Origin of the sequence: Bacillus sp. 1021 (assembly GCF_014534735.1) — a bacterium.
Classification (GTDB): domain Bacteria; phylum Bacillota; class Bacilli; order Bacillales; family Bacillaceae; genus Bacillus; species Bacillus siamensis.
Genome location: NZ_JACVSR010000008.1, coordinates 1 through 54,932 on the forward strand (window position 1 = coordinate 1; position 54,932 = coordinate 54,932).

The 54,932-nt window shown below is 45.3% G+C and carries 59 protein-coding genes and 2 tRNA genes; 1 reads left to right on the plus strand and 60 read right to left on the minus strand.

The genetic code is table 11. The features are described 5' to 3' along the window. Positions 1-230: 230 nt before the first annotated feature. The 47 genes from lysS to metG form a co-directional block, all read right to left on the minus strand. Positions 231-1,730 carry a lysine--tRNA ligase gene (lysS, locus tag ICW23_RS18225; RefSeq protein ID WP_188154897.1) on the minus strand — a complete coding sequence of 500 codons (1,500 nt, stop codon included), beginning with the start codon at positions 1,728-1,730 and terminating at the stop codon, positions 231-233. A gap of 91 nt (positions 1,731-1,821) precedes the next feature. Then, positions 1,822-2,823, minus strand: a complete 1,002-nt coding sequence (dusB, locus tag ICW23_RS18230; RefSeq protein WP_016936548.1) for a tRNA dihydrouridine synthase DusB — start codon at positions 2,821-2,823, stop codon at positions 1,822-1,824. After that, positions 2,823-3,050 (minus strand): helix-turn-helix domain-containing protein, encoded by a 228-nt coding sequence (locus tag ICW23_RS18235; protein WP_016936547.1) that lies wholly within the window; start codon positions 3,048-3,050, stop codon positions 2,823-2,825. The genes dusB and ICW23_RS18235 overlap by 1 nt, the downstream gene beginning before the upstream one ends. Continuing rightward, complete coding sequence (folK, locus tag ICW23_RS18240) at positions 3,002-3,505, minus strand: 2-amino-4-hydroxy-6-hydroxymethyldihydropteridine diphosphokinase (RefSeq protein WP_188154898.1); 504 nt, start codon at positions 3,503-3,505, stop codon at positions 3,002-3,004. Before folK ends, ICW23_RS18235 begins: the two co-directional genes overlap by 49 nt. Beyond that, positions 3,502-3,864, minus strand: a complete 363-nt coding sequence (folB, locus tag ICW23_RS18245; RefSeq protein WP_045926517.1) for a dihydroneopterin aldolase — start codon at positions 3,862-3,864, stop codon at positions 3,502-3,504. The genes folK and folB overlap by 4 nt, the downstream gene beginning before the upstream one ends. After that, the gene (gene folP, locus ICW23_RS18250; RefSeq protein ID WP_016936544.1) at positions 3,857-4,714 is read right to left on the minus strand and encodes a dihydropteroate synthase; all 858 of its coding nucleotides are present in this window, start codon (positions 4,712-4,714) and stop codon (positions 3,857-3,859) included. Before folP ends, folB begins: the two co-directional genes overlap by 8 nt. After that, the gene (gene pabC / locus ICW23_RS18255; RefSeq protein ID WP_016936543.1) at positions 4,695-5,579 is read right to left on the minus strand and encodes an aminodeoxychorismate lyase; all 885 of its coding nucleotides are present in this window, start codon (positions 5,577-5,579) and stop codon (positions 4,695-4,697) included. Before pabC ends, folP begins: the two co-directional genes overlap by 20 nt. After that, on the minus strand, positions 5,576-6,163 hold the full coding sequence (gene pabA, locus ICW23_RS18260) for an aminodeoxychorismate/anthranilate synthase component II (RefSeq protein ID WP_016936542.1): 588 nt from the start codon (positions 6,161-6,163) through the stop codon (positions 5,576-5,578). Before pabA ends, pabC begins: the two co-directional genes overlap by 4 nt. Before the next feature lie 15 nt (positions 6,164-6,178). Beyond that, positions 6,179-7,591, minus strand: a complete 1,413-nt coding sequence (gene pabB, locus ICW23_RS18265; RefSeq protein WP_188154899.1) for an aminodeoxychorismate synthase, component I — start codon at positions 7,589-7,591, stop codon at positions 6,179-6,181. Positions 7,592-7,758: 167 nt separating this feature from the next. After that, complete coding sequence (gene cysK / locus ICW23_RS18270) at positions 7,759-8,685, minus strand: cysteine synthase A (protein WP_004264603.1); 927 nt, start codon at positions 8,683-8,685, stop codon at positions 7,759-7,761. 75 nt (positions 8,686-8,760) lie between these two features. Continuing rightward, on the minus strand, positions 8,761-9,651 hold the full coding sequence (locus tag ICW23_RS18275) for a peptidyl-prolyl cis-trans isomerase (protein ID WP_188154900.1): 891 nt from the start codon (positions 9,649-9,651) through the stop codon (positions 8,761-8,763). Positions 9,652-9,696: 45 nt separating this feature from the next. Further along, entirely contained in the window at positions 9,697-10,572 is an 876-nt protein-coding gene (gene hslO / locus ICW23_RS18280; protein ID WP_188154901.1) for an Hsp33 family molecular chaperone HslO, read from the minus strand. Between the two features lie 10 nt (positions 10,573-10,582). Further along, the gene (locus ICW23_RS18285) at positions 10,583-11,359 is read right to left on the minus strand and encodes a type III pantothenate kinase (RefSeq protein WP_016936538.1); all 777 of its coding nucleotides are present in this window, start codon (positions 11,357-11,359) and stop codon (positions 10,583-10,585) included. A gap of 148 nt (positions 11,360-11,507) precedes the next feature. After that, positions 11,508-13,427, minus strand: coding sequence for an ATP-dependent zinc metalloprotease FtsH (gene ftsH, locus ICW23_RS18290; protein ID WP_007615201.1), 1,920 nt, complete (start codon positions 13,425-13,427; stop codon positions 11,508-11,510). A gap of 97 nt (positions 13,428-13,524) precedes the next feature. After that, the gene (gene hpt, locus ICW23_RS18295) at positions 13,525-14,064 is read right to left on the minus strand and encodes a hypoxanthine phosphoribosyltransferase (RefSeq protein WP_004264611.1); all 540 of its coding nucleotides are present in this window, start codon (positions 14,062-14,064) and stop codon (positions 13,525-13,527) included. Continuing rightward, a complete protein-coding gene (gene tilS / locus ICW23_RS18300) occupies positions 14,061-15,479 on the minus strand; it encodes a tRNA lysidine(34) synthetase TilS (protein ID WP_188154902.1) in 1,419 nt (472 codons plus the stop codon). Before tilS ends, hpt begins: the two co-directional genes overlap by 4 nt. A gap of 104 nt (positions 15,480-15,583) precedes the next feature. Next, a complete protein-coding gene (locus ICW23_RS18305) occupies positions 15,584-16,585 on the minus strand; it encodes a protein kinase domain-containing protein (RefSeq protein ID WP_099744555.1) in 1,002 nt (333 codons plus the stop codon). Further along, complete coding sequence (locus tag ICW23_RS18310) at positions 16,551-17,288, minus strand: vWA domain-containing protein (RefSeq protein ID WP_045926512.1); 738 nt, start codon at positions 17,286-17,288, stop codon at positions 16,551-16,553. The genes ICW23_RS18305 and ICW23_RS18310 overlap by 35 nt, the downstream gene beginning before the upstream one ends. 67 nt (positions 17,289-17,355) lie before the next feature. Beyond that, a complete protein-coding gene (spoIIE, locus tag ICW23_RS18315; protein ID WP_060963765.1) occupies positions 17,356-19,845 on the minus strand; it encodes a stage II sporulation protein E in 2,490 nt (829 codons plus the stop codon). 209 nt (positions 19,846-20,054) lie between these two features. Continuing rightward, a tRNA-Glu gene (locus ICW23_RS18320) sits at positions 20,055-20,126 on the minus strand. A gap of 9 nt (positions 20,127-20,135) precedes the next feature. After that, a tRNA-Met gene (locus ICW23_RS18325) sits at positions 20,136-20,212 on the minus strand. Positions 20,213-20,370: 158 nt separating this feature from the next. Beyond that, the gene (locus ICW23_RS18330) at positions 20,371-20,757 is read right to left on the minus strand and encodes a S1 domain-containing RNA-binding protein (RefSeq protein WP_004264630.1); all 387 of its coding nucleotides are present in this window, start codon (positions 20,755-20,757) and stop codon (positions 20,371-20,373) included. Positions 20,758-20,837: 80 nt separating this feature from the next. Then, positions 20,838-21,215, minus strand: a complete 378-nt coding sequence (gene divIC, locus ICW23_RS18335; RefSeq protein WP_016936533.1) for a cell division protein DivIC — start codon at positions 21,213-21,215, stop codon at positions 20,838-20,840. 17 nt (positions 21,216-21,232) lie between these two features. Beyond that, complete coding sequence (gene yabQ, locus ICW23_RS18340) at positions 21,233-21,868, minus strand: spore cortex biosynthesis protein YabQ (RefSeq protein ID WP_188154903.1); 636 nt, start codon at positions 21,866-21,868, stop codon at positions 21,233-21,235. After that, the gene (gene yabP, locus ICW23_RS18345; RefSeq protein WP_004264638.1) at positions 21,865-22,167 is read right to left on the minus strand and encodes a sporulation protein YabP; all 303 of its coding nucleotides are present in this window, start codon (positions 22,165-22,167) and stop codon (positions 21,865-21,867) included. Before yabP ends, yabQ begins: the two co-directional genes overlap by 4 nt. Positions 22,168-22,245: 78 nt before the next feature. Beyond that, positions 22,246-22,506 (minus strand): RNA-binding S4 domain-containing protein, encoded by a 261-nt coding sequence (locus tag ICW23_RS18350; protein ID WP_007409934.1) that lies wholly within the window; start codon positions 22,504-22,506, stop codon positions 22,246-22,248. A gap of 2 nt (positions 22,507-22,508) precedes the next feature. Beyond that, positions 22,509-23,984 (minus strand): bifunctional methyltransferase/pyrophosphohydrolase YabN, encoded by a 1,476-nt coding sequence (gene yabN / locus ICW23_RS18355; protein ID WP_188154904.1) that lies wholly within the window; start codon positions 23,982-23,984, stop codon positions 22,509-22,511. After that, on the minus strand, positions 23,974-25,554 hold the full coding sequence (locus ICW23_RS18360; RefSeq protein ID WP_188154905.1) for a putative polysaccharide biosynthesis protein: 1,581 nt from the start codon (positions 25,552-25,554) through the stop codon (positions 23,974-23,976). Before ICW23_RS18360 ends, yabN begins: the two co-directional genes overlap by 11 nt. Before the next feature lie 161 nt (positions 25,555-25,715). Continuing rightward, positions 25,716-26,252 carry a stage V sporulation protein T gene (gene spoVT, locus ICW23_RS18365; RefSeq protein ID WP_016936529.1) on the minus strand — a complete coding sequence of 179 codons (537 nt, stop codon included), beginning with the start codon at positions 26,250-26,252 and terminating at the stop codon, positions 25,716-25,718. A gap of 136 nt (positions 26,253-26,388) precedes the next feature. Next, on the minus strand, positions 26,389-29,922 hold the full coding sequence (mfd, locus tag ICW23_RS18370; RefSeq protein WP_188154906.1) for a transcription-repair coupling factor: 3,534 nt from the start codon (positions 29,920-29,922) through the stop codon (positions 26,389-26,391). 70 nt (positions 29,923-29,992) lie between these two features. After that, the gene (gene fin / locus ICW23_RS18375; RefSeq protein ID WP_016936527.1) at positions 29,993-30,223 is read right to left on the minus strand and encodes an anti-sigma-F factor Fin; all 231 of its coding nucleotides are present in this window, start codon (positions 30,221-30,223) and stop codon (positions 29,993-29,995) included. A gap of 61 nt (positions 30,224-30,284) precedes the next feature. Next, positions 30,285-30,851 carry an aminoacyl-tRNA hydrolase gene (gene pth, locus ICW23_RS18380; RefSeq protein ID WP_016936526.1) on the minus strand — a complete coding sequence of 189 codons (567 nt, stop codon included), beginning with the start codon at positions 30,849-30,851 and terminating at the stop codon, positions 30,285-30,287. 84 nt (positions 30,852-30,935) lie between these two features. Next, a complete protein-coding gene (locus ICW23_RS18385; RefSeq protein ID WP_045926507.1) occupies positions 30,936-31,544 on the minus strand; it encodes a 50S ribosomal protein L25/general stress protein Ctc in 609 nt (202 codons plus the stop codon). Between the two features lie 84 nt (positions 31,545-31,628). Next, positions 31,629-32,582 carry a ribose-phosphate diphosphokinase gene (locus tag ICW23_RS18390; protein WP_013350761.1) on the minus strand — a complete coding sequence of 318 codons (954 nt, stop codon included), beginning with the start codon at positions 32,580-32,582 and terminating at the stop codon, positions 31,629-31,631. Positions 32,583-32,603: 21 nt separating this feature from the next. Next, entirely contained in the window at positions 32,604-33,974 is a 1,371-nt protein-coding gene (gene glmU, locus ICW23_RS18395) for a bifunctional UDP-N-acetylglucosamine diphosphorylase/glucosamine-1-phosphate N-acetyltransferase GlmU (protein ID WP_016936524.1), read from the minus strand. A 191-nt stretch (positions 33,975-34,165) separates the two neighbouring features. Next, complete coding sequence (spoVG, locus tag ICW23_RS18400; RefSeq protein ID WP_004264660.1) at positions 34,166-34,459, minus strand: septation regulator SpoVG; 294 nt, start codon at positions 34,457-34,459, stop codon at positions 34,166-34,168. Between the two features lie 195 nt (positions 34,460-34,654). Then, positions 34,655-35,035: a 2-iminobutanoate/2-iminopropanoate deaminase gene (ridA, locus tag ICW23_RS18405; protein ID WP_004264663.1), complete on the minus strand. Its 381-nt coding sequence runs from the start codon at positions 35,033-35,035 to the stop codon at positions 34,655-34,657. Next, entirely contained in the window at positions 35,032-35,889 is an 858-nt protein-coding gene (gene purR, locus ICW23_RS18410) for a pur operon repressor (protein ID WP_004264666.1), read from the minus strand. Before purR ends, ridA begins: the two co-directional genes overlap by 4 nt. Positions 35,890-35,944: 55 nt before the next feature. Continuing rightward, positions 35,945-36,814 (minus strand): 4-(cytidine 5'-diphospho)-2-C-methyl-D-erythritol kinase, encoded by an 870-nt coding sequence (gene ispE, locus ICW23_RS18415; RefSeq protein WP_047478089.1) that lies wholly within the window; start codon positions 36,812-36,814, stop codon positions 35,945-35,947. Between the two features lie 143 nt (positions 36,815-36,957). Next, the gene (locus tag ICW23_RS18420) at positions 36,958-37,146 is read right to left on the minus strand and encodes a small, acid-soluble spore protein, alpha/beta type (protein ID WP_011996172.1); all 189 of its coding nucleotides are present in this window, start codon (positions 37,144-37,146) and stop codon (positions 36,958-36,960) included. Positions 37,147-37,308: 162 nt separating this feature from the next. Further along, entirely contained in the window at positions 37,309-37,569 is a 261-nt protein-coding gene (veg, locus tag ICW23_RS18425; RefSeq protein ID WP_003218330.1) for a biofilm formation stimulator Veg, read from the minus strand. Between the two features lie 210 nt (positions 37,570-37,779). Further along, on the minus strand, positions 37,780-38,655 hold the full coding sequence (yabG, locus tag ICW23_RS18430) for a sporulation peptidase YabG (protein WP_016936522.1): 876 nt from the start codon (positions 38,653-38,655) through the stop codon (positions 37,780-37,782). A 173-nt stretch (positions 38,656-38,828) separates the two neighbouring features. Further along, entirely contained in the window at positions 38,829-39,710 is an 882-nt protein-coding gene (rsmA, locus tag ICW23_RS18435; RefSeq protein ID WP_016936521.1) for a 16S rRNA (adenine(1518)-N(6)/adenine(1519)-N(6))-dimethyltransferase RsmA, read from the minus strand. Next, positions 39,700-40,263 carry a ribonuclease M5 gene (rnmV, locus tag ICW23_RS18440; RefSeq protein WP_013350755.1) on the minus strand — a complete coding sequence of 188 codons (564 nt, stop codon included), beginning with the start codon at positions 40,261-40,263 and terminating at the stop codon, positions 39,700-39,702. Before rnmV ends, rsmA begins: the two co-directional genes overlap by 11 nt. Positions 40,264-40,397: 134 nt before the next feature. Beyond that, the gene (locus ICW23_RS18445; protein WP_095242191.1) at positions 40,398-41,723 is read right to left on the minus strand and encodes a G5 and 3D domain-containing protein; all 1,326 of its coding nucleotides are present in this window, start codon (positions 41,721-41,723) and stop codon (positions 40,398-40,400) included. A 134-nt stretch (positions 41,724-41,857) separates the two neighbouring features. Next, positions 41,858-42,625, minus strand: a complete 768-nt coding sequence (locus ICW23_RS18450; protein WP_016936519.1) for a TatD family hydrolase — start codon at positions 42,623-42,625, stop codon at positions 41,858-41,860. A 75-nt stretch (positions 42,626-42,700) separates the two neighbouring features. Continuing rightward, positions 42,701-44,692 (minus strand): methionine--tRNA ligase, encoded by a 1,992-nt coding sequence (gene metG, locus ICW23_RS18455; RefSeq protein ID WP_188154907.1) that lies wholly within the window; start codon positions 44,690-44,692, stop codon positions 42,701-42,703. Positions 44,693-45,175: 483 nt separating this feature from the next. Between metG and abrB the strand changes: the two genes are divergently transcribed. Next, positions 45,176-45,466: a transition state genes transcriptional regulator AbrB gene (gene abrB, locus ICW23_RS18460; RefSeq protein ID WP_169510469.1), complete on the plus strand. Its 291-nt coding sequence runs from the start codon at positions 45,176-45,178 to the stop codon at positions 45,464-45,466. A gap of 49 nt (positions 45,467-45,515) precedes the next feature. Here abrB and rsmI read toward each other — a convergent pair whose 3' ends face one another. From rsmI to ICW23_RS18525, 13 genes are all read right to left on the minus strand, one after another. After that, entirely contained in the window at positions 45,516-46,397 is an 882-nt protein-coding gene (rsmI, locus tag ICW23_RS18465; protein WP_095242189.1) for a 16S rRNA (cytidine(1402)-2'-O)-methyltransferase, read from the minus strand. After that, on the minus strand, positions 46,372-46,671 hold the full coding sequence (locus ICW23_RS18470; protein ID WP_188154908.1) for a GIY-YIG nuclease family protein: 300 nt from the start codon (positions 46,669-46,671) through the stop codon (positions 46,372-46,374). The genes rsmI and ICW23_RS18470 overlap by 26 nt, the downstream gene beginning before the upstream one ends. Further along, positions 46,658-47,401 carry a tRNA1(Val) (adenine(37)-N6)-methyltransferase gene (locus ICW23_RS18475; RefSeq protein ID WP_049627760.1) on the minus strand — a complete coding sequence of 248 codons (744 nt, stop codon included), beginning with the start codon at positions 47,399-47,401 and terminating at the stop codon, positions 46,658-46,660. The genes ICW23_RS18470 and ICW23_RS18475 overlap by 14 nt, the downstream gene beginning before the upstream one ends. 60 nt (positions 47,402-47,461) lie before the next feature. After that, entirely contained in the window at positions 47,462-47,821 is a 360-nt protein-coding gene (yabA, locus tag ICW23_RS18480) for a replication initiation-control protein YabA (protein WP_016936514.1), read from the minus strand. Between the two features lie 14 nt (positions 47,822-47,835). Further along, positions 47,836-48,663 (minus strand): competence/sporulation regulator complex protein RicT, encoded by an 828-nt coding sequence (gene ricT / locus ICW23_RS18485; RefSeq protein ID WP_004264723.1) that lies wholly within the window; start codon positions 48,661-48,663, stop codon positions 47,836-47,838. A 2-nt stretch (positions 48,664-48,665) separates the two neighbouring features. Further along, positions 48,666-49,655, minus strand: coding sequence for a DNA polymerase III subunit delta' (gene holB, locus ICW23_RS18490; protein ID WP_016936513.1), 990 nt, complete (start codon positions 49,653-49,655; stop codon positions 48,666-48,668). An 11-nt stretch (positions 49,656-49,666) separates the two neighbouring features. Beyond that, entirely contained in the window at positions 49,667-50,107 is a 441-nt protein-coding gene (locus ICW23_RS18495; protein ID WP_016936512.1) for a YaaR family protein, read from the minus strand. A gap of 12 nt (positions 50,108-50,119) precedes the next feature. Further along, entirely contained in the window at positions 50,120-50,449 is a 330-nt protein-coding gene (gene darA, locus ICW23_RS18500) for a cyclic di-AMP receptor DarA (protein ID WP_004264734.1), read from the minus strand. Positions 50,450-50,519: 70 nt separating this feature from the next. Continuing rightward, the gene (tmk, locus tag ICW23_RS18505; RefSeq protein WP_016936511.1) at positions 50,520-51,158 is read right to left on the minus strand and encodes a dTMP kinase; all 639 of its coding nucleotides are present in this window, start codon (positions 51,156-51,158) and stop codon (positions 50,520-50,522) included. Beyond that, positions 51,155-52,588, minus strand: coding sequence for an aminotransferase class I/II-fold pyridoxal phosphate-dependent enzyme (locus ICW23_RS18510; RefSeq protein WP_188154909.1), 1,434 nt, complete (start codon positions 52,586-52,588; stop codon positions 51,155-51,157). The genes tmk and ICW23_RS18510 overlap by 4 nt, the downstream gene beginning before the upstream one ends. A gap of 78 nt (positions 52,589-52,666) precedes the next feature. Further along, positions 52,667-53,785, minus strand: a complete 1,119-nt coding sequence (locus ICW23_RS18515) for a toxic anion resistance protein (RefSeq protein ID WP_188154910.1) — start codon at positions 53,783-53,785, stop codon at positions 52,667-52,669. A 15-nt stretch (positions 53,786-53,800) separates the two neighbouring features. Beyond that, positions 53,801-54,415 (minus strand): 5-bromo-4-chloroindolyl phosphate hydrolysis family protein, encoded by a 615-nt coding sequence (locus ICW23_RS18520; protein ID WP_016936508.1) that lies wholly within the window; start codon positions 54,413-54,415, stop codon positions 53,801-53,803. Positions 54,416-54,566: 151 nt separating this feature from the next. Further along, positions 54,567-54,761 (minus strand): sigma factor G inhibitor Gin, encoded by a 195-nt coding sequence (locus ICW23_RS18525; protein WP_007409914.1) that lies wholly within the window; start codon positions 54,759-54,761, stop codon positions 54,567-54,569. Between the last annotated feature and the right edge of the window lie 171 nt (positions 54,762-54,932).

Genomic DNA, 54,932 nt, shown 5'->3' on the forward strand with positions numbered 1-54,932 from the left:
CTTTCATTCAAGCGACTTTATTATTATATCTTATCAATCTCTTGAAGTCAATAACTTTTTAAATTTCTTTTTTTCGTCAGCGCCTTGTTTAGCGGCAACGAATAATAATATACCACCTCACAAATAATAGTGCAATAGTTTTTTAAAAGAAAATCAAAAAAGCTTTATGAACGGCTTGTTTCTAAAAAAGCGCCGTGCTGCGATATGCAGAAACGGCGCCTTCCCTTTTATTAGCGATGTCTCATTTGAGGGAATAATAAAACGTCTCTGATAGACGGAGCATTTGTTAACAGCATGACAAGGCGGTCGATGCCGATACCTAATCCTCCGGTCGGCGGCATGCCGTACTCAAGAGCTTCAACGAAGTCTTCATCCATCATATGCGCTTCATCGTTTCCTTCTTCTCTTTCTTTTAATTGCGCTTCAAAACGTTCTCTTTGGTCGATAGGGTCATTCAGCTCCGTAAATGCGTTAGCGTGCTCACGGCCGACGATAAACAACTCAAAACGGTCTGTAAAGCGCGGATCCTCAGGATTTTTCTTAGCAAGAGGCGAAATCTCTACAGGGTGGCCGTAAATAAATGTAGGCTGAATGAGTGTTTCTTCAATTTTTTGTTCGAAGAATTCATTGATGATATGGCCCACGGTCATTGAGTTTGCGATCTCGATACCATGTTCTTTTGCATGGCCGCGCGCTTCTTCAACAGTCATCTCATTCCAGAAATCTACGCCTGTAGCTTCTTTGACCGCATCTACCATATGGAGTCGTTTCCATTCAGGTTTCAGATCAATCTGCTCTTCACCGTACTGGATTGTGGTGCTTCCCAGCACTTCCTGCGCAATATGTGCAACGAGGTTTTCCGTCAGGCTCATAATGTCCTTATAATCAGCGTACGCTTCATACAGTTCGATCATCGTGAATTCAGGGTTGTGGCGTGTAGAAACACCTTCATTACGGAACACGCGTCCGATTTCGTAGACTTTTTCCAGCCCGCCGACAATCAGGCGTTTCAGATGAAGCTCAATCGCAATACGCATATAAAGAGGCATATCCAGCGCATTATGATGCGTGATGAACGGGCGCGCAGATGCCCCTCCCGGTATGCTGTGCATTGTAGGTGTTTCGACTTCTAAGTATCCATGGTCATCTAAGTATCTTCTCATCGCTTGGATGATTTTGCTGCGTGTGATAAACGTTTGTTTGCTGTCAGGGTTTACGATCAGGTCAAGATAGCGCTGACGGTAACGCTGTTCAACATCTTTTAATCCATGATATTTATCAGGAAGAGGACGCAGTGCTTTTGTCAGCAATTCAAAAGATGTCGCTTTGACAGACAGCTCACCTACGTTTGTTTTGAAAACTTTCCCGGTGATGCCGATAACGTCTCCGAGGTCTGAGGATTTAAAGATTTCATATTGTTCTTCGCCGACACTGTCTTTTCTTACGTAAATTTGAATTTGACCCTCTAAGTCCTGCAGATGGGCAAAGCCGGCTTTTCCTTTTCCGCGCTTTGTCATCATACGGCCTGCAATGGTAACTTCAATCGCTTTTTCTTCCAGTTCTTCTTTAGAAAGCTCTTGGTAGGCGTCAATGATCTGCTGAGATTGATGTGTTCTCTCGAAGCGTTCGCCGAAAGGATCAATGCCGTTTTCTCTCAGCTGGTTCATTTTATCGCGTCTGACTTGCAGCTGGTCGTTCAATTCCTCATGATTTTGCTCTTCTTGACTCATTGTTATCACTCCATTACAGATATTGTTTCATGAAAAAAGCAGAAAAACTGCCAGCACAAAACTAGCAGTGAGCAGCAAATAGAGGTGAGTATTATCCTACTTTTGCGTTTTGAAGCTCTTTCGTCTCAACTTCAACCGTAAATGCATCTAAAAGCTGTACAAACTCTTCTCTTGTCTCACATTGATTGATTTCATTGCGAACATTCGCATTGCCTTTTACGCCTTTCAAATACCATGCAGCGTGCTTTCTCATTTCTCTTACCGCTACCTTTTCACCTTTTAAGTTAATCAGGCGGTCAAGGTGCAGTTTGCATACTGACATTTTTTCACGGACTTTCGGTTCGTCTTTTAACTCACCGGTTTCAAGGTACTGAACTGTACGGTAAATCATCCACGGATTGCCGAGTGCGGCACGGCCGATCATGACTCCGTCAACACCGGTTTCCTCGAGCATGCGTTTCGCGTCCTGAGGCGTTTTGACATCGCCGTTTCCGATGACAGGAATAGAGACGGATTGCTTTACTTCTTTAATGATATCCCAGTTCGCAGTGCCTTCATACATTTGCACTCTTGTGCGTCCGTGCATCGCAACAGCTTTTCCGCCGGCGCGTTCAACAGCCTGGGCGTTTTTCACGGCATAAATGTGATCTTCATCCCAGCCCATTCTCATCTTCACTGTGACGGGCTTATCAACAGCATCTACTACTGCGGATACCATTTCATAAATTTTATTCGGATCGAGAAGCCATTTTGCTCCCGCGTCGCATTTTGTAATCTTCGGCACAGGGCATCCCATGTTAATATCAATAATATCAGCCGTCGTATTTTGATCGACAAACTTAGCCGCTTCTACAAGGGTTTCTTTCTTCCCTCCGAAAATCTGCAGGCTGAGAGGTTTTTCTCTCTCCTCGATGTAGAGCATTCCCATTGTTTTCGCGTTGTTGTACAGAATGGCTTTGTCACTGACCATTTCCGCACATACGAGTCCCGCTCCGAATTCTTTAACGGTAAGACGGAATGCGGCGTTGCAGACTCCGGCCATCGGAGCAAGAACCACTCTGTTTTTTAATTCAATATCACCGATTTTAAACACTATTCGTCCTCCTTTCCTGCATTTTCAGGCGGAGCCAATTCCTCCGCGCTTATATTTAAAGCATCAGCAGCGTCACGAATGATCGAAGCTGACGGCAAACGGTTTCCGCGTTCAATCTCGCCGAGAATGGAAACTGAAATACCTATCGCTTTTGCAAACCCTTCTTGAGTATACCCCTTCAGCTTTCTGAATGCACGAATTCGTCTACCCCAGATTTCTGCTTCCATACGCTTACACCTTCTTGGTTTGTTTCATCGCTTATCGTGATATGATCCGCATGCGGACAAATTTCTTTTAACGGCACAAGGACAAATAAGCGCTCGTACATTCTCGGATGCGGAACAACCAGCCGCTCTGTTTCAATATTTTCACGATTATACAGCAAAATGTCAAGGTCTGCCGTTCGCGGCCCCCAGCGGATTTCTCTCGTTCTGCCTAATTCAGCTTCAATGCTTTGCGTCACGTCAAGAAGTTCGAAAGGAGTCAATGACGTCTTCACTTCAACGGCCATATTGAGAAACTGATCTTGATCTTCATAACCCACGGGATCTGTTTCATATATGGAGGACACTTTCGACACCGTCACGCCATCATGCCGGCTGAGCATGGCCACTGCCCGCCGCAAGTAACGTTCACGGTCGCCCATGTTGGAGCCGAGACCGATATATGCCGTGTTGTTCATGATTTCGTTCTCGTCATTTCTATGGCTACTGATTTATAATGGCCGGGAATCGGCGGATCAGGCTTAACAACCTTTACCGTACATTGCCGCACCGGCTCAAATTTCTTAAGAACGGTGTCTGCGATCCGCTCCGCAAGCGTCTCGACCAAATTGACGGGTTCGCCCTCAACGATGCCGCGGCAGACACTGTACAGCTCCGCATAGTTAATCGTGTAAGAAAGGTCATCCGTTTGTCCCGCTTTGCTCAAGTCCAGTTCGGCAGTCAGGTCTACTTTGAAACGCTGGCCGAGTTTGTTTTCTTCTTCGAACACACCGTGATATCCGTAAAACTCCATACCTTCTACATATACTTTATCCATAATGCGCGCCTCCTTTGTTCAACATAGCATCCATCATCTTAGTCATTCTTGCGATCTCTTTGACATCATGCACCCTCACAATGTCGCAGCCTTTCTGAACGCCAAGGCATACTGTCGCCCCTGTCCCCTCGGCACGTTCCTCAGGAGGGAGGTCAAGCACATGGCCGATGAATCTTTTTCTTGATGTCGCCAGGAGCAGCGGATAACCTAACCCGCTGAACACTTCCAGCTTGTTCATGACAGCCAGATTGTCCTCATAGTTTTTCGCAAAGCCGATCCCCGGATCCAGAATCATATTTTCATCTGAAACGCCGGCGTCCGCGGCAATTTTTACGCTTTCCATTAAGTCTGCAAGCATATCAGGAATAAGATCGTTATAATTTCTTTCTTTTCGATTATGCATTAAGATAATCGGAACTCCGTGTTTGGCTGCTACCGGCGCCATGTCAGGGTCACCTTTCGCCCCCCAGATATCATTGATGATAGAGGCGCCCGCTTTCACCGCTTCGTCTGCCACGGACGCTTTGTACGTATCAATTGAAATCGGAACGTCCAGTTCGCTTGTGATCCGTTCTATAGCGGGGATTACACGTGACAGTTCTTCATCAGCCGACACGAGTGATGCGCCGGGCCTTGTCGATTCGCCGCCGATATCTATGATATGCGCCCCTTCTTCAGCCATCTTCGCCGCATGCAGAAGCGCTCTTTCCGTACTGTCGTATTTTCCGCCGTCAGAGAAGGAGTCTGGCGTTACATTTAAAATTCCCATAACGAGTGTCTTCTCCTTATAGGATAAAGCGCCTTTTTTTGTATGAATCAGTTTAGGCTGTTCAATCGTTTGCTGCGCCATTTTGTTCCTCCTCCTTTACATTCATTTTGTTTATTTCCTGCTGATACTGCTTACGGAGCAATTGCACCGTTTTTCCGCTCACTCCGGGCAGCGGCACTTCCTCTATTTTAAAAAACGGGATAATTTCAAGCACGGAGTTTGTCATCCACGCTTCATCCGCTTCAAGCATTGATTGAAAACGGAATCGGCCTTCGGCAACCTCTGTCCCCTGCCGTTTCAATTCATCAATGACAAACTGTCTCGTTACCCCGTCGAGAATGCCTGTATCCAAGGATGGCGTAAAGACCTTGTCTCCTTTTCGCCAAAACACATTGGAGACAATGCCTTCCGCGACATCTCCTTCTCGGGTCAGGAAAATCCCTTCAAGATTCGGATCATTGCCGATTTCTTGTTTAGCATACATATTGTTTAAATAGTGATGGGACTTTAACCGAAAAGATCCTTCAGGCGTATTTCTCCGGACAGAGAGAAGTTTGCCTTCTTTTTCAAGAGGCAAAGCTTCCGGATTAAGCCGGCTGACGAAACAAAGGACGGTCGGCTTTTCATAAGTCTGGGCGGTAAATCCTTTATCACTGACGCCTGCCGAGACGTTAAGCCGGACACGCGCGCTGCCGTCTTTGATGTCATTGAGGAGCAACAGGCTTGCAAGCATATCAAGCAGCTCCTGTTTATTCACCTCGTACGCAATCTGCAAATCCCGAAGCGCCCTGTTGAGCCTGGCGACATGCGCATCCGACAAAAACGGCCGGCCGTTATAAAGCCTGAACGTCTCAAACGCGCCGATCCCGTACAGATAACCATGGTCAAAAGGAGAAAGCGCCGCTTCTTTCTCCTCTATATATTGACCATTCAAATATATAATCACACCGTCACTTCCTTCTTACGGTGTGTCTCAATAAAGTTTCTGAGCATCTCTTTGCCGAAGGAGGTCATGATGGATTCCGGATGGAACTGAACACCTTCAACAGGCAGCTCATTATGGCGGATTGCCATAATTTCTCCTTCTTTGGTTTGAGCGGATACCGTAAAGCAGTCCGGCAATGTGTCCGCTTTAACAATAAGCGAGTGGTACCGGGTGGCGACCAACGGATTTTGCAGGCCTTTAAAAATCGTCTGTCCGTCATGCATAATGTCTGACGTTTTGCCGTGCATGAGCCGCTCCGCTCTGACGACATCTCCTCCGAACACTTGTGCGATCGACTGATGTCCGAGACATACGCCGAAAATAGGAATGCTGCCGGCAAAATGTTTGATGGCCTCAAGGCTGATCCCCGCTTCATCCGGACTGCACGGCCCAGGTGAAATCATCAAGAAATCCGGCGCCAGCTCTTCTATCTCTTCAATCGTAATCCCGTCATTCCGTCTGACGATCAGTTCCTCCCCCAGCTCACCCAAATATTGAACCAAGTTGTACGTAAATGAATCATAATTGTCAATCATTAAAATCATCTCTGCTCACCTCATCTAATTTTTTGTCTCTTCTTCGCTCAGCTCTAACGCCTTTTTCATGGCAAAAGCTTTTTTGAACGATTCCTTGTATTCGTGCTTCGGAACCGAGTCAATGACCACTCCTGCTCCGGACTGCATAAAAGCATGTCCGCCGGCTGCATAGATCGTCCGGATCACAATGTTAAATTGCAAATCTCCGTTGAATCCGAACCAGCCTATAGATCCAGTATAAAGCCCCCGTCTTGTCGGCTCAAGCTCTTCTATAATTTCCATCGTTCTCACTTTGGGTGCTCCGGTGATGGTGCCACCCGGGAAAACCGCATGAATAATGTCTGTCGCGTCATATCCGTCCTGCAGCTCCCCCTGTACATTTGACACGATATGCATGACGTGCGAATATTTTTCGATCGCCATAAACTCGTTAACCCGCACGGAGCCGTAGCGCGATACGCGACCGAGATCATTGCGCTCCAGATCAACAAGCATGACGTGTTCCGCACGTTCTTTCTCGTTGTGAATTAATTCATCAGCCAGCGCCTTGTCTTCTGCATCGTCTTTTCCTCTTGAACGCGTACCCGCGATCGGTCTTGTTTCAAGCTTCTTCCCCTTTTTCGTCACCAATAGCTCCGGCGACCCGCATATCACTTGAAAACCCGGTGTCTCAAGATAAGCCATGTAAGGAGACGGGTTGACGTTTCTCAAATGTTTATACACCTCATACGGGTGAACGGATAAGGATTGGGATTGCCTGATGGACAGATTAACCTGAAACACATCGCCGCTCGCGATATATTGCTTAATTTGTTCTACGGCCTGTGAAAATCCTTCTTCAGTGAACGGAGCGGCATACGATCCGTCTCCTTCCCGGCTCAGCGGAGAAAAAGGCTCGTCCCGCGTTTGACGGGAGCGCCACATATCCTCTAATCCGGACAGCTTTGCTTCCGCAAGCTCCGCTTCTTCCGCTTCGGTATGGGTAATGAGCCATAACGCCTCAGCCTCATGGTCGAAAACGGCCACATCATCAAAAACGAGAAAGTATATATCAGGTGTTTCCAAATCATCTAAAGACAGCATTTTAAAATTCTCAATGTATCGGGCATAGTCGTAACTGATAAATCCAATCGCGCCGCCTTGAAAATCCGGGAACTCATAATTGGTTTGCGTCCCAAGCGTCTCAAACCAATCATGAAAAGCCCGCAGCGGGTCACCTTCTTTAAACAGCGTTTCCCCTTCATGCTTGATCGTTGTGATTCCGTCTTTCCCTCTGACGGACGCAATCGGATCTAGACCGGCTATACTGAATCTTCCTCCTCTCGCGCTTTCGAGCAGAACATGCCGTTTTCTCGATTTCGAAAGGTTTTCATATTGCTGTAAAAATGCTTGCTTCGTAAAAGGTATCTTTCTTCCTGCCGGTCTGCGTTGTGCCATCGTATCAATCCTCTGCTTCGTTTTTCTGTAGTTTTATTTTAAAGCAATCATACTGGTGAAAAAAGTGAATTTCTCTTCCAACCATAAAATTCGAAACGTTTTTTGGATTTTCGATGCTTCAGGCACAAAAAAACTCCCGGATACAGCCGGGAGCCGTGTGTATGTCTCTATTCAAACTGATAAAGCGGGGTGCTTAAGTAACGTTCTCCATTACTAGGGATGATCGCAAGCACTTTCTTGCCTTTACCCAGTTTTTTCGCGATTTCCAGCGCCGCGTAAATGGCCGCTCCGGAAGAAATACCGCCGAGAATCCCTTCTTCTTTTGCCGTTTTACGGGCATATTCAAATGCATCCTCATTTTTCACGGGAATGATCTGATCATAGATGTCCGTATTCAATGTTTCAGGGACAAAACCCGCTCCGATACCCTGAATTTTATGCGGACCCGGTTTTCCGCCAGAAAGAACTGGAGAATCCGCCGGCTCTACCGCATAGATTTTGATGGATGGATATGCTTCTTTCAGCACTTCACCCGCTCCCGTGATGGTTCCGCCCGTCCCGATACCGGCCACGAACGCATCAAGCTGGTCGTCTCCAAACTGTTCGACAATTTCTTTCCCAGTCGTTTGGCGGTGAATTTCCGGGTTTGCCGCATTGTTGAATTGCTGAGGCACAAAATAGCCGTGTTCCTCTGCAAGCTCCTCCGCCTTTTTAATGGCGCCCTTCATTCCTTCTGCGCCGGGAGTCAGCACAAGCTCTGCTCCGTATGCGCGCAGCAGATTGCGTCGCTCCATGCTCATCGTATCAGGCATAACGAGAATGGCTCTGAGACCTTTTGCCGCTGCCACCATCGCAAGACCGATTCCTGTATTTCCGCTTGTCGGTTCAATGATTGTGTCGCCGGCTTTTAATTTGCCTTCTTTTTCAGCCGCTTCAATCATCGCTGCTCCGATACGGTCTTTTACGCTGCTGCCCGGATTCATGTATTCAAGCTTCAGATATACATCTGCGCTGTTTTCATCCGTCAGGCGATTCAATTTCACAATAGGAGTATTTCCGATTAGTTCAGTAATAGAATTTGCAATACGCACCATGTTGGACACCTCAATTTCCGACTAAATTTATTGGTATTATAAATATAAGTTATCAATTTCAAAATTTTTTGTCAATCATTTAGTTCTTTTTTCCCCGTAGAACCAAGAGACTCCCGCCTCTTTCCACAGCGTTTTGACTGTCGCCTTATCACCTAATTGATCCATCGCGATCTGACGTCTGATTTGGCTCTTCACTTCATTATATGAGAAAGTTCTCGCCTTAAGCTTTTCTTTCAGCTGAATGACGGCGTATCCTGAAGAAACTTTAATCGGTTCAGCGGACCATTCATTTTCTTTGAGATTTTTGGCTTCTGTGATATATGCCTGCGGGATATTCTCCTGGTTTTCCGTGACAAAGCCGAGGTCTCCGCCATACTGAGACGTGTATCTGTCAGTGGAACGCTCTGCGGCGACGGCTTCAAAGCTGGAACCGCCTTTCAAATCAGCAAGCACCCTGTCCGCTTCTTCTTTGCTTTTGACGACGATGTGCCGGATTCTGTAAGAATCATCGAATTGATACAGTTCTTTATTTTTATTATAAAATGATTGCATTTCCTTATCCGATATATCGATGTCCTTCGTCAGCAGTTCCTCAAGAAGAATGTTGTAGCGGATCTGGTCTTTCCATTCGTTTTCCGTAATATGATCGTCTTCATAAAATGAATTATTCACCGCTTTGATTAAAAGAAATTCACGTTCCAATTCGCTGTTTGAAACTGTGAGTTTATTCTTTTTCGCAAGCTCTTCCACTACTTGTGTATTAATCATGTCTTCCAAGGTTGATTTTCCGTATTGGTCTTCCATCTTTTTCATCCAGTCCTGCCGCGTGATATGTTTATCACCGATTGTCGCGATGAATTCTTCAGATGACCCTGCAGCTTGGGATTTTGTTAAATGATACGCGATTGCCGCGCTGCATACTAACAGCGCCGCTACAATAATCGTCAAAAGTGTTCTCGGTTTCAAAATCTACCCCATCCCTTTTTTAAAATAGAACAACCCGCTAAAGAGCTAGCGGGTTGTTTCGTCACGAAGCTCTTCCAGTTCTTCTTTTGTAAATAAATATTTCTCATTACAAAAATGGCAAACCGCTTCGGCTTTTCCGTCTTCTTCTATCATATCTTGTATTTCTTTTTTGCCTAGTCCTAAAATGGCTGCTTCGAAACGATCTTTAGAACAAGAACAGTGAAATTTGACCGGCATATTCTCAAGTACATCCGGTTTCTGGCCCAGTACTTCTTCTAAAATTTCTTCCGGTGTCAGGCCTTTTTGAATCAATTTTGAAATCGGTTCGATTTGAGATAATTGCTTTTCAATTGTTGAAATGGTTTCTTCATCAGTCCCCGGAAGAAGCTGAATAATGAACCCGCCGGCAGCGAGAATCGTGTTATCAGGATTCACAAGCACTCCTACACCGACAGATGAAGGGACTTGTTCAGAAGAAACAAGGTAGTATGTGAAGTCGTCACCGAGTTCACCTGAGACAATTTCTACTTGTCCCGTAAAATAATCACGCAAGCCTAAATCTTTTACGACACTAAGTGTTCCATCCGTTCCTACCGCCCGTCTCACATCCAGTTTTCCCTGCTCATTGAGGTCAAAGTGAACGTGCGGATTTGATACGTATGCTCTGACTTCGCCCTTTGCATTCGCATCTGCGATGATGGCACCGATCGGCCCGCCGCCTTCTATTTTGACGGTCAGCTTATCTTCACCCTTCATCATCGCTCCGAGCATCAGAGACGCTGTCATCGTCCGGCCGATTGCGGCTGATGCCGTCGGCCATGTGTCATGCCTTCTTTGCGCTTCATTTACCATATCAGTCGTTCTTGCTGCATAAGCCCGAACTTTACCGTCATATGCAATTGCTTTAATTAAATAATCCATTGTTTACCTCCTATACGTGACCCACGCGATTTCGCTCATAAATGATTTCCAGCCCTTTTAAAGTAAGAAACGGGTCAACAACATCAATACAGTCTGATTCATTTGCGATTAATGATGCAAGACCGCCTGTCGCAATGACTTTCGGTTCTTGTTTGGCCTGCCATTTCATCCGCTTTACAATGCCTTCTACTTGTCCGACATAGCCGAAAAGGATGCCGGACTGCATGGCGCTCACCGTGTTTTTGCCGATGATATTGTCCGGTCGGGCGATTTCAATTCTCGGAAGCTTGGCCGCGCGTGAGTACAGCGCTTCCGTTGAAATCGTAATGCCGGGAGCTATCGCGCCGCCCATATATTGTTTGTTTTCATCAATGTAGCAATACGTCGTCGCCGTTCCGAAGTCGACGACAATTAAGGGGCCGCCATACTGATGAATCGCCGCAACGGCATTGACAATCCTGTCTGCTCCCACTTCTTTCGGATTGTCATATTTTATATTTAAACCTGTTTTCATCCCCGGGCCGACAACCTGCGGCTCGATGTGAAAGTATTTTGTGCACATTCTTTCTAAAGAGAACATAATCGGCGGCACCACGGATGAGATGATAATTCCTTCGATCTGTTCAAACATGAGTCCGGAATGTTCAAATAAGGAGCGGAGCAGCATGCCGAATTCGTCTTCTGTTTTGTGTCTGCTCGTTTCTACACGCCAATGATATTCTAATTCACCATCATGATATACACCAATCACGGTGTTGGTGTTCCCCACATCTATAACCAGTAACAACCTCTATCACCACTTTTGAATAGTTTCTAATCATAACTTTTTCAACATTCTACAATACCATACACGATCTGCGGCTCTTTTGTAAACAAAACGGAACCAGCAAAAAAACCGCCGGTATATGCCGGCGGTTTTCATATCGGAAAGCGAACTATTCTTTCGGTTCGTCTTTCTTTTCGTCTTCTGTTTTAGACAGAATGTTTACTTTCACATCGTCTTTTTGAAGATGGTCATCTGAGAAATTGCGCTCTGGGAGTTTTCCATGATCCACGAGATGCTTGATTTGTTCCGCATCTAATGTTTCCACATCTAGCAATGTCTGAGCAATCAATTCAAGCTTATCGCGATTTTCAGTCAGGATGGTTTTCGCACGCTCATAACATTCTTTAATGATGCGCTGAATTTCCTGATCGATTTCGTAAGCGATCTGATCACTGTAGTTTTGCTCGTTGTTGAAATCCCGGCCCAGGAATACTTGACCGCCTTGAGATTGACCGAACTGGAGCGGTCCGAGTTTTTCTGACATACCGAACTCCGTCACCATTCTTCTGGCAATGCTCGTTGCCCGCTGGAAGTCATTGTGAGCCCCGGTGCTGACTTCGCCGAAAATAATCTCTTCGGCAACGCGTCCGCCCAGAAGACCGACAATTTTGTCGAGAAGCTCAGGTTTTGTCTGGAAGTAGCGGTCTTCTCTCGGAAGCATGACCGCGTATCCGCCTGCCTGCCCCCTCGGAACAATCGTTACTTTATGAACCATATCGGCTTCATCCAGCACAAGTCCGATAACGGTGTGACCGCCCTCGTGGTATGCCACGATATTGCGTTCTTTTTTCGAGATGACGCGGCTCTTCTTCGCAGGACCTGCAATGACACGGTCCGTTGCTTCATCAATGTCGCGCATATCAATTTTCTTCTTGTTTTGACGGGCAGCAACAAGTGCCGCTTCGTTAAGAAGGTTTTCTAAATCTGCGCCTGAGAAACCAGGTGTTCTTGAAGCGATTGCTTTTAAGTTCACCGTCTCATCAAGCGGTTTGTTTCTCGCATGGACCTGCAATACGGCTTCACGGCCGATGACATCCGGACGGTCTACCGTAATCTGACGGTCAAAACGTCCCGGACGGAGCAATGCAGGGTCAAGAATGTCCGCACGGTTTGTCGCAGCGATAATAATGATTCCTTCATTCGCACTGAAACCGTCCATCTCAACAAGCAGCTGGTTCAGCGTCTGTTCGCGTTCATCATGCCCGCCGCCAAGACCGGCGCCGCGCTGACGTCCTACCGCGTCGATCTCATCAATGAAGATCAGGCAAGGCGCATTCTTTTTCGCATTTTCGAATAAATCACGCACACGGGAAGCACCGACACCGACAAACATTTCAACGAAGTCAGATCCGCTGATGCTGAAGAAAGGAACGCCAGCTTCACCGGCTGAGGCTCTCGCAAGCAATGTTTTACCGGTTCCCGGAGGTCCGACCAGCAGCACGCCTTTAGGAATTCTGGCGCCAAGCTCGGCGAATTTGCGGGGATCTTTCAGAAACTCAACAACCTCAACAAGCTCCTGCTTCTCCTCATCCGCGCCGGCTACATCTTTAAACTTCACGCGTTTCTTTTCTTCCGTATACAGCTTCGCTTTGCTCTTTCCGAAGTTCATGACACGGCTTCCGCCGCCCTGAGCCTGATTGAGCAGGAAGAAAAACAGAATAAAGATGATGACAAACGGAATGATCGTCGTTAAGAACGTCACCCACCCGCTTGTTTCCTGTGCGGGATCAACTTTTACGTCCGTCTTTTTAATTGCGTCAAATATCTGGTCTGCTCCTTTTCCTTCAGGAACATGTGTTAAAAAGTACTGGTCTTTGTCGTATTTTTTCAGCTGTCCTTTTACCTCATAAACACCTCTGACAGGCTGAACCGATACGCTATCAACTTTCCCTTCATCGAGGTTCTTGATAAACGTACTGTACGACATATTTTCTGTCTTCGGGTTTGAAGTCTGGAAGTAACTCACAACCCCGATTACTACTAATAAAATAAGTAAATAAAAAATGGTATTACGGAAGACCCGATTCATTCCTTACCTCCTCCCACAGTAAGCACAACTATGTTCAATAGTACCATAGAAAATCATTCCAATACAACCGATAACCATCTCGGAAGCAGGCAGCCGATCAGCTTTCATAAATCGCCGGTTTCAACACTCCGATGTAAGGCAGATTGCGATAGCGTTCGGCATAATCAAGTCCGTAACCCACAACAAACGCGTCAGGAACTTCAAAGCCTACGAAGTCTGCTTTAATGTCCGCTTTTCTTCCGCTTGGTTTATCCAATAGGGTAACAATCTTAATTGATTTCGCTTTACGATATCGGAAGAGTTCTACGAGATAGCTCAAGGTTAACCCACTGTCGATAATATCTTCAATGATTAAGATGTCCCGGCCTTCTACAGATGTATCCAAATCTTTGATGATTTTGACTTCTCCGGAAGAAACCGTGGAATTTCCGTAGCTTGATACATCCATGAAGTCCATTTCCAAATATGTATCAATATGCTTTATAAGATCAGCCATAAAAGGGAGCGCTCCCTTTAACACACCGATTGCCAACGGAAACGTGTCGCTGTACTCGCTTGTTAATTGTTCTCCAAGCTGTTTTACTTTCTGCTGGATCTCATCTTCTGAAATCAGCACTTTTTCGATATCTTGTTTCATGTTAATGCTTGCCCCCTACACTTTTCATGCTGTCTATATTGTAATACAATGCGGTCACTGTTTGAAATCACAAGATTGTCAAAGATGGATTTTTTCAAGCCAGGCAGCCAGATAATTTCACCGCTTGCATCCGTTACAATCGGCCATTCGTCCCGATCACGCAGAGGCAGTTTATGATCAATAAATATATCTTTTACCTTTTTCGAGCCATTCATCCCTTTAAGTTTGATCCGGTCGCCGATTTTTCTCGTCCGGATTGTTAAAGGAAATTGCACCTTGTTTCTGCTTGTTATAAAAACAGCATTCCCATTTTTGATATGAGGGTCGGCTTGATCGGAAACCTCTATCATAAAGCCGTTGGGCAGAACAGCAGTCTCACCTTCTGCTCCTTGCAGCTGCAGCTCAAAGGGAATCTTTTCACATTGCCATTGTTCAAATGTAAACAAACATGTCTGATATGATTTGACCACCTTCAGCCCTTTCGGAAAATCAAGCACTCCTGAGGCGCTTCCGTTTTCTGCCCATTCAAGAAACTGCTGGATATGGCGGGCGGAAAACGACGATGGAACGTTTTCATAAAGATAGTTTAATATTAGTTGAACTCCTCTTCTTTGTAAAGGTATCGGAAGGGCAAGCAATTGAGAGGAATTGACTTCAACTGATGTGTCAGACTTGCTTGTAATAACCTTATTCATTCGTTCTTTCGTTAATGACTGCAAGTATTGTTCGTCTTCTGTCAGTGCTTCACTCACTTTTTGAAACATTTTATGAACGTCAGGTGATTCTTGTTTTAAAAAAGGAAGCACGGTCTTTCTGAATCTGTTTCTTGTATAATCGTCTTTTGTGTTGCTCTCATCCGTTCTGTAGGACAGCCCTTCTTGACGGCAGTATTCAAGAATTTCATCTTTTGCCGTATAGAGGAAAGGTCTGATCAGCAGGCCGGATGCAAATTCGCGGACAGGCTGCATTCCCGCAAGCCCCGCCCCGAGCGTACCTTTCGCAAGCCTCATGAGCATTGTCTCAACTTGGTCGTCGCCGTGATGAGCCAGCGCTAAAAACTTTGCTTCGTGTTTTGCCATCAGCTCTTTAAAAAACTGATATCTGCAATCACGCGCGGCAGCCTGCTTGTTCAGCTTATTCTTCCTTGCATATGCGGAAACATCAATCTGTACCGCTTCGCAAAGGATGTGTTCCGCCTCGCAATATGACTGCACAAACTTCATATCTTCTTCAGATTCAGATCCTCTGAACTGATGGTCGACATGCGCCGCAATGATAACGGAGGAATGCCCGAAGTGCTTATTCAGCAGACTGAGAAGCGCCATTGAATCAGGGCCTCCGGAGACTCCGGCAATAATCGTTTCTCCCTCCGCCTGAAGATGATATGTTTTGAAAAAATCTTCCACGCTTTTCACAATGTCCCCCTCACGATGAGCAGGTTTTTTAAAGATATACATATCCTATCACTTTCATTCCCTCCAAGCAAAGAAGAAGCATGAACATCGGCGTCCGGCCGGCATTAGATGAGAAAAAAGACGATGTAAGCGAAATAAAGGGCGAGAACGCTGATTAGAATAAGTGTTGTTTCAAACAAACCATTGTGTTTTGCGGGCTTTTGTTTTGGTTTATACCGCGTCTGAGAAACAGTGCCCTGCCGCGGTTTCGCCTGCTGCGGCTTAGGCTTGGCGGCGGTTTTCCTTTTGCCGCCCGTGCTCTGCCCCGCCGTCAGGATGTCATGTTTCATCGCTTCAGCTGACGGATATTGCCCGTTTAAAGCAGAAAACAGAACCTTCTTATACTTATTCAAAAACGGGTGGCCTTCAATAATAGAACGAAGCTGTTCTTTCGGCTGTCCTGTCTTTTTGCACTCTTTCTTCTGAACACAGTGGATCATGATCATAGCTGCAGCAAACAGGTCATAGGATGGTTCCGCTTTTCTTGTTCCATACCCCCAATAGCCCCTGTCGTAAAACTCCGTATACTCTTTAATCGCGCGCCCCTGTTTTGTCGTTCCCCCTACATCAATGCAGCGAATGGCAGCCGGAGGACCGGTTACAATGAGGTTTTCCGGCTTGAGGTCGCCAAAGACCCATCCTTGCTGATGAAGGACAGACAGACTGGAAAGAAGCTGCACCATCAGCACCGGAATCCACTCCGTTCCCTTACTGCTGATATATTGCGGAAGAAGCGGCCCTTCTATGTACTCCATCACGTAAAAAGAGACATTTTTATTCAGTTGCGGTATAAAGGCATCATCCGCATCAAAAAAAGAAGGCCCCATCGTTTGCGACCGGGCCTTTGAAAAGGATTTTAAGACATTCACTTCAGAGGTAACAGACATGCTGTCGCTGCTTATTTTCAAAGCGACATGTCCGCCTGATGCTTCTGCCAGATATACAATACCGTTAGCCCCTTTGCCAAGCTGTTTGAGCAATCTGTAGGATTTGCCGTTCCACTTGCCTTGGATTTCCGTTCCCGGTGCCAGACTACATGCCAAACTCGTTAAAGCGTCGTTCATCATCTGCCAACATGCTCCTTCTTGAGCGGATTCTTTCAAACTGCTGCGCCGCTTCCCGGATAGCGGGGCCCGTAGGGGTGATACCGCCGGTTGACAGCTTCGCAAAGAGAGCGGAAAGCGATTCAAGCTTCGGCGTCCAATTCAGCACAAGCTCAACTTCCTGGCTTTTCCCGGGAAATATACACATGGCAAATTCATTGTGACCGGCCCGGGAATTTAAACTGATGGAAAGATCAATCAGCGCTTCTTTCACCGTCGGCAGTTTCGGCGCCATACTCGCACTCGTATCAACCAGCACAAGCACTTGCAGATGAACCGTTTCGCCGAGTTCATCAACCACTTCCATTACTTCGCCGCGTTTTTCCGGAGAAAGTTCTTCCATTTCAACGTTTTTCCCTAAAATTTGTTTAAGCTCTTGATTGACGACACCTTGAAGTGTCTGGGTCATTGCTTTTTTTGTCACCATTTGAACCGTTTGAGACAATTGAGACGCATACACAACTTGATGGACGCCGCCTCCGGCCATGGCGATCCCTTCAACTTCCTTCATTGCCTCTTGGTCAATCGCGTTTTCTTCCATAATTCCTATAACATTCACCGTAATCCCCTGCTCCTTGGCGAAAGCCGCCATTGCGATCGGGTCTTCACCATGATTGGAGCAGCCATCTGTAATCAGCAGAACTTGATTTAAATGTCCCTTATTCACATTCATTCCTCCCGGTGATACGATTAGTCCCATCTTCGCCAGAAGGAATGTGATTTATACGAAAGGATTAAGAAATCTCCTTATTATTTTGGAAAACCGCCGGCACCGGTATGGATGCCCATTTCGGTGTATTGTGGTCAATCCGGACGACAACGACCGTCATATCGTCTTCGATTTGGCCCGCACGTGTTCTGATGACCTCTTCCATTAATATATCAGCGATTTCCTGCGGGTCTTCGGTTTTCAGCCCTTTCATTTTCCGTTTCATCCACAGGTCGTGGTTCTCTACGTGCTTCGGCCCTTCAAAAATACCGTCACTCATCATGACGAGCAGATCTCCCGCTTTCAGCTGTTCACTTACGACCTCCACATCAAATTCATTGATGATGCCGATCGGCAGATTGCTGGCCTGCACTTTCATGACTTGATCTCCCCGTTTGATAAAACTCGGCGTTGAACCGACCTTCAAAAATTTACAGCTTGCATCCTGAAGATCAATGATAGAAAGATCGAGAGTTGAGTAGATTTCATCTGTCGTCCGTAAAGACAGAATGCTGTTGATCGTTTTGATCGCGATTTTTTCATCAATCCCCGATTCGAGTATTTTTTCGAGAAGTTTAATCGTTTCATTGCTCTCATAATGGGCCCTCGCCCCATTGCCCATGCCGTCGCTGATCGCGGCCGCATACTTTCTCGCCCCCAGTTCCATCATGCTGTAGCTGTCGCCGGAGACAAGGCCCCCTCCTTTTGCCGCGTGAGCCGCGCCTGTCGATACCCGGTAAGACTTGGTCGAACCGAACGCGACATGGCTGTAGCCATTCGGATGAGCCGAGTGCTGTTCGCTTTTGACAAGTATCTGCTCCTCAAGAATGTCAGACAGCATCGGAGCGATAATTTTCTCACTCTCGCCGTGCCCTCCGCTGAACGGGATTGTCATTTCAATATCAATATTGCCCTGCTCCAAGCTGTATATCTCGACATGCTGAATCTCGATTCCGAAATGCTGAAGCGCCTCTATCATTTGTTCTTCCTGAATAAAATGCTGCTCCCTCTCCCGTTTTATTTCCCGAGAAAAGTCCGCCATGACCTCAGAAACCCCCAATAACTGCTCCGCAACAAGCCTTCTGCTGTCCTGAACTTTTCTCTTCAGGGTCAGATGGGCGTGATGATGGGCAAGTTCGTCTTCAATCAGCTCTTCCACCTGTCTGGATTTGGAACAGTGCTGCTGAAACTCCTTTTTTAATCTGCGGTTTGAGGCATACTGTTTTTCCTCTGTTTCATGCATAACTTGTTTCATTAAATCATATGTTTTATCAAAGTTTTGAACCCAGCATTTGCTTTTCTTATAACAGGATTGGCAGGAATGCTCGGTGATTTTGCTTAAAAAGAGATCCACTTCCCCTTCTTCAGCCTGCTCATCGGAAGACGTCTGATGAAAGGTGGCGAAGCTCTCCGACAAGGCATGAAACACATTGGAGAACTGATCTACTTTCTGGGCAGTGACATCTCTGATTTTTCTCGCGTACTGCTGCTGTTCCTGACTGTGCTCAGCAGTGCCCGGTATGTATCGCGCCACCTTTTTCGTAATCGATTGGGGCGTAATTAAAAACAAGGCAACCGCAATCAAAGATTCGTAAAGGGTGGTCATTAACCCGGCAGACCCTTCTCCATATAATGAAATCAGCAGTGAGCCGATCACCAATCCGACTGCGGCTCCGGCTTTCTTGCCTTCCTTCAGCAGTCCGCCAAGAAGCCCGGAAAACGCAAGCAGACTCATTTGATAGAGATTGCCGATATTCGCAAGCCCGAGAATCAGCCCGGTCACAACACCGACAGTACAGCCGATGCTTGCTCCGCCGACAAAGGAAAAACTCAAAACGACATAACGGGCCAGTATATGTTCGGCCTGCATTCCCTGAAACGAAACGCCGGCAAGACCGGTTAAAACGGATGCGATCAAGATCATAAAACAGATGATTTCTTCTATTTTTAATGATTGTTTCACTTTTTTGATCGTGAAGATCGGCAGGCTTTGCAAAAAGATCAGCGTCAAAATAAAGGCCAAGCCAGCCTCGACAACAGCCATCACATAGTCATAAGTGGTAAAAGCGCCGCTATCAAAATATACAAAACCGATTCTCGCGGCAGCCATAGAGAAAAACACCACGATCGGCAGCATCTTCACCCGGTCCTGCATGATATATGTACCGATTTTTGAAAATAGAGTAAAGACGGCTAAAGCTGTGAGAATCAGCAAAGAGTGTTTCGGCGAAATGGTTAACGCGCCTGCAAGCAATGACAGACAAGCATAGAAGGCTTTATCTCTTCTGATCAAAAGCATCGCCCCGAAAAACGGCAGCGCAAACGGAAGAACCTCAGATAATATAAAAGCCCGTCCAAGCAGAAAACCGATCACGACATAAATGAAACCCTTATAGAAAAAAAGTGAATGCGCCTGATGAACCGCAAGCTTTGCAGCCTTTTCAAAAAACGATTGCAGTTTTTCCAGAGCTTGTCCCGCCATCGGTCCGTTCACTCTTCTTTCCGCTTTTTCCATTGCTCTCATCCCCCACCTGTTTTATTCGTTGCTTGTCATTATAAATGAAAGCACAGATAGGATTTTGTCAAAAGAAGGTAACAATTCCAAAGAACTCTTCGACGCTTTCTCCCTTGTTCCCCTTTCCTTTCTTATTTCCTCCGACATTTCTCAAAAAGTTGTCTAAATATGAAAAAATCGGCTTCTGCAACAGAAGCCGATTTGCTTGATGACCCGTACGGGATTCGAACCCGTGTTACCGCCGTGAAAGGGCGGTGTCTTAACCGCTTGACCAACGGGCCAAAAATATATGGTAGCGGCGGAGGGGATCGAACCCCCGACCTCACGGGTATGAACCGTACGCTCTAGCCAGCTGAGCTACACCGCCATATAAGTGCTTATAAGCACAAGTTATATAATACAAAGGTTTCTTCATTCCGTCAACAGAAACTTTGAAGTTTTAATTTTCTGACTACATGGATGTTTACAAAAAAAAGCACCCGCGGGATAGACGGATGCTCCAATGTATTTATAGAAAGCAGCAAGTTATCCTCTTCTTGCTCCGCGCCCTCCACGTTTTGATTCCGTGTTTCGTTTTAAAGATGATAAGCGGTCTTCGCTATCTTTAAGAAACTTGTTCATTTTCTGTTCAAAAGATTCTTTCGGACGGAAATCATTTCTAGGTCTGGCTTGCGGACGGTCTTTAGCTTTTTTAATTGATAAACCAATTTTCCCGTCTTTTTCAACGTTGATGACTTTCACTTCAACTTGATCGCCGACTTTTAAATGCTCGTTAATGTCTTTCACATAATTATCGGCTACCTCACTGATATGAACGAGACCGGTTGAGCCTCCAGGCAATTCAACAAATGCTCCGAAATTTGTAATACCTGTTATTTTCCCTTGCAACTTGCTGCCAACTTCAATCGACATAAAAAAAGTGCTCCTCCTTAGGCTTATAAAAAGATCGTTTGTTTAATTATACCTAAATAAAATTTTAAGTGTCAACAAGGCTACTTGCTCTTCTTTTCTACATTAAAGAGAATCTCACCATTTCCTGACATAAACAAGTCTCTTCTGGCAAGCTCTGTGACGTAATCCTCATCCTTTAATTTGGAAATTTCATCTTTTAAATCAGCCTGTTTCGCGTCCAATTCTTTCACTTGTTTTTCCAGCTGAGCTTTCTTTTCTTCGTTTGCGCTAAGGGAAGAGGTCTGTGACCACAGAGAACCCGCTAAGACAATAGCCGTCAACAACACAAGGGCGCCGAATACGATCAACCGTCTGAAAAGCCCTTTCCGCCTTCTTTTCATAAGCTGGGATTGCCGCTCAACCTGCTCTTTATAGTCGTTTTGAATTTCAGTTATTGTACGTTCTCTAGATAGATTCAAACCAGACGGTCCTCCTTTCATCTTTTCAAAATACGTATCATGGTCGATCTGATTGTTATGATTAGTTTCTTGCTCTTTTGTAAAAATCCTGCACTTTTTTGAAAATATCGTTTGAAAGTAAGACGCCACTTTTCAGGAAGAAGTTTCAATAAATGTTTCAACAGGAAGAACAGCGGATGCAGCAAAAACGTTACGATCTTAAAAAGACACTTCACAAAAAAGGCGCTCACCCGATAGGAGTATAAAGAAATAAACGTGATCAGCCCGATGAGCAGCTTAAAAAGCAGAACCACCGGACGGAACAGCACATGCTGAATGAGCTTTTTTGCGAATTGATAAAGAGATACCGCAAGATGGATGGCGAATTTCAGTATTTTTATATACATTCGTTTAAACAGGCTTTGGTACGTCGCAATTCCCAGTAAGACAGCCAAGAAAATGTATATCCTGAGTTCACCTTCATTCACGTTGAGCAGCACATAGAAAAACAGCAGACCTTGTACAATCCAAAAAAGAAGGTCATGAATGAATAACAGCCATCTGGCCGTTTTGGCGCGGCTGACAAACAGCCTGTATGTATCAAGCGACGCTCCGAGCCAGGCGCCCATACCGGTCATTGCCAGCATCGTATAAAATTGGGTCGTCAGCGTCATTTAAACAACTTGCTAAAAAACCCTTTAGCTTTATCCCCTTGCTGCTCGTCTAAATATACAAGGTCAAACACCCTGCCCTTTATAGATACAATCCCTTTTTCCACATCAAGGTTTTTCATCTGCAGGTTCTCGCCTCTGACGGAAAGCATTCCCATAACCGTTTCCAGCAAAAACTCTTCGTTGTCAAAACTTTCTACATGCTTGACGCCCGAAATGTCTAAATGCTTTCTCCCTTTCATCGTCACATCATGCTGTTCCGGAACAGAAGAAGAACCTTTTTGCTCATAATATGAATTCATCTATTCAGCCCCCATATCCTCGATACTTTTAGCATTATTACTGCATTGTATGAGGCGGGAGCTTTGTTTAGAACAAGCCTATTCGCCGAGTTTTTCTTCTTTGACGATTGTATACATGCCCGCGGCTTCTTCTTTTTTTGTTGTTTCTTTCAATTCGTTTACCTTTACCGTGACAAGCTTTTGGCCGAAGCGAACCGTCAGTTCATCGCCGGCTTTTACGTCTGAGCTGGCTTTCGCCTGATTCCCGTTAACGGTGATTCTCCCCTGGTCGGCGACCTCTTTCGCCAAAGTGCGGCGCTTAATTAATCTGGATACTTTTAAAAACTTATCAAGTCTCATATTTAGAATCTCCTCTCCATTTCTTTTGCTTCATCCCACAATTTGTCCATTTCCTCAAGTGACATTGCGGTCAATTCAAGTCCCTTTGCCGCCGCTTCTTTCTCAATATAAGCAAAGCGTCTGCGGAATTTGTCATTTGTCATGGCGAGCGCTTCCTCAGGCTCAATTTTATAGTATCGGCCGATATTGACCAATGCAAATAAAACATCGCCGAATTCAGCTTTTAAGCTGATTTCATTTGCTGATTCGGCGGAAGCCTCTGCAGAAAATTCCTTCAGCTCTTCATTTACTTTATTCCATATATCCTGAACGTCATCCCAGTCAAAGCCGGTTTTTGCGGCTTTTTTCTGAAGTTTGGCCGCTTTTGCAAGAGAAGGCAGTGTTTTCGGTACGTCATCCAGCAATGAAGAGGATGTTGTTTGCTTTTCCGCCTTTTTGATTTCTTCCCAGTTGGCGACGACATCATGTTCATCCTGAACCTTAACATCCTTAAACACGTGCGGGTGCCGTCTGACCATCTTGGCGCTGATGTCTCTGATGACATCATCAATTGAGAAATACCCTTCGTCTTCTCCGATCTGGGCATGAAGCATAACCTGAAGCATGACATCCCCGAGCTCTTCTATCATGTGATCCGTGTCCTCTTCGTCAATGGCCTCGAGCAATTCGTAGCATTCCTCAATCATATATTTCTTTAATGACTGGTGTGTCTGCTTTTGATCCCACGGACAGCCATTCGGCCCGCGAAGCTCACGAATAATTCTTCGGAATGCGGAAAATTCCTGGTAAAGGAGTTCTTCTTTTTTAATCGGCGGAACATATACACTTGTTAAGTTATTTATCTCTACATTGCGGTCAAGTTCAAACAAAGGCACTTTGGTGATCTTTTCTCCCTTGCTTCCGGCTGCCGTTACGATGACCACTTCATAATCGTCAGGCAATTTCTCCATAAGCGTCAGCTTCACCTCAGAGGCCGTCATTTGGTCATAAACCTGGCAAATGATCAGGTGATGGCGGAGCTCAAGCTCATCCGGCGTCATTGTTTGCGCATCTGTAAATTGAAGCCCTTCAATCGGATCAATCCGCAATGCATTAAAGGTGGCATCCAGAAAGCTTTGTCCTCCGGCGGTATGAACCGTCACCTGCTGTTCTTCCCGGCGTTCAAATAACAGCTGAACGGTTTTCTCAGCGACAAACGGATGACCGGGTACAGCGTAGACGACATCCTCTTGCTTCGCTTTTTCAAACAGAATGTCCGTGATCTCTTCATAGACCGCTCCAAACTGATCGTGCTTTTCATAAACATCATCAAAATACCGGATATCCGCTGCAGCCTCTTGCTCTAATTCCGGAATCAAAGGGTGGTCTTTCGTTCTTATATATAGATGCTTCGCCTGAGTCAGCAGCTTATGTACGCCCACTGTCAACTGATCCATGTCACCGGCGCCGAGGCCGACGACCGTAATGTTACCTGCCATGTTTTTCTCTCCTCTTTTTCAATTTGCTTAAAGCATTGCCGAAAGGAAGGCTGCTCAGCTCTTCGTCCGTAAATATCTTCATTCTCATCATACAATAAATAAACAAAAGCCCCCCGAGGACTGACGCAGACAGACTCTCACATACTGCTCCGGTTCTGCTGACGGGAACGAATAACTGCCAAAGCTTCGTATACACGAGCAGAAAAGAAGCCATCAGCAGAGTGCACCAGCACAAACGGGCAATCATGCCGCCGATATTCGTCAGCCAGCCCTTCGACCAAATTCTCTGCAGATTCAGGCACGCAACTGCGGCAAATGCCAAGACGGTCGCCAGCGCCGCTCCTGTAATACCCCAGTCCGGGACCAGCCAAACATTCAGCACCCATTTCAGCACCCCTCCCGCCAAGACGGACACGGCGGGGAAGACGGTATGTCCCGCGCCTTGCAGGATCGCGGCTGCCGTAAGCGCAATCGAAGCAAAAAAGATAGATAAGCTGAATATTTGTAAGGTCTGCGTCCCCTCACTGTTTTGGAAAAGCATGATGTTCACCGGTTCTAAAATGCAAAAAAGTCCGGCCGATGCGCCGATTCCTACCGCAAGGCAGAGCTTAACGGCAGAGGTCGCTTTCTCTTTTATAATAAACGGCTTGTTCCCATGCACCGCTTTTGAAATGGAGGGGACAAGAGATGCGGCGATACTGACGGCAAACACGGTTCCCAGCTGAAGAAGCGGCTGTCCGCGGTCATATATGCCTTTCAGCTGTTTCGCAGCATGGCTCTTTGTCCCGTCTGACAGCAGTGAATATAAGTTTAAGGCGTCTACGAGCTGAATCAAAAGCATGAGTACACTGCTGATACAGATGGTGACTGAATAAAGCAGCAGCTTTTTTACAATGATACCTGTTTCGATATGTCCGATGTCTGTCTTCTTGTCTTCCCGCTTGTACCAGAATAAGGCCAATACGCAAAGAGCCGCCAAGCTTCCGGCAATTGATCCCGAGGCTGCCCCCGCACCTGCCGCATATAATGAACGGCCGCTTTTCAAAAGCCAGAAAGATAAACCGAGAAGCACCGCCACACGGAGAAGCTGTTCGGTGATCTGGGATAAGGCGGACGGCATCATATCATGCACGCCCTGGAAATACCCCCGAAAAACCGCCGTAAACGGAAACAGTATAAAAGCGAACGCCGCTACCCGTATCAGCAGTTCAAGGCGGGCGTCACCCATAAAACCGGCTAACGGCGCCGCGCCGGCATACATGAGCACAAACAGTATAAGTCCGGCCGCCGTGACATAAAGGGCGGAAATTTTCATTATTTTTTGTTTATGATTGCTATAATCGTTCATTAATTTTGAGATGATCACCGGAAATCCGGATGTTGAAAGCATGACCGCGATGCCTAAAAACGGATACACCTGCTGATAAATGTAAAATCCGACGTCACCGACAATATTCTGAAAAGGAACTCTGTACACGGCGCTTAATATCTTTGTCACGATGCCCGCAACAACAAGCACAAAAGCACCTTTCCATGCCGATTGCCGTTTGACGCCAACTGAATCGTTCATCCAAAAGCTCCTTCCAGCCGCTAGAAAATTACGTCTATAAAACGAGCTTATTATATCACAATCCTAACGGCCGAACCGATAGTGAGCACATATGAAAAAGAACAGCACTTGTTTAAGAGCTGTTCTTTCCCCGTTTCTTATTTCAATAATGGTAATAAGACCTACTGTTCCATTTGTCTCGCCAAAAAGCTGGCTGCCGTTTCTACCGCTTTGTGTTCTACCTCTCCAAGTGCCTGTTCTTTAGAAAAAATGACCACGGCACCGATAGGATCGCCATTCGCCACGATAGGAGCGATTGTATAGGAGCTCATGTCTTCATCAATGTCATTAACAAGCTGTGCGGATTTTACGTCATTTTCCAGCACCGAGCTGCGCTGGTCCATCGTTTTTTCGAGCAAATCGCTGATGGATTTGTTCAAAAATTCTTTTTTGGAGCTGCCCGAAACGGCAATATACACGTCACGGTCGCAAATCAAAACGGAATGGCCGAGACTGTCATACAATGCATCCGCATATTCTTTCGCAAAATCGCCAAGCTCACTGATAGGAGAATATTTTTTCAATATAACTTCTCCGTCGCGGTCAACGAATATTTCAAGCGGGTCTCCTTCCCTGATTCGCAGTGTTCTCCGAATTTCCTTAGGGATGACGACCCGTCCTAGATCATCAATACGACGTACAATACCTGTAGCTTTCATCTCTCTGGTGCCTCTCTTTCATGTGATGATATTTAAGGGAAAGTACTAAAGCTCTTTACTTTATGTAGCTTCCGCCACTCGCTTGAAATTAGTATCCGTCACATCAAATGTAATATACACCAGAGAGTAACAATTTTTATGAGGACGCGATTGTTTCTTTCTTCACATCTTGAAGGCCTTTCAGCATGCCGAGTACGGTCTCCAGCCACTCTTCGGTTTTGCGGCCTTTCGTCTGCACTGAGATTTTCAGTTTTTTCCCTTCCATTCCCAGTCCGATCTGCCGGCCGTATTTATTGCCGAGTTCAAACAATTTCTGACCGTCAATCTGGGCGCTGGCCTCTTCCGAAATAGTGAATCTGACCGCGTCCTTTTCCTGCTTGATGAGTTCGACGCGTTCATATTTGCCGTACACTTTCATCTCAGCAACTGTAAACAGCCATTCAACCTCTTTAGGATAGCTGCCGAACCTGTCGATGATTTCATCTTGAAGCTCATTTTTCTCCTCAATTGTAGCGATTGATCTAAAACGTTTATACATGTCGATTTTTTGCTTGCCGTCTTGTATATAGTTTTCAGGAATATATGCATCAAGCTCGATATCGATTTCTGTCTCAAACTGTTCGCTTTTCGGCGTATCGCCTTTACGCTCTTCAATGGCTTCTTTGAGCATTTGCGAATACAGGTCAAAACCGACCGAGTCGATGAAACCGTGCTGCTGGGCGCCGAGAAGGTTCCCCGCTCCCCTGATCGTCAAGTCACGCATGGCAATTTTAAACCCTGATCCCAGCTCGGTAAATTCTTTAATCGCCTGCAGCCGTTTTTCCGCCACCTCAGTTAGCACTTTGTCTCTGCGGTACGTAAAATACGCGTACGCGACACGATTGGAGCGGCCGACCCGTCCTCTCAGCTGATACAGCTGAGACAGTCCCATTTTGTCTCCGTCAAACACGATCAAGGTATTGACGTTCGGTATATCTACGCCTGTCTCAATAATGGTCGTACTGACGAGGACATCTGATTCCCCTTCCAGAAAATTAAGCATGACGCTTTCCAATTCATTTTCGGTCATTTTCCCGTGGGCGTATGCCACTTTCGCATCGGGAACAAGCATAGAAATTTCGTCAGCCTTCCGCTCGATATCATCCACGCGGTTGTACAAGAAATATACCTGTCCTCCGCGCGCCAGTTCTCTTTCGATGGCTTCTCGTACAAGCGCGCCGTTGTATTCCACGACATATGTCTGGACAGGGAAACGGTTTTCCGGCGGCGTTTCAATAACAGATAAGTCCCGCACACCGAGCATGGACATATGAAGCGTACGCGGAATCGGCGTCGCCGTCAGAGTCAGCACATCGACATTGGCTTTGATCTGTTTGATTTTTTCCTTATGCGTAACACCGAAGCGCTGCTCTTCGTCGATGATGAGCAAGCCGAGATCTTTATAGACGACATCTTTAGATAAGAGCCTGTGGGTTCCGATCACGATATCTACTGTTCCGTTTTTCAGACCTTTGAGCGTTTCATTAGATTCTTTTCTCGTTCTGAATCGGCTGAGAAGACCAATGTTAATCGGATAGTCTTGGAAGCGCTCCGTAATGGTTTCATAATGCTGCTGTGCGAGTATGGTCGTCGGCACAAGGAGCGCGACCTGTTTTCCGTCGGCGATCGCTTTAAAGGCCGCACGGATGGCTACCTCCGTCTTCCCGTAACCGACATCACCGCAAAGCAAACGGTCCATCGGGCGTTCTCTTTCCATATCCTTTTTAATTTCTTGAATGGATCGGAGCTGATCATCTGTTTCCTGATAAGGGAAAGCAGACTCGAACTGACGCTGCATTTCATGATCCGGCGAGAACGCATAGCCTTTGCTTGCTTCGCGTTCCGCATAAAGCTTAATCAGATCATCGGCAATATCCTGAACGGAGTTTTCAACTTTTTTCTTCACCCGTTTCCATTCACTGCCGCCCAGTTTATAAAGCTTCGGTTCTTTTCCTTCAGAGCCGACGTACTTTTGCACCTGGTCGATTTGTTCTACCGGGACGTACAGCTTATCACTGCCCTGGTAATGAATGTTGAGGTAATCTTTATGAATGCCCTTGATTTCAAGTGTCTCGATCCCCAAATACTTACCGATCCCGTGGTTGACGTGGACGACATAGTCACCGACTTGAAGCTCAGAATAGCTTTTGATCCGTTCGGCATTTGTCAGCTTCTGCTTTCTCGGCTTCTTCTTGATTCGGTTTTTGAACAGCTCTTCCTCCGTAATGACGGCCAGCTTCATCAGCGGCAGTTCAAAACCGGATTGCAGCTCGCCTTCCATGACATAGACCTGTCCTTGTACAAGCGCTTTGGAGCTGTCCGTTTTGGCGGCTTCAATTTCGTAATCAGCCAGCACGGACGCCAATCTGTCGGTTCTGTCCTTATTTGCGCCTAAAAAGACGACGGTGAAGTTTGATTTCTTAAAGCGCTCCATTTCACTGGCGAGCACATTCATCTGCCCATGAAAACTCTGCATCTGCCGGCTTGTCACATTCACGATATTTTGAGGGCTTGTATGCTGAACATGACGCAAAAATAATGAAAAGTAAATGGCAGGACGCCGCTTCTCGGCCATAATCTCCTGAAAGCTGAAGGATAAATTGATGTCATGCAGAATTTTTCCTTCTTCCAGCAGACTTGTCATGAATTCGGCTTCTTCTTTTTGGAGCTGATCCTCCATTTCATGAATCCGGCTGACTTCGTCTAACAATAACAGGGTGTCTGACGGTGTATAATCTAGCAAACTAGCAGGCTTTTCGTAAAAGTACGAGAGATACTTCACAAGTTCCTGATCAGTCTGTCCCGTTGATAACCGTTCTTTATCATGTGAGATATTGATATGAAGCATTTCCTTTTGTTTGTCCTGCTTCAGCTTCTTCAGACTGTCGGCAAGCCCTTTATCGAGCCTTTCCATCGCGCGGGCTTTTTCTTCCGCCCGGATGATCAGTTCCTTCGCCGGTCCGATGGCCACCGTTTTTAGCGTCTCAATTGATCTCTGGTCATCAGAGTTGAAGCTTCTGATGGAGTCGACCTCCGTATCAAACAGCTCAATCCGCACCGGATGTTCTGACGTCAGCGGATAAATGTCGATTATTCCGCCGCGAATACTGAATTCACCGGGTGCAGAAACCATATCGGAACGCTCATACCCCACCTCTACAAGGCGTGCAGACAGCTGATCCTGTTCTATATCGTCTCCGAGTGATATGGCGATTTGGCAGCTTTTCCACAGTTCTTTCGGCGGAAGCATTCTTCTCAGTGCTGCAACGGGTGCCACTACGACCGGCGCTTCTCCGTTTGTTAATCTATTAATGACATCAAGCCGCTGAGCGCGCAGTTCAGGACTCGCCACCGCAATTTCTGAAGAAATCAATTCATTTACGGGGTATAAAAAAACAGATTGATCCCCGAGAAGCGCCGTCAGATCTTCCGTCACTTTTTGGGCCTGATATAAATTATGAGTGATAAAGAAAATCGGCTTTTTCGTTTCCTGTGCAAGGGCGGAGGTAAAAACAGAACGCGCAGAACCTGACAGACCCGCAAGCAGCTGTTCCTTCAGCCCCTCATGTAAACCGTTAACAATGGATTTAAAATCATCGCTTTCTTTAATAAAGGTTTGAATATTGTCCATATGGGCCCCTCCTCTCTATTTTCTGCAAGAACAGAAAAACGCTTTGGTCTAGAATCTACACCAAAGCTCATTATTGAATAAATGTGTTGTGTTCATGGTAGTGCGGATTGCGTTCCAGCGCCTCTTGGCAGTCTTCACAAATTGTAAGAACATGGACATCTCCATTGTCTTTATATGAAATCATATCGTTTCTTTCCTCATTTGTTAAGTGCTGAAATCCAAGTGACTGTGTCGGCACCGACGAATACTCCAGGCTCCCTACCTTAAAACCGCAGTGGCGGCAGAAATAATGCAAAGCCATACATTGGACCTCCTGATGTGAAAAAATCATTTTTCCCTAGTATGGTCTCCCATTATTTATCTTATACATTTGCATTAAATTCGTTCATCACTTCTAAAAATGGTTTCGTTAAGGAAGCTTCGCAGGCTTTTACGGTTTTTGAGACGGCATCATTGATATGCGGCGCTTCATCTTTCGTAAAAGCGCCCAGCACATAATCAACGACTTTCATCCCGTTGACGGGACGGCCGATTCCGATTCTGACCCGGTCAAATTCAGGGGTTCCGAGGTGCTGAATAAGCGATTTAATTCCGTTGTGTCCGCCTGCGCTCCCCTTCGTCCGGAGCCTGATTTTCCCCGTCGGAAGATCCAGGTCATCGTATATGACTTTCAAATCTTCATGATCGGCATCATAATAATCCAATAGCGGCCGCAAACATTCCCCTGATAAATTCATATATGTAAGCGGTTTAACAAGTAGAACTTTTTTTCCGGAAACAAAACCGATTCCGTAAAGTCCGTTGAATTTCGTTTTATTCAATTCAATATTCCATTCTTTAGAAAGCTCGTCAATGGCCATAAAGCCGACATTATGTCTCGTGTTCTCGTAGGTTTTTCCCGGGTTACCCAGACCGGCAATCACAAGCATCGTAAATCCTCCCTCAACATCGCTGTAATTCTTCTCATTCTAGCACAAAAGACGTAACCTCGGGCGGGTTACGTCTTAAAGCGCTTATTGATTTTCTCCTTCGGGCTCTTCCTCAGGAGACGGTTCTGCATCTTCTTCGAATGCTTCCTGCTTAGGAGGAAGGATGGAAGCCACGACTTCTTCCGGATCGTTTGTAAATGTATAATTACCGTCAGCAGTCAGATCTGCGATGGTCAGCACATCATTCATTTCAAGCCCGGAAATATCAACATTGATTGTCTGAGGGATGTCCTTCGGCTTAGCCTTGATCGAAAGCTCATGCAGCGGCTGCTGGATGACGCCTCCGTCTTTGACTCCTTTCGCCTCTCCCGTCAGCTGAATCGGCACTTCCGCCTCCAGCTCCTCACTCATATTCACGACTTGAAAATCGGCGTGCGTCAATTCGTTTTTGAGCGGGTCTGTCTGAAGATCAGTCACCATAACCGATTGCTGATTTCCGTTGACATCAATTGTGATAATCGTGTTTTTTCCTTCGTCCCGCAATGTTTTAAGCAATTCGACACTGTCTAAAGAGACAGCCGTGTTCGTTATTTCTTTCCCGTATATAATCCCTGGAACATGTCCTGAATGACGGATTTTCCGAAGCGTCGAACGTTTAAAATCTGTTCTTTCATTTGCTTTTAAAGTTGCCATATTCAGCACCATCCTAATTATCGTTTTATCGTCCTATTAGAACAATACCCACAATAACTGGGATTTAAACCTTAAAGTTTCGGTTTAGCTGAATAAATAGCTGACAGATTGTTTCTCGTGAACACGGATAATCGCTTCAGCCAGAAGCGGTCCGACAGAAAGCTGCTTAAAGCGTTCGATTTTTTTCTCTTCAGGAAGCTTAATGCTGTTCGTTACGACAAGCTCCTTGATTTTAGAGTTGTTGATCCGCTCAACCGCAGGGCCTGACAATACAGGATGCGTACAGCATGCATACACTTCCGCGGCTCCGTTTTCAACCAGTGCGTTTGCGGCAAGTGTGATTGTGCCGGCGGTATCAATAATATCATCGATCAGAATCGCGGTTTTTCCTTCCACGTTACCGACTATGTTCATCACTTCCACCTCATTCGGTCTAGGACGGCGTTTGTCGATAATCGCGATCGGCGCTTTCAGACGGTCCGCAAGTTTGCGGGCGCGCGTCACACCGCCGTGGTCAGGAGAAACAATAACGATATCTTTCAAGTCTTTACCTTCAAAGTAATGGCCTAAAATCGGAACACCCATTAAGTGGTCAATCGGAATATCAAAGAAACCTTGAATTTGCGGCGCGTGTAAATCAAGCGCGATCACGCGTGTCGCACCCGCTGTTTCAAGCAGGTTTGCAAAAAGTTTTGCCGTGATCGGTTCACGTGATCTTGCTTTTCTGTCCTGGCGCGCATAACCGTAGTACGGAATCACAATGTTGATTGTTTTCGCGGAAGCGCGCTTTAAAGCGTCCACCATGATCAGCAATTCCATGATGTGCTCGTTGACCGGCGCACTTGTAGACTGAATGATATAGCAATCACAGCCGCGAATACTTTCTTCTATGTTGATCTGGACCTCTCCGTCACTGAATCTTGTAACAGAGCACTTTCCTAATTGAACTCCTACATTATCCGCGATTTCTTTTGCAAGTTCTGGATTTGAATTCAAAGAAAAAATCTTTAAATTCTTATCTCCGTATTCGTTAGACATGGTAAACCTCCGATTTTAGGATTATTTTTTATGAATATTTTTCACATAATCTTCTTTATTTACTTGTCTTGCTCTGGCAATGGCAAGCGCTTCGCCCGGCACATCTTCAGTTACGGTTGAGCCCGCTGCGACGTATGCGCCTTCTCCCACTGTGACAGGAGCGACCAGATTGGAGTTGCAGCCAATAAACGCGCCGTCTTCAATTTTGGTTAAATATTTGTTCTTCCCATCATAATTGACCGTGATGGAGCCGCACCCGAGATTGACGTCCGTGCCCACTTCGGCATCACCGATATAGCTTAAATGAGATGCTTTGCTTCGGTCGCCGAATTGTGTTTTCTTGATTTCCACAAAGTTTCCGATCTTCACTTCATTGCCGATTGCGGAATCAGGTCTGATGTGAGCAAAAGGACCGATATTTACATCATTCCCAACTTTGCTCCGATTGACAACGGATTGTTTAATCACAGTGCGGCTGCCGATCGAGCTGTCCTCTATCTCAGTGTGAGGGCCGATGACACATTCATCGCCGATTTCAGCTTGTCCCTTTAACACAGTTCCGGGATAAATAACTGTATCTTGTCCGATACGTGCGTCAGGTGAGATGTACGTATTCATCGGATCGATTAAAGTGACTCCGTTTTGCATATGCCGTTTGTTAATACGCTCTTTCATATACATTTCAGCCTGAGAAAGAGCGACTCTATCATTCACTCCGAGCGTCTCTTGGAAGTTACCAGTCTGGTAAGCGGCAACAGTTTCGCCTTCGTCTTTGAGGATTTCGATTACATCCGGCAGGTAATACTCGCCTTGGGCATTTTCATTCGAAACCTGTTCGATGACACGAAAAAGGGCCTCGTTATCAAAACAGTACGTTCCCGTGTTGATTTCTTTCACAAGACGTTCTTGCTCCGAAGCATCCTTATGCTCCACGATTTTTTGAACGGCGCCGTCTTCTCCCCGGATGATTCTTCCGTATCCGGCGGGATCGTCGGCAACGGCCGTTAACACCGTGGCTTTTGCGCCTTTGTTTGTATGTTCATTCAGCATGGCTTCCATCGTCTCCGCCGTCAGAAGCGGTGTATCGCCGCAAATAACGATCGTGACACCTTTCTCTCCGTGAAGAAATGGTTTTGCCTGCTTGACTGCATGAGCCGTACCGAGCTGTTCTGCTTGGAGAGCGTAATCGCTTTTCTGTCCGAGCTGCTTTTTCACATCTTCGGCGCCATGTCCTACGATGGTGACAAGCTTCGCTAAAGATAATTTCAGAGCCTCGTCTGCGACGTGCTCTACCATAGGCTTTCCGCATACCGGATGAAGGACCTTATAAAGCTTAGATTTCATTCTCGTTCCTTTTCCGGCAGCTAAAATCACTGCAAACCGCTTATCCATTTAATGGCCTCCAATATCCCTTTTATCCATAGAAAAATATATCCTAAATAGCTGTTGATTTCAAGAAGACATCAAAAAGTGCAAGAATTTTCTATGTAATCGCTTTATTACTGAAAAATCAGATTTAAAAAAGGACTGCCGGAAAAGGCCTTGTGTCAGCCTTTATCAGCAGTCCTTACATTTTGTTATGTTTAAGAAGCCCCAGCTTCTTCATATTCTAATGCTTCAGAATCACCCAAACGATGATACTCATTTAAAACAGCATCCTGGATCTTGCCCCGCGTGCTGGAATTAATAGGATGAGCAATATCGCGGAATTCTCCATCAGGGGTGCGTTTACTCGGCATCGCAACGAAAAGACCATTGTTTCCATCAATCACACGAATATCATGTACGACAAATTCGTGATCCAGCGTGATGGATGCAATCGCTCTCATGCGACCATCGGTATTCACGCGGCGTAATCTTACGTCAGTAACTTCCACAGTAGTTCACCACCTTTTCCCTATATAAAAGCATTAGTCTAACAATTCCACGATTCTTTTTAAATTCCTGCACATTTCAAAAAGTTTTTTTGAAAATATAGGATATACATACACAATTAGGTGATAAACCATATCGGGGGATCATATACTGCATAAAAAAAGTGATTCCGGAGACCGGAACCACTTTTCTGAGATTTAAGATTTCACCAGCGCAATGACTTCAATTTCCACGAGAGCGTCTTTCGGCAGTCTCGCCACTTCCACACAAGACCTTGCCGGCTTATGTACATCAAAGTATTGTCCGTACACTTCATTCACTTCCGCAAACTGCTCCATATCAGCAATAAACACCGTTGCTTTTACAACCGTCTCGAGAGAAGCGCCCGCTTCTTTCAGCACAGCCTTTAAATTGCTGAACACCTGATGCGTTTGTTCTGTGATATCACCGTTTACCATTTCTCCTTCAGCAGTAAGAGGAATCTGGCCTGAGCTGTAAAACATGTTGTTTACGATGATTCCTTGTGAATATGGCCCGATTGCTGCCGGCGCGTGTTTTGTATGGATTGCTTTTGTCATTTTTCTGTCTCCCCATTCTTTAAATGCTGTTCTTTAAAAAATCGCAGAAAATTGCCGTTTTGAATCTCAATCGTTTTGTCTTTCATATTGATGGTTGAAAGTGTGAGCAGCGACATGTATTCATCGACAAGCCGTTCATTCACTCCCTCAGCTTCAACCAAGACGCCTATTCCCGCGACGTTCGCATTAAACTCATCAAGCAGGCTGATCATGCCGTTTATGGTGCCGCCCGCTTTCATGAAGTCGTCAATAATCAAAACGTTCGACCCCGTGGCCAAACTTCTTTTCGCAAGTGACATCGTTTGAATGCGGTTAGACGACCCTGATACATAATTGATGCTCACCGTGGAGCCTTCCGTCACTTTATTGTCTTTTCGTACGATGACAACCGGAACGTTCAGATAACTGGCCGCTGCGTAAGCGAGAGGGATTCCCTTTGTCGCAACGGTCATCACCACATCAATCTCCCGCTCCGCAAAAACGGAAGCAAAAAGCCTGCCTACATGAGAGAGGACAGATGGTTTGCCTAAGATATCCGTTAAATATACATAACCGCCCGGAAGGATACGCTCAGGATTTACTAAAGACTGTCCCAGCTCCTGTATAAACGCTTCTGCTTCAGCCTGTTTCACTTTCGGAATGTATTTGACGCCTCCGGCAGCTCCCGGCACTGTAAGCAGCGTCCCAATGCCTTGCTGTTCGAAGGTCTGTTTAATAATCGTTAAATCTTCACTGATTGATGACTTTGCTGATTGATACCGTTCAGAGAAAAACGTTAACGGTATTAATTCATGCGGATGGGTTAACAAATAATTTGTTAAGTCCACCAATCTGCCGCTGCGACGAAACTTCATGAACTTACCCCCAAAATCCGAATAATTTAAAAACAATATAACTTAACATACGGATTTAATCAAGAGCATTCTGTTCGCCGATCATCCGCACCGCGTACACCTGATCACAGAAGCCTCTTAACCCGTTATAAATCCGCTGCACCTTTGATTCGTATTGAACCAAACCGAATACAGTCGGTCCGCTTCCGCTCATTAACACCGCATCGGCACCGAAGCGTTTCATTTGATTTTTAATCATCGCCACCTCGGGATGAAGGTTGAGCGTAACCGATTCCAATACGTTTCCTAGTTGGCTGCATACCTTTTGGAAACTTTTTTCTTCAATTGCGTCAATCATTGCCTGTACATCCGGATGCCGAACCTGCTGCAAATTCAGCCGGCGGTACACTTCGGCGGTCGATACCCCGATCGTCGGTTTGGCGAGCACGACCCAGCAATGAGGCGGAGCACTGATATGCCTGATCTTCTCACCGCGTCCGGTTGCCAGGGCAGTGCCTCCGTAAACGCAGAAGGACACGTCTGAACCGATTTCAGCGCCAAGCTCCGCGAGCTCTTCGACAGAAAGCTTTAAATTCCAAAGCCTGTTCAGCCCTCTTAGTGTGGCAGCCGCATCGCTGCTTCCGCCGGCAAGCCCTGCCGCTACAGGGATCACCTTTGTGATCATAATGGAAACGCCTTTTTTGACTTGAAACCGTTCTTTGAGCAGTTTGGCTGCCTGATAAGCCAGATTTCTTTGATCATCCGGAACAAAGCGATTATGCGACGCCACTCTGATAACGTTTTCGGGCAGTTCTGTCAGTTCAATCCGATCTGCCAAATCAATTGTCGTCATGATCATCTCCACTTCATGATAACCATCCGGGCGTTTACTCCTCACATCGAGGGACAGATTGATTTTGGCCGGCGCTTTTTCTAAAATACGCATAGCTTTCACCTACTTCTCCATCTAAACATAAGTATGAACATTGTATCACATTTGGAGACCCGGAGGTACTTATCCGAAATTGACGCCGATTTTGACAGCCGATAGAAAAAACCGGGGAACGGATTGTCCCCCGGGCCACTGCATTATCGGTTATTTTGGTTCTGAGCCGCCATCTGCTGTTCGGCAATCTCAATCGCACGCTTTACCATATTCCCGGCATCGCGCGCCCGAATGCCGCCCCAGCCCTCGTTTTTCACCGTATCGTAAAAACCAAGGTCCTTTGCCAGCTCATACTTGAACTCATCTGACATAACTCCACGACGTCTGCCCAAACGAAACAACCCCTTTTATAGAATTGATCACCATTCGTGCACGCCACGATAAAACATGTGACACTTATAGCTTCCGTTTAATCAGCTGAAACTTTCGAGGGAATAATTAGAAGAGCTTTAGAAGGCAAAACAAAAAGCAGTAAACAAAAGGTTCACTGCCCATTAAAATGCTACTGAGCTTGCCGCATCATCATTGAATGTCAATTCAACAGTCTCAGTCAGAATATCAGCATAACTGTATGAAACTCTTTCAAACGAATTCTCGTCTTGATCTAGTTGTATCACAAAAACAGAAGGGTACGTCTCAGCTAAAATGCCCGAACGCTCAATCGTTTTTCGGCGGCCGCCGTTTGCTTTTAACGTAAGCCGTTTACCTAAATTCCCATCAAGCGATCTTTTTATATCGGACAACGTCTTCGCCATTGCATCCACCTCACTACATTTATTGTACAACAAGAGCCCAATTTTGTCAAACAAAATTTAAATTATATCAACGTTAATAAGTCATTGTCAACAAAATTATTTTGACAAAATTCTATTGATTTCTGCATTATTTTTCACAAGTTCCGGAAATTTATGTATCAATATGTAAAATAATTAACCCGCATAGCGAATTTCATGCGGGTTTTTCACTCATCCATTTGATTTATACGGCATACCGACACGCAGCACACCCTTCGTTTCAATGCCTCCCAGCCCTTTCTCTCTCGTCAGCGTATTTCTCAGGACATCCCACACATTAATCCGCTCCATAAACGGAGTGAAGCTGATTTTCGCGACAATATATACCGGGTCAAGCGCATGAATGTTGACGCGTGACGGTGAACTTGCAAAATTCGCGCCCGCTTTAATTAAAGACTCGAAATGGGATTGGCAGGCACCCGCGAATATGACAAGCTGGTCCAAGTGGGGGACTTTTCGTCTCGCTCTTTGAACCGTTTCGACAAAGTGTTTAGAATGCCTGTAGGCGCTTAAATCGTTCACGTCTCCCTTATGCTTGGAATATGCATCATGGCCGGTGATGACTAAAATATCCGGCCGGTATTTATCGAGCAGCTCCTCAATGGATGCCGGCATTTTTTTCTCATGGCAGTGAATCCCGTACACCGGCACACCGATTTTTTCGTAAAAGTTCAGGCACTTTTTCAAATAAGCCTCATCGCCGTCCAAATGCAATACCTTGCCGGGCATATGAAAGTAGTGCTCCTGATGCTGATATTGATTCGTCGCATAATATTCCTGTTTTTCCCGAAGCAGCTTATAATCCTGGCGGAGCAGCTCGAGAGATTCATTCATCCTGCTTTCATCTTTCTGCTTTCTCACGGCCTGTTCGTCTTTTCTTACAGGCGCCAAATCAGAAAAATCAGCATCCGCAATCAATCTGACTTCGTCACCATGCAGGATGGCAATTGAATTTCCTTTGCTTGTTTGCTCTATGCCGATAATGCGAAATAAAACATCCATTTGATAGGATTTTCTGGCTACCATATCTCCTATTTGAAATTGCACGTTACCCACTCCACAAATAGACTAAGCCTCATCATGAAAGAAGCCTTATCAAATGCACCTCTTTCCGCTGCGGCGCTTGATGTTTCAAGCTTTTCTTGCAGTTGAATGAATAAGGTTCTTCTCTAGCCTATGTAGCGGCAGTCCAAGTGGTGACGCAAAACAAAAAGCCCTTCTTAGAAAAGGGCTTTATACAATCCGTTGGACAGGAGCGCGAATTCTTCTATAGACAGGGATTCACCGCGCCGCTTTCCGTCAATATTCGTTTCTTGGAGAATTTCTTCGATTTGAGCTTTCTTCTCTTTTCCGCCCGGAAGATTGTTCACAAGGTTGTTCAGCAAGGTTTTCCGGCGCTGAGCGAAGCTTGCTTTAATCAGCTGGAAGAAAAACGGTTCATTATCGACGTCAACCGCCGGGCCGTCTCGAAGCAAGAGACGGATGACCGCGGAATCGACATTAGGCTGAGGCACAAACACCGTTTTCGGTACGGTCATGACCGTTTTGGCCTCCGTGTAGAACTGAACTGCGATGGAAAGCGATCCGTACTCCTTAGAGGAAGGATCAGCCGCCATCCGCTCAGCGACCTCTTTTTGCAGCATGACGACAATTCCTTTTAAGGGAAGATGCTCTTCCAAAAGCTTCATGATGATCGGGGTCGTTACATAATACGGAAGATTCGCCGTCACCATAATTTCATCACAATCCTGAAACTGCTCTTCAATGACGGATTTGACGTCTGCTTTCAGCACATCCTGATGAATGATCGTTACATTGTCATACGGAGACAGCGTATCATTGAGAATGGGCAGGAGGCGCTGATCAATTTCAAACGCGACGACCTTTTTCGCCCGTTTGGCAAGCTGCTCTGTCAGCGCGCCGATTCCGGGTCCGATTTCAATGACTCCGGTCCGATCCGTTATTTCCGCATGGTCCACAATTCTGTCCAATATGTTTGTATCAATTAAGAAATTCTGTCCCAGACTCTTTTTAAAAGAGAAACCGTATTTTTTCAGAATTTCTTTCGTTCTGATAGGTGTCGCGATATCTTTATTGTTCATCCTGTTCCTCCTGCATCATAGCATCGAGCGCATCAATAAAATCACTTCTTTTGATTTGAAACATCTGCAGCCGTTTTTGAAGCTGTTTGCCGTTTGTATAGCCGATCTTCAGCAGGTCGCCCAATCGTTCGCGGCGTCTTTTGGCAGCCGGCCCGCCGATCAGACCGGCTTGTATTAAATCTTCAGCCGAAATCTCACTCGGCTTTGCCTCCATCTCTTCATGCACATTTTCCAGACATGCTCTGATGCTTTCAATGGATGCGTGCTCAACGCCGATGCCGCGCTTGTTCTTCGGTTTGGCAAGATGTTTGGGCAGAAATGCGTGTTTACAGCCGGGTACTGCTTCGGAAATGGTTTTCCGGATCTTTTCCCCCGGAAAATCCGGGTCCGTCAGCACGATGACTCCTCTCGTTTCCTGCGCCAGCCGAATCTGCCTGATGACTTCATCTCCGATTGCCGAACCGTTCGTCTCAATCGTATCCGCATCAACGGCAAGTTTAATGCGCGCAGTGTCATCGCGTCCCTCGACTACAATAATTTCTTTAATTTTCATTACTTCCTCCAAAAAAACTTTTTATATCCAAAACGAAACCTTTGTTTACATGTCACGTCTAATATACTGAAAATACACTTTACCTATTATAACGAAAAAAACAGAGGGCGCAAAACCCTCTGAATGAATCGGAATTAATTTAAAATTTTTATTTTGACCTGTTTCTTTCCCCAGCGGTATGCCGAAGATTTTTCAGGGAAAAAGACATCAATCCGTCTTCCTTTAATGGCTGAGCCCGTATCTGCGGCCACAGCATCCCCGTATCCGTCTACGTGGACTCTTGTGCCGAGCGGAATGACGCTTGGGTCTACCGCAATGACCTTGGCATTCGGATTGCTTGTCAGGTTAACGCCTGTAGCCGTATGGCCGGAACAGCCGCTGCAGCTTGCGGTATATGCCGTGGAAGACACGGTAATCACTTTACCGGAAGATCCGGTTTCACCCGAAGATGCCTTCACCGGTGCACTGAGCTGCTCAATCTTGGGACTGTGCCGCTTTGTGCCGACCGCAATGATCTGATCTTTGCTTTTTTCAGATGTTTCTTCTTTGACAAGCTTTCTTGATACTTCTTTTCCATTTTCTTTGACAACATGAAAATGCTTTTTAAGCTTGCCTTCTTTTCCTTTTTGAACGATCTTTTCTTTCCCGTTGTCGAGAGACGCATCCTCTTTTTCTTTCACTCGATACGCTATTTTTTCCTCAACTACATCGGTGACTTTTTCGATACGAGTGATTTGTATGCCGGCCTGATCTTTTGTGAGCTTTTCGTGTAATGCCGGTTTTACTTGATCTTCGTCTTTCATGTCCATCTTATGCTGCGTTAAAAAGTCAGCGACCGTAGTCGAAGTCGTCCATATTTTCTTTTTCTTTCCCGCATCATTTACAGTGACCTGAAAAGCCGGGTCGACCGTGACTTTCATGCCGTTTGTCACTTTCGTATCTGCTGCTGGATCTATTTTATCGTGCTGATTCACAGGTGTATGCTGTTCGTTCAGAAATGCGCCGACTGTTTTTGCCGTTGACCATAAAGTCTTTTCTTCTCCGCCTCTTGTCACACGGATCTGCTTTGCAGCATCATATACGACATTCATGTTCTCAGCCAATGCTGTCTGCTTAGACGGGGTAATCCGGTCTTCATTTCTTGTCTCTATATGTAAATCTTCCAGAAGTTCCCCAACCGTTTTTGCATGAGTGCGTATTTGCTTTTTCTTGCCGTTGATAGAAACAGAGACTGATTGTTTTGAGAGCTCATGTGCCCCGTATGCAGTCCCGGTTCCGCCCAGCAGAATAATAGCTGCAATAAGAATAACCTTGCTTTTACCAAGCTTTACGGAAAACAGTTTTTTCATTTTTTGTGTGATGAAAAACGCCTCCTTCTCCTCGGAGAGATTATATAGAGTATCTAAAATGCTGTCAACCCTCCCATCTCGAAGATCAAAAACCTTCAGCGTATCCCTCATTATGCAAAAACAAAGCAAAAAAAGGAAGAGAGACATATCGACAACCTATCTTATGAGAAGAAGGAAGCTTGTAGAACCGTTTTACATATCCACTGAATCGGACAAGCCTTTACACGTTACGACAGCGCATTTTGTCAGTTCATGCGGAAAAGTCTTTTTGCGTTTTCGGTTGTTATCGAAGCAATTTCTTCATACGTCAGTCCTTTTAATTCCGCGAGCTGTTCAGCAACATATTTCACGTAGCTTGGCTCATTTCGTTTGCCGCGGAAAGGATGGGGTGTCAGGAAAGGACAGTCAGTTTCGATCAGCAAACGGTCATTCGGAATTTCCTTTGCCACTTCTTTTGGTTTCTTCGCATTTTTGAAGGTAACCGGTCCTCCGAATGAGATATAGAAATTCATATCCATACACTGCCGCGCAACCTCCGCGCTGCCCGTAAAGCAGTGCATAATGCCGCCGACTTCTTCCGCTCCCTCTTCTTTCAAAATCGTGACAACATCCTCAGTCGCATCACGGTTGTGGATGATAATTGGAAGGTTCACTTCTTTGGCAAGCGCGATTTGTTTCCGGAATACCTCTTTTTGGATATCCTTCGGTGATTTGTCCCAGTGATAGTCAAGGCCCATTTCTCCGATTGCCACGACTTTTTCATGAGCAGACAGTTCCTTAATCCATGATAAATCTTCCTCTGTCATGTCAATTGCGTCTACCGGATGCCAGCCGATCGCAGCGTATATAAAGTCATATTCCTCAATCAGCTCCATTGCACGCGTTATGGTAGGTTTGTCGAATCCGACAACGACGATTCGTTCAACTTTTTCAGCCTTTGCACGCGCAATGACTTCTTCTAAGTCTGTGTCGAATTGCTCGGCGTTTAAGTGTGCATGTGTATCAAAAAGCATCATAAAAACTCCTTTCTTGTTGAAAAACAAAAGGTGTTCGACGAAATGTTACACGTGAAACACCTTTTGCATCTATTATTTAATTCTGGTGCCTTTCGGTAATGACTGGTCGACAGCTACAACCTTAAGGACGCCGTCAGATTCTCCTGCCAGTATCATCCCTTGAGAAAGCTCGCCTCTCAGTTTTACCGGTTTTAGATTCGTTACACAAATGATCTTCATTCCCACAAGCTGATCCGGTGTGTAATACTTCGCGATACCTGATACGACTTGGCGCTGTTCAAAGCCCAGATCAATTTGCAGCTTCAGCAGACGGTCCGCTTTTTTTACCGGTTCTGCGGACAAGACTTCTGCGACGCGAAGTTCTGTATCCATAAATTGATCAAACGTAATTTCCGGAAGACGCTCTGCTTCTTGCGGCTCATCTGTTTTTTCTTCTTTCACAGGAGCAGTCCCTTGCATTTTTTGCTTGATGTAAGCTACTTCCTCTTCAGCTTCAAGACGAGGGAAAAGCGGCTCCCCTTTTTTCACTTTCGCGTTCTTTAATTGGCCGAATGTCTGGATGCTGTCCCAAGCTTTAAGAGACTGATCCTCAACTCCGAGCTGGGCAAACATTTTTTCAGGCGTCTGCGTCAAGAAAGGCTGGAGCAGTACGGCCGAAATACGCAATGATTCAGCTAAATGATACATGACAGAACGTAATTCTTTTTCTTTTTCCTGATCTTTTGCCAGCACCCACGGAGCAGTTTCATCAATATATTTGTTCGTACGGCTGATTAATTGCCATAGTGTTGATAAAGCCACTGAAAACTCCATGTTTTCCATTGCCTTTTCATATGCTTTAACCGTTTCACCGGCTACAGAAGAAAGCTCTTGATCAAAATCAGTCACATTTCCTTCATATGAACCGATCTCACCGTCAAAATACTTTTGGATCATAGCGACTGTACGATTCAGAAGGTTTCCTAAGTCGTTTGCCAAGTCATAATTAATCCGTTCTACAAAACCTTCCGGCGTAAAGACACCGTCTGAACCAAACGGCACTTCGCGAAGCAGGTAATAGCGAAGCTCATCCAAGCCGTATCGTTCAATCAATGTTACCGGATCAACGACATTTCCTTTTGATTTCGACATTTTTCCGTCTTTCATCAATAACCAGCCATGCGCGAATACTTGCTTAGGGAGCGGGAGATCAAGCGCCATCAGCATAATCGGCCAGTAAATGGTATGAAAACGGACAATTTCTTTACCGACAAGGTGGACGTCAGCAGGCCAGTACTTTTTGTAAAGCTCGTCATTTTCCGTATCGTAACCGAGCGCCGTAATGTAGTTGAATAATGCGTCAATCCATACATACACGACATGCTTCGGGTTTCCCGGCACTTTTACGCCCCAGTCAAACGTCGTTCTGGAAACGGCCAAATCTTCAAGCCCCGGTTTAATGAAATTGTTAATCATTTCATTTTTGCGTGATTCAGGCTGGATGAAGGAAGGATTGTCCTCATAAAACTTCAGCAGGCGGTCTGCATATTTGCTCATGCGGAAGAAGTATGACTCCTCTTTGATTAATTCGACTGGATGGCCGCTGTCCGGGCTTTTTCCGCCGACAACCTCACCCTTTTCATTTCGTTCCACATCCACCAGCTGTGTTTCAGTATAGAATGTTTCATCAGGGATGCTGTACCAGCCCTCATACTCATCCAGATAGATATCACCATTATCAAGAAGCTTTTGGAACACTTTCTCAATAATTTCTTTATGCCGGCTTTCCGTCGTCCGGATGAAATCATCGTGAGAAATGTCGAGCTGCTTCCATAGTTTTTGGATCTCAGCCACGGCACGATCGACATAAGCCTGAGGTGTGATATTCTCTTCCTCCGCTTTCTGCTGGATTTTTTGTCCGTGTTCATCCGTTCCTGTCAGGTAGCGTACGTCAAATCCTTTTAATCTTTTGTAACGCGCCATCGCATCGCCGGCCACGGTAGTATAAGCATGGCCGATATGTAATTTTCCGCTCGGATAATATATCGGGGTCGTAATATAAAAAGTATTATTGTCTTGCGGCATGTTGCAACCTCCCATTCAGAATGTCGAAAAGCTCACGCCCAAAGGACGAGAGCGGTTTTATTTGATATACAATATTGATATTTGTCCTCTATCTATGATACCATCTTAGCCTTTAAGATCAAGGATATATACGTACTGCGCGTAAAAGAGTAAATAAAATTAAAAATTTTTATTGAAATTAAAAAAAGTCTTAACATGTCGAAATTTGTCGTATATAATCTACTAATATAAAACATCTTGGTTCGAAAGTCTTGATTTAAAAGGATTTTCAGTAGGATAATAGGTTCGAAAAAGCAGTCAAAAAGCCTGTTATTTCAGGATTTCCAAGGCTTTACTTACTATAAGAACTAATTCTTACAATCAATAGTAAACAAAAAGATTGACGATTATTGGAAACCTTGTTATGCTAGGAATGTAAGGAATTTTGTCGAATAATGACGAAGAAAAATATAAACTACAAAATAATTATCTCTCGGGAGGAGACTGTTAATGAAATCTACTGGTATCGTACGTAAAGTTGATGAACTTGGACGCGTAGTTATCCCTATCGAACTTCGCCGTACACTGGGCATCGCAGAAAAAGACGCTCTTGAAATTTATGTTGATGATGAAAAAATCATCCTAAAAAAATATAAACCAAACATGACTTGCCAAGTCACTGGTGAAGTTTCTGATGATAACCTTAAACTTGCCGGCGGCAAATTGGTACTCAGCAAAGAAGGCGCTGAGCAAATCATCTCTGAAATTCAAAATCAGCTTCAAAACCAAAAATAAGTTATTTCATACAAAAACCGTTCTTGTTACGATACAAGAACGGTTTTTTTTATGATTGAATGTGATAAGCGTCATAAATCTCGCGTTTCGGAACGTTCCGATCTACCGCTGTTTGTTTTATGGCCTGTTTGGAAGATGCTCCTTCGTTTATGTAATGCTCCACATGCTCTTTCTCAGAAAGCTCCGTCCACCAAGGCTTGTCATCTTCATCCGGTTCAGTGGCTTGATTGCCTTCGACAACGAGACAGAACTCACCGCGGATTTGATCTTCATTTGCCCATTCAAGCACCTCGGCGACCGTTCCTCTGATAAATTCCTCGTACTTTTTCGTTAATTCTCTCGTGACGGCGATGTTTCGATTTCCTAAAACGTCATGCATGGCGGTTAATGTTTCTTTTAATCTGTGCGGCGCTTCGTAAAAAATCATCGTTTCCTGGCGTTTTTTCAGGATTTCGAGTTCTTTCTTCTTTTCTTTCTTCTGTCTGTTTAAGAATCCGTAGAAGAAAAACGGCTGCGGGGTGATGCCTGATGCGGTCAGCGCAGTTAATGCCGCATTTGCACCGGGAAGCGGTACGACATAACCGCCGATTTGGGTAAAATCTCTTACAATCTCAGCCCCCGGGTCGGAAATTGTCGGCATACCGGCGTCACTGACCAAAGCCACATTCTTTCCGTTTTTCAGCCATTCAATAATTTTATGGCCGCTGCTTTCTTTGTTGTGTTCATGATAACTGGTAAGAGATGTTTCTATGTCATAGACGTGGCACAGCTTTTTCGTCTGTCTCGTATCTTCGGCAGCTATGACATCGACCGATTTCAGCGTCTCCACTGCGCGAAAGGTCATATCTTCCAAGTTGCCGATCGGTGTAGGAACAAGATAAAGGATTCCCATTTCAGATTTTCCGTTAAAACTCATCTGGCGACTTAACATATACAGCCTCCTTGCTGCTTCGTTTTTCTTCTATATATTGTTCTTTTTTCTTTCGAGTCAGCTGCTTAAAACGGTATTCCGCCTGCATGGCTTCCCGTTTTGTGTCAAATGATTCCGCATGGCATAACGAAACCGGCCTCCGCGCCCTTGTGTACTTCGCGCCCTTTCCCTCATTATGGGTTTTCAGCCGTTTTTGCAGATCATTTGTATAACCGGCATAAAGACTGTTGTCATTGCACAGCAGTACATAAAAGTAATGACTATTTGTCTCCATATAAAATCGTGCGGATCTCTTTCGTATATTCATTTTGTTCATCATATACAAACAGCGGAGGAAGTATTTTGAGATCAGGGCGGCCGCCTTTAATTCCTTCAACCAAAATAGTGTTCGCTTCTTTTCCTTGTTTCGGATAGATAAACTGAACCCGTTTCGGTTCTATTCGGTACGCTTTCATTAATTCAAAGATTTCCAAAAGCCGTCCCGGCCGATGAACGAGAGCCGCTTTCCCGCCTTGCTTCAGCAGTTTGCTGCTGACAGAAATCACATCTTCAAGCGTGCAAAGAATTTCGTGCCTTGCGATTCTGAGATGTTCGTTCAGGTTTTGCTCAGCCTCTTTCGGTGTTTTAAAATAAGGCGGATTGCAGGTGACAACATCATATTTATTATGTCCGAGTCTTTCCGGCATATTTTTCAGATCATCATGAATGAGGCTGATCTGACCGCCCAGCCCGTTGTATTCCACGCTTCGGAGCGCCATATCATACAAACGCTCCTGAATTTCAACCCCGGTGATATCCGCCTTTGACCTTGTACTGAGCAAAAGCGGCACAATTCCATTCCCCGTACATAAATCAACGATGTTTCCCTTTTGAATCGGAACGTATGCAAACTTTGACAGCAGCACGGCATCTAATGAAAAAGCGAAAACCGTCGGGCTCTGTACAATTTTCATGTCCTCTGCTAATAAGTAATCCAATCTTTCATCATCACGTAATGAAACCATAATCTTATTCCTTTCGGCACTCTTTGAAAAAGGCTTCCGACATCAGCGGAAGCCTTTTCCTCATTTTTTATTTAAGAAGGACAGACAAAAAAGGCAATCTCCCTTGCGGACGCTCCCATAATGGACGTTGCAAATATGAAAGCCTTCTTGATACAGCCGGGCCAGATTGTCGTAGCCTTCTCCTATATCACTTTGCTCTGCCTTCTGTGTTTTTGTTTCTTTCTGATCGGCTTTGAATTGCTCAATTTGCTCTGTCGTGTCATCAAGCCGCTTACGCAAATGCTTGTTTTCAAGCTGAAGATGGTGATTCTCTTCAATCATTTCGCCGATATGCTGCTTTAAGTCACCCAGCTGACGGTACAGCGAACCGATTTGTTCCTCCAGGTTTATGACAGTATCAAATAACTCTTTTTTATCCAAGGTTCCACACCTCGTTAATCTGTGGTTTGTGCGGATACGACGCCCTCTTCCAAGAGCTCTTCCCAAGTATATTCTATCACTTTTTCACGATTCTTCAGTTCCACCTGAAGCACCCGTTCCAGAATATTAAGACCGACAACCTTTGCGGGGCCGTTTGCCGTCGTAATCATTTCGCCTAAATCCGGCAGCTGTTCTTTTGCCGTCTCATACTCATCATTTTCGTACTTTAAACAGCACATCAAACGGCCGCACAGACCGGAAATTTTCGTCGGGTTCAACGATAAATTTTGATCCTTTGCCATTTTGATGGATACCGGTTCAAAATCACCGAGGAACGTGGAGCAGCAAAGCATTCTCCCGCACGGGCCGATACCGCCGAGCATTTTCGCCTCGTCCCTCACACCGATTTGGCGCAACTCGATTCTTGTTTTAAAGATAGAAGCCAAGTCTTTGACCAATTCCCTGAAATCAACCCGTCCGTCAGCCGTGAAGTAAAAAATGACTTTATTGCGGTCAAACGTAAACTCAACATCAACGAGTTTCATATCTAAGCCGTGGTCAGCTACTTTTTTCTGACAGACTTCAAAGGCGGACAGGGCCTCTTGTTTGTTTTCTTCTACAATGAGAAGATCGCGTTCATCAGCAACGCGAATGACCTTTCGAAGCGGAAGCACAACATCATGCTCGTCCACTTGTTTATTTGCGATGACAACCTGCCCGTATTCGACACCTCTTACAGTTTCAACAATGACGCAGCTGTCCTGTTCTATATCAAATCCGTTCGGATCAAAATAATAAATTTTCCCCGCTTTTTTAAAGCGGACGCCTATTACGTTGTACAAGCTTATCCCTCCTGCAACGTTAACACCAAGTGCTCCATTAATCCCTGTGTATTCACATTGGAATGAAGCCGTTTTTTTGCTTCTAAAACAGCGAGAATTTGGTTCGTAACGCTTTCTTGTGTAAATTGCAGCGCATGCTGTTTTATTGATTGGAATAAGTCTTGATAAATCAGTTTATCTTCATTTCCAATTTGGATGGATAATACATCACGGTATATCAATAAGAGCATATCAAGACCCATTTCTTGATGGGTTTTTTCTTTGAAAAAGGGCACCCACTGATCCTGAATGAAGAAAAAGGCATGTCCTTTCCGCTGATGTAAGACTTCATACAATTTTATCACTTTCGCTCTGGACTCTGCAAACTCATCATTTCGACTTAATTCGACTGCTTCCGCAATATTATTTGTCATATTTGCTAAGAGTCTGGCCATGTGAGGGCTTACTTCCTGTTCAACCAGCCTTTCTTCTATTGCTTTCGGCTGAAGCGGCTGAAACGGAAGAACCTGGCATCTCGAAACGATGGTATCCAATATTCTGTGGAGCTGCTCAGTAATCAGAATAGCGATAGTGTCTTGACTCGGCTCCTCTAAAAATTTCAGCAGACTGTTTGCCGCATTTGTCGTCATTTGATCCGCATGGGATATAATGTACAGCTTTTTATGCGATTCCAGTCCTGTTTTAGAAAACTCCTCCTGAAGCGATTGGATCTGAGCTTTTTTAATGGATAATCCGTCGGGCTGAACCACATGCAGGTCGGGGTGGTTTCCGGAATCAATACGCTTGCAGTTCCGGCACTCCCCGCAAGGCTCAGTCCCGTCTTCAAGGCAAAAAAAGCTTTTTGCGAGAAGCAGTGCGGCATCCAATTTGCCAGTACCTTTTTTGCCTTCAAACAGATATGCGTGAGAAAGCCTTTTCTTTTCAATGCTATTATGCAAAAGACGCATCACTCTGGGCTGCTGCCCGGTCATTTCCTTCCATGATATTGCCATTGTATCACTCTCTATGTGTAAAGGTTAATCAATAAACCTTTTATTTCTCCGATTCGATCCAGCAAATCAATTGCCGGTTTTTCCTGATCTAACATCTCTTCCGTCAGCTGGAGCAGCTTTTCATCTATTTCTTTCACAAGCCCCAGGGTCCGGCTGCTGCCGTACAGGTCAAAGCTTTTCGTCGTTTCATGCGATAATCCGCTGTCAACGGCCTCTTTCACAAAACGTTTTACCAATCCTTTGAATTTCGCTAAGTCTTTGAAGTTCCTCGACTTCGTCAGTCTTTTCCCGAACGTTTCTATATCCGTTAAGAACCTGCTCAGCTGGTCAAATTTCAGCTTGCTGCTTTGGCTGTCCATTGAACTTTTAAACGTCCCGGAGAGCTCTGCCGCTTTATAAGCAGGCTGCTGCTTTTTCTCAATAAATGTGCGTAAGTCAGAATTTATTTTCACGTCGTCAAATCCTTAAAATTGATGAAATTCATCGACCGGAAGGACAAAGACCGTCGCTCCGCCGACTTCCACTTCGACAGGATAAGGAACGTAAGAATCCGCATTCCCGCCCATCGGGGATACCGGGGCAATCATTTGATCACGTTTACAGCCATTTTCTTTAATGAGGCTGAGCGCTTTATCGACACGGATATCCTCCACCCCGATCATAAACGTCGTATTGCCTGATTTAAGAAATCCGCCTGTTGTCGCAAGCTTCGTCACCCTGAAGTTGTGGTCGGTTAATACTTTCAAAAGTCTGTTGCTGTCTTGATCCTGCACCACTGCCACTATTAATTTCATTCTATAGGCCCCCTTTAGGTTGGAAAGAACATGGTCGTTACATTCATTATATCAACTTATGAGAAACAGGTCACAACTGAATTTTTTTCAATGTTTCATTTATCACCTGAAGTACGTCCTGAATGACGAGTTCCTTCTTTTTCGATGCGTCGATTGTATGAAATCTTTCAGGGAAACGCTGCATCACCTTTTGATATCCTTCCCGTACTTTCGTGTGAAAGTGCAGGGCCTCAAGATCAAGACGATTCTTTTCTCTTGAATCATTCGACGTAATCCGTTTCAGCCCTTCTTCCGGATCGATAGAAAAATAGATAGTGACATCAGGCATCGTATCGCCGATTGCAAACTGGTTAATAGAAAGCACTTCATCAATGCCGAGCCCTCTCGCATAGCCTTGATAAGCCAGCGAACTGTCGATAAAACGATCGCACAGCACAATGCGTCCTTCTTCCAATGCAGGCTGCACCTTCTCGGCTAAATGCTGTCTTCTCGCAGCGGCGTAGAGCAGCGCCTCCGTTTTTGCATCCATCAGTGTATTGTTTTTATTTAAGATCACTTCTCTGATCTGTTCCGCAATGTCGATGCCGCCCGGTTCTCTTGTCGCTGTTACCGGAAGCCCCTTTGCCGACAGAATCTCTTTCACTTCCTGAAGCACAGTCGTTTTCCCTGCGCCTTCAGGACCTTCAAATGTAATAAATAAACCGCTCATGATTTCTCCTCTTCTGTATAAACAAGTAGTTGTTCCCCGTTTAACAAGCCTTGAATATGCGCGTCCATGCCGATTAAACGGGAAAGCTTTTGTACGATCTCTTCTGTTATCCGTTCTCCGTCCATGATCAGCGGAATTCCCGGGGGATAGGGAATAATATTCCCCGCGTGCAAGCGCCCGGCCGCCTTATTTATATCCGTAAGCTCTTTTGTAAACTTCCGCATCTCATTTTGCGGATATTCAAGTGTCGAAATGGACGGAAAGGTCCAATTCACGGTATCCGGCAATTTATCGGGCGGTGTATTCTCCAGTTTCCTCTGTATGTTTCTAACGGTTTCCTGTTCTATCATCCGCCGGCCGCCTATCGGCAGGACGAGCAATACTTGGTACTCGTCAGCCAGCTCGGCAACAATGCCTTCACTCTCCAACATACTTTGTAATGAATAGCCGGAATGTCCGAGCTTTGACCGAAGAATGAATTTTAACGGGTCCGCCCTGAGCCCAAATCCGGAAGGTTCGATCATTTCAATAGAAGAAATTGATGCGAACATTCGTTTGATTTGTTCAATATGCGCCATATGACCGGGGAGTGTCCCTTTTTCAGCGATATCCTGAACATAAGCGCGCGCCGTATCTAAAGAGGCCATTATCGGATATGACGGGCTGCTGCTTTGCAAACTGCTTAAATAATAGGTTAATCGATCTCTGTCAATACGGGTGCTGTTTAAATGAAAGTAAGATCCCATCGTCATAGCCGGAAGCGTTTTGTGAGCCGATTGAACAACGGCATCCGCTCCCATATCTAATGATGATGGCGGGAACGGTTCACCTAACACAAAGTGAGCGCCATGAGCCTCATCCACCAGTACAGGAACGCCGTATGAATGGGCTTTGTTAACTGCCGCGGTCAAATCGGCAGCATGCCCGTAGTAAGTCGGATTAGTCAGAACAAGGCCTTTCGCATTCGGATATGACGCTAACGCTTTTTCAATGACCGGAAGGGGTACATGGGCCGGAACATGCATGTTTTTGTCAATTTCCGGCGCTAAATACACCGGATTGGCTCCGGCCATTGCCACCGCATGGAAAACAGACTTGTGACAATTACGCTGGATCAGAATGGGTTCGCCCGGTTCACAAACAGCTAAAATCATCGCCAGATTGCCGGCAGTCGTTCCATTGACGAGAAAGAAGCTTTCCTGAGAACCGTAAAGTCTGCTCAGCAAATCCTGTGCTTCCTTGATGACTCCCGTCGGGTGATGTAAGTCATCAAGCCCTGTGATCTCAGTCATATCAATAGATAAAAGAGATTGATATACTGATCTGGCTTCATCAAAAAAGACATCTCCATTGTGATGTCCCGGAACATGAAAAGAATACGTATTTCGGTGCGCATGCTTCAGCAGCGCTGTATATAAAGGTGTGTCCATATTTTAAACAAATCCTTTGCCTGTCTTTCTTATTATATCGTGCCTGTGAGCCAACTTAAAGCTAAGACTTTTTGCCAACTAGCCATTCTCCCGGCCGGACTTCATATTAAGCAGTTTCTTTTTCAAATCGCCTTCCATGATCATGAGCTCCTCCTCGGCCCGCCTGCGCTTCATCCTGCCTTCTTCTTGAATAGACATGATTTCTTCCAGTGTGGTGACTAAACTTTCCTGCACTTTTTTTAAGGTATCTGCCTCAACAAGTCCGCGCTCATTGGCTTTGGCGGTCTCGACTGTACTTGTTTTCAAAAGCTCCGCATTTTTCAGGAGCAATTGATTCGTCGTATCCGCCGCCTTCTGCTGCGCATCTGCCGCACTCTGCTGCTTCATTAGTGTCAGGGCGATGGCGACTTGATTCTTCCATAAAGGAATAGCCGTAACAATGGAGGACTGAATTTTCTCTGCCAGTGCCTGATTCGTGTTTTGAATCAGACGGATTTGCGGCGCACTCTGAAGCGTAATCTGCCTGCTCAGCAGCAGATCATGCACTCTCTTATCCAGACGGCCGGCAAACTGGCGAAGGTCATTAACTTCCTGAGCGGCCATTTGATTGTGTTCCCCTAATTCAGCTTTTCTTACCGCTTCGGGAATCAGCTTTGTTTTCAGCTCATCTAACTTTAATTCACCCGCTGCTATATACATATTTAAGTCAGAAAAGTATCGTTTATTTTGGGCATACAGCTGATCTAACCTTTTATTATCACTCAACAGCCCATTTTTAGAAAGTTCGAGCCTTCTGCTGATACGGTCAATCTGCACACTGGTCTTTTGATATTTCGAAAGCACTTCTTGTACAGAGCCGGATACCCTTTTGAACAAACGGGCAAAGAATCCTTTGTTTTTCATCTGCAGATCATCGGGGTTTACCTGGTCAAGCTTTCTCATCAAATCAGACAGTATCTGTCCCATCTCTCCTGCATCTTTTCTTTGCACATGCTCTATCATCGTATGGGAAAATTCAAGAAGATTCGCCTGCGCCTGTGAACCAAATAGAACAATGCTTTGCATGTTCCCGGGATCCAGTTTTTCAGCGAGCTGAAGTGCCGCTTCTCTTTTTTCTTCCGGCAGCGTATCTGCAAGCTTTAGATCAGCCTGATCATTTTGAGCGCCCGTGATATCATCGGAACGGTCTTTGGCCATTTCCTTCCCCCTTTCTTACTTTCTCAGTGACTGCTTTGCCATATCTAATTCAAAATGCAGATCATCGATGTCTTCCTTCATCAGTTCATGAAGATCCTCTTCCAGCCGCCTGGCAAGCTCCGCAAGAGTCATCCTTGTCTGACTCAAGGACATTGATAAATCTTTATTTTTTCGCGGCTGTGATGAGAGCAGAGCATACTTTTCAGTCAGCTCCACAACAGAATCAAGCGTTTGATAATAGAAACGCTCCGCCTGATAAAAACGCTTCGGCTCCTGCTTTGTGAGCAGATATATCCGCCGGGTTATCCGCAGTATCTCTGCATTCTGCTTCAGCATTTGTATACTTTTAGAGCGAAAAAGCGCCCTGCGTAATCGAACGATTTTATTTCTTGCTTCCTCAAGATTTTCCTTGATATAAGTATATTCTTTTCTTGTCAGCCGGTGTTTTTTTAAAAAGAGGCGCTTCGCATTCCACAGTCCGGCCATACTGACGGCAGTTCCGCCTGCTGCTCCGTATAAAAGCGAATACAGAAAAGGCTGATGCCCTATCGTAAAAGCGGCTGTTCCCGCTAATACAAAAACCGCGCTGCCGCAAAGCATCCATTTCATATATTGAATAAACGGTTTCATATTAGATCGACTCCTATTTATTCACTTTTATCAGTATTATCTATTACATTCCATTTCTAAACAAGTTCCTCTTCTTATCGTATCAGTTCTTTTATAAAAAGTGAAAAAACTACTCCCTTATTTTAAAGCAAAAAAAAGACCCTTTTCAGGGTTAAGAATATAATGTCGGTGTATGAAGGCTTTTCAGTTTACGAACGAAAAATTCATAATTCGGATCAGAGGTTGGAGTTGAAACTACTTTCTTCTCACACTCTAAACATATAAATTTCGTATAAATATGAATACCCCTGCTTTTTTTAGTTTCACACACAATACATGTTTCTTCATGGCTGGACGTTTCATTCATTTGTGCCCACCTCCGTATGAATAGCCTTCCCTGAAGCCATTGATTGTATACACAATTTGGACCTTTTTGAAGTTTGCAATTAGTATATGGGCGTTGCCGTATTTCGGTGTTTGTATTGTTTTTATTCAAAACAAAAAAGGCAGCTCATGATGAGCTGCCTTTACCGTTATG

What these genes read in the sequence shown, in the direction of transcription:
- lysS (WP_188154897.1), bottom strand. Translation starts at nt 1,730, where the DNA reads ATGAGTCAAGAAGAGCAAAATCATGAGGAATTGAACGACCAGCTGCAA.
- ICW23_RS18235 (WP_016936547.1), bottom strand. Translation starts at nt 3,050, where the DNA reads ATGGAAGCAGAAATCTGGGGTAGACGAATTCGTGCATTCAGAAAGCTG.
- folK (WP_188154898.1), bottom strand. Translation starts at nt 3,505, where the DNA reads ATGAACAACACGGCATATATCGGTCTCGGCTCCAACATGGGCGACCGT.
- folB (WP_045926517.1), bottom strand. Translation starts at nt 3,864, where the DNA reads ATGGATAAAGTATATGTAGAAGGTATGGAGTTTTACGGATATCACGGT.
- folP (WP_016936544.1), bottom strand. Translation starts at nt 4,714, where the DNA reads ATGGCGCAGCAAACGATTGAACAGCCTAAACTGATTCATACAAAAAAA.
- pabA (WP_016936542.1), bottom strand. Translation starts at nt 6,163, where the DNA reads ATGATTTTAATGATTGACAATTATGATTCATTTACGTACAACTTGGTT.
- pabB (WP_188154899.1), bottom strand. Translation starts at nt 7,591, where the DNA reads ATGGCACAACGCAGACCGGCAGGAAGAAAGATACCTTTTACGAAGCAA.
- cysK (WP_004264603.1), bottom strand. Translation starts at nt 8,685, where the DNA reads ATGGTGCGTATTGCAAATTCTATTACTGAACTAATCGGAAATACTCCT.
- hslO (WP_188154901.1), bottom strand. Translation starts at nt 10,572, where the DNA reads ATGGATTATTTAATTAAAGCAATTGCATATGACGGTAAAGTTCGGGCT.
- ftsH (WP_007615201.1), bottom strand. Translation starts at nt 13,427, where the DNA reads ATGAATCGGGTCTTCCGTAATACCATTTTTTATTTACTTATTTTATTA.
- hpt (WP_004264611.1), bottom strand. Translation starts at nt 14,064, where the DNA reads ATGAAACAAGATATCGAAAAAGTGCTGATTTCAGAAGATGAGATCCAG.
- ICW23_RS18305 (WP_099744555.1), bottom strand. Translation starts at nt 16,585, where the DNA reads ATGATGAACGACGCTTTAACGAGTTTGGCATGTAGTCTGGCACCGGGA.
- spoIIE (WP_060963765.1), bottom strand. Translation starts at nt 19,845, where the DNA reads ATGGAAAAAGCGGAAAGAAGAGTGAACGGACCGATGGCGGGACAAGCT.
- ICW23_RS18330 (WP_004264630.1), bottom strand. Translation starts at nt 20,757, where the DNA reads ATGTCGATTGAAGTTGGCAGCAAGTTGCAAGGGAAAATAACAGGTATT.
- yabQ (WP_188154903.1), bottom strand. Translation starts at nt 21,868, where the DNA reads ATGACGCTGACGACCCAATTTTATACGATGCTGGCAATGACCGGTATG.
- yabP (WP_004264638.1), bottom strand. Translation starts at nt 22,167, where the DNA reads ATGAATTCATATTATGAGCAAAAAGGTTCTTCTTCTGTTCCGGAACAG.
- ICW23_RS18350 (WP_007409934.1), bottom strand. Translation starts at nt 22,506, where the DNA reads ATGAGACTTGATAAGTTTTTAAAAGTATCCAGATTAATTAAGCGCCGC.
- yabN (WP_188154904.1), bottom strand. Translation starts at nt 23,984, where the DNA reads ATGGCAGGTAACATTACGGTCGTCGGCCTCGGCGCCGGTGACATGGAT.
- ICW23_RS18360 (WP_188154905.1), bottom strand. Translation starts at nt 25,554, where the DNA reads ATGAACGATTCAGTTGGCGTCAAACGGCAATCGGCATGGAAAGGTGCT.
- spoVT (WP_016936529.1), bottom strand. Translation starts at nt 26,252, where the DNA reads ATGAAAGCTACAGGTATTGTACGTCGTATTGATGATCTAGGACGGGTC.
- mfd (WP_188154906.1), bottom strand. Translation starts at nt 29,922, where the DNA reads ATGGACAATATTCAAACCTTTATTAAAGAAAGCGATGATTTTAAATCC.
- fin (WP_016936527.1), bottom strand. Translation starts at nt 30,223, where the DNA reads ATGGCTTTGCATTATTTCTGCCGCCACTGCGGTTTTAAGGTAGGGAGC.
- pth (WP_016936526.1), bottom strand. Translation starts at nt 30,851, where the DNA reads ATGCTTGTGATTGCCGGTCTGGGTAACCCGGGAAAAACCTACGAGAAC.
- ICW23_RS18385 (WP_045926507.1), bottom strand. Translation starts at nt 31,544, where the DNA reads ATGGCAACTTTAAAAGCAAATGAAAGAACAGATTTTAAACGTTCGACG.
- ICW23_RS18390 (WP_013350761.1), bottom strand. Translation starts at nt 32,582, where the DNA reads ATGTCTAACGAATACGGAGATAAGAATTTAAAGATTTTTTCTTTGAAT.
- glmU (WP_016936524.1), bottom strand. Translation starts at nt 33,974, where the DNA reads ATGGATAAGCGGTTTGCAGTGATTTTAGCTGCCGGAAAAGGAACGAGA.
- ridA (WP_004264663.1), bottom strand. Translation starts at nt 35,035, where the DNA reads ATGACAAAAGCAATCCATACAAAACACGCGCCGGCAGCAATCGGGCCA.
- purR (WP_004264666.1), bottom strand. Translation starts at nt 35,889, where the DNA reads ATGAAGTTTCGTCGCAGCGGCAGATTGGTGGACTTAACAAATTATTTG.
- ispE (WP_047478089.1), bottom strand. Translation starts at nt 36,814, where the DNA reads ATGCGTATTTTAGAAAAAGCGCCGGCCAAAATCAATCTGTCCCTCGAT.
- veg (WP_003218330.1), bottom strand. Translation starts at nt 37,569, where the DNA reads ATGGCGAAGACGTTGTCCGATATAAAAAGATCGCTTGATGGGAATTTA.
- rsmA (WP_016936521.1), bottom strand. Translation starts at nt 39,710, where the DNA reads ATGAACAATAAAGATATCGCGACACCTATCAGAACGAAAGAAATTCTG.
- rnmV (WP_013350755.1), bottom strand. Translation starts at nt 40,263, where the DNA reads ATGAAAATTAAAGAAATTATTGTAGTCGAGGGACGCGATGACACTGCG.
- ICW23_RS18445 (WP_095242191.1), bottom strand. Translation starts at nt 41,723, where the DNA reads ATGAGGGATACGCTGAAGGTTTTTGATCTTCGAGATGGGAGGGTTGAC.
- ICW23_RS18450 (WP_016936519.1), bottom strand. Translation starts at nt 42,625, where the DNA reads ATGCTTTTTGATACACATGCACACTTAAACGCCGAGCAATTCGACACA.
- metG (WP_188154907.1), bottom strand. Translation starts at nt 44,692, where the DNA reads ATGCCGCAAGACAATAATACTTTTTATATTACGACCCCGATATATTAT.
- rsmI (WP_095242189.1), bottom strand. Translation starts at nt 46,397, where the DNA reads ATGTTAAGTCGCCAGATGAGTTTTAACGGAAAATCTGAAATGGGAATC.
- ICW23_RS18470 (WP_188154908.1), bottom strand. Translation starts at nt 46,671, where the DNA reads ATGGAGACAAATAGTCATTACTTTTATGTACTGCTGTGCAATGACAAC.
- ICW23_RS18475 (WP_049627760.1), bottom strand. Translation starts at nt 47,401, where the DNA reads ATGGTTTCATTACGTGATGATGAAAGATTGGATTACTTATTAGCAGAG.
- holB (WP_016936513.1), bottom strand. Translation starts at nt 49,655, where the DNA reads ATGGCAATATCATGGAAGGAAATGACCGGGCAGCAGCCCAGAGTGATG.
- darA (WP_004264734.1), bottom strand. Translation starts at nt 50,449, where the DNA reads ATGAAATTAATAGTGGCAGTGGTGCAGGATCAAGACAGCAACAGACTT.
- tmk (WP_016936511.1), bottom strand. Translation starts at nt 51,158, where the DNA reads ATGAGCGGTTTATTTATTACATTTGAAGGTCCTGAAGGCGCAGGGAAA.
- ICW23_RS18510 (WP_188154909.1), bottom strand. Translation starts at nt 52,588, where the DNA reads ATGGACACACCTTTATATACAGCGCTGCTGAAGCATGCGCACCGAAAT.
- ICW23_RS18515 (WP_188154910.1), bottom strand. Translation starts at nt 53,785, where the DNA reads ATGGCCAAAGACCGTTCCGATGATATCACGGGCGCTCAAAATGATCAG.
- ICW23_RS18520 (WP_016936508.1), bottom strand. Translation starts at nt 54,415, where the DNA reads ATGAAACCGTTTATTCAATATATGAAATGGATGCTTTGCGGCAGCGCG.
- ICW23_RS18525 (WP_007409914.1), bottom strand. Translation starts at nt 54,761, where the DNA reads ATGAATGAAACGTCCAGCCATGAAGAAACATGTATTGTGTGTGAAACT.